We start from the raw sequence: 41,246 nt of genomic DNA on the forward strand, positions 1-41,246 counted from the left end.
CTCAGGGCAGCAGCATGAACCTTAACCGGTGTCCAAAATTACTTGACCAGATCACAGTTGAACCTGTGCGGAGTCCTGAACAGGACGAGGCAGCAGTCTTAAAATTCTGGAGCTGGGACCTGATGAAGCGGGCGCAACGTGCATCGGGGATGGGAAATCCTGTTGATGAGGTGCTTACCGAGGGCGGGGACCCTAATGGCTTCGTCAGGGAAGTGCATGCTGACCAGGGGGGGCTCAGCCGTCGAGCGGGGATATTGTTTTATGTTTCCCATGATGGAGTACCACAGCACTGCTCGGCTACGGTGCTGAAGTCTGCGCAAGGAAATCTGGTGTTGACCGCCGCACATTGCGTTATGGACGTTGGTGAGGTCTGGAAGCAGAAGATGCTCTTTGTACCAGCCTACGACGGTGAGGCTGAAGAGGGTAAGCGCACCCCCTTTGGGCGCTGGCCGATTCGCTACATGTACATTCCGCACTTGAGGGCGCATCTGGACGAGGAGTCGGACGTGGCCATCGTCAGCACATTTGCGCAGGGCGGCCAGTCACTGGAGCAGGTAGTGGACGGTGGGAGCCGAGCCTGTCTTTCTGAGCGCGGCAGTCAGTTACCCAACAGCCAGATGTGGGGTTATCCAGGTGGCGGTTACGGTGGGGGAGAGATGCAGCGCTGCTTATCGCGGATGGGCGATCTTGAGGGCAGCAGCGTTGTTGGCACGCCTAATTGCTCGACGATATCGGGCACTAGTGGAAGCGCTTTTCGATTTCAGTCGAACGATGACTGGGCCATTGCGGTGGTACATGGTCCGGGGCAAAGCACACGGCTGCGCGAAAGCACTTTCCAAGCCCTCTACAAGTTGGCAAGTGAGTCTGATGCAGTGGTTCCGCGTTGCTTGACGACGGGCGTGAACTCTTCGGAGCACGCCGCGCCACAGCACTAGTGCCCTGTCTCGGAAATAAGCTGTTCACTTTTGGCGGCGTCCTGTGCGCTCGGCCGCTCGCCAAAAGAAATCCGAGACAGGACATCAGGGCAGATAGATGCTCAGATCAAGGAAGACTGCCAGTGTCGCCTTTGTCAGCCTGGCTGGAGGCTGTTTGGTGGGGCACTGGGCGCACAAACTTACGCCCGATGCAGTTCCCTGGCGATGGATCAGTGAGTACGTGCTACCGCAAACTCGCTGAGCTCGATCAGGGCGTCCCGGTACTCGCTGGCCGGCAGCACTTCCAGGCAGGCGATGGCGCGGGCGACGTAGTCACGGGCCATTTGCGCGGTGTACTCCAGGGCGCCGGATGCCTCGACGGCGATGCGGATCTGTTCCAGGTCCTCCAGGCCACCTTTCTGGATCGCCTGGCGCACCAGCGCGGCCTGCTCGGCGGTGCCTTCGCGCATGGTGTAGATCAGCGGCAGGGTCGGCTTGCCTTCGGCCAGGTCGTCGCCGACGTTCTTGCCCAGGGTCTCGGAGTCGCCCTTGTAGTCCAGCAGGTCGTCGACCAGTTGGAAGGCCACGCCCAGGTGATCACCGAAGGTGCGCAGGGCCTCGCGCTGCTCATCGCTGGCGCCGGCCAGCGCCGCGGCGCTGTGGGTCGAGGCCTCGAACAGCATCGCGGTCTTGCCGCGGATGACGTCCATGTACACCTCTTCGGTGGTGCTGGCGTCGCGCACCCGCGACAGCTGCAGCACTTCGCCCTCGGCGATCACCCGGGTGGCCTTGGAGAGGATCTGCATGACCGGCATCGAGCCCAGCTCGACCATCATCTCGAACGAGCGCGAGTACAGGAAGTCGCCCACCAGCACGCTCGGCGCGTTGCCCCACAGGGCATTGGCGGTGGAACGGCCACGGCGCATGCCGGACATGTCGACCACGTCGTCATGCAGCAGGGTGGCGGTGTGCAGGAATTCGATGGTCGCCGCCAGCAGGCGCAGGTCATCGCCTTCGCGACCCAGGGCCTTGCCGCACAGCAGCACCAGCAGCGGGCGCAGGCGCTTGCCGCCGGCGGACGTGATATAGTCGCCGATCTTCGATACCAGCGGCACGCGCGAGGTCAGCTGCTTCTTGATGATCTCGTCGACGGCGCTGAAATCGTCAGCTACCGCGCGGTAGAAAGATTGGGGTTGCATCGGCTGCTCCATTGAGGTTGCGCGGCATGCTAGGTCGCAGGTACCGGTGTGTCAAGGCGCGCTGGCCGTGGCCCGGGGCCGGCACTTGCAAGCATTTCTTGGGTTGCGTACAATCGCGCACCCTAACTTTCCTGGGCAGCACCTGCCTTACGCAATTGCACCGGGCCGTTCCAGCCTCGTGCAGCCATGCCAGCCAATACTCATCATATAAAGCGCTGGGTGAGCAGGATTATCGGAGATTCAAAATGTCTTACGCAGTAATCGTTACCGGCGGCAAGCAGTACAAAGTCGCTGAAGGTGAATTCCTCAAGATCGAAAAACTGGAAGTCGCCACTGGCGAATCCGTGACCTTCGATCGCGTTCTGCTGGTCGCCAACGGTGAAGAAGTCACCATCGGTGCTCCAGTGGTTGCTGGCGCTAAAGTAGTGGCCGAAGTCGTTTCCCAAGGCCGCCACGACAAGGTTCGCATCATCAAGTTCCGTCGTCGTAAGCACCACATGAAGCGCATGGGCCACCGCCAGTGGTTCACCGAAATCAAAATCACCGGTATCCAGGCTTAATCCGCCCCGATCCCCTGAATTTATTGGAGAATTGAACCATGGCTCACAAGAAGGCTGGTGGTAGTACTCGTAACGGTCGCGACTCAGAATCGAAACGCCTTGGCGTGAAGATGTATGGCGGCCAGGTTATCAAGCCAGGCAACATCATCGTCCGCCAGCGCGGCACCGAATTCCACGCCGGCTACGGTGTTGGCATGGGCAAGGATCACACCCTGTTCGCCAAGATCGAAGGCGTGATCAAGTTCGAGAAGAAAGGCGAGTTCATGCGCCGTTACGTGAGCATCGTCGCAGCCTAATCGCGACGTCGCTCCAGAAGCCCCGTCATGCGACGGGGCTTTTTCGTTTGTGGTGAGCCTCTTGCAAAGCTGTTTGTCTGGGCTGCCGGCGTTGGTTTCTGATGGTACGGGGCCGCCGCGCTCATTTTTGCAAGAGCCTCAAGGTTTTTTGGTTTTCGACTCGTCACCTGACGAGAGGCGGTTTTGAATGAAGTTTGTAGACGAAGTATCGATCCGGGTTAAGGCCGGTGACGGCGGCAACGGTTGCATGAGCTTCCGCCGCGAGAAATTCATCGAGAACGGTGGCCCCAACGGCGGCGACGGCGGCGATGGCGGCTCGGTGTACATGGTGGCCGACGAGAACCTCAACACCCTCGTCGACTATCGCTACACCCGTCACCACGAAGCCCAGCGCGGCCAGAACGGCGGCAGCACCGACTGCACCGGCAAGAAAGGCGAGGACCTGTTCCTGCGCGTGCCGGTCGGCACCACCGTGATCGACGCCTCGACTCAGGAAGTCATCGGTGACCTGATCACCCCCGGCCAGAAGCTGATGGTCGCCCAGGGCGGCTGGCATGGCCTGGGCAACACCCGTTTCAAGTCGAGCACCAACCGTGCGCCGCGCCAGACCACCCCTGGCAAGCCGGGCGATCAGCGTGACCTGAAGATGGAAATGAAAGTCCTGGCCGACGTCGGTCTGCTGGGCCTGCCGAACGCTGGCAAGAGCACCTTCATCCGCTCGGTTTCGGCGGCCAAGCCGAAGGTCGCCGACTACCCGTTCACCACCCTGGTGCCGAACCTGGGCGTGGTCAGCGTCGACCGCTGGAAGAGCTTCGTCATCGCCGACATCCCCGGCCTGATCGAGGGCGCTTCCGAAGGCGCCGGCCTGGGTATCCGCTTCCTCAAGCACCTGGCCCGTACCCGCGTGCTGCTGCACCTGGTAGACCTGGCGCCGCTGGACGGCAGCAGCCCGGCCGATGCCGCCGAGATCATCATCAACGAGCTGGCGCAGTTCAGCCCGGCGTTGGTTGACCGCGAGCGCTGGCTGGTGCTGAACAAGGCCGACATGATCATGGACGACGAGCGCGACGAACGCGTCAAGGAAGTGGTCGAGCGCCTGAACTGGGATGGTCCGGTGTACGTCATCTCGGCCATCGCCAAGCAGGGCACCGAAAAGCTCAGCCACGACCTGATGCGCTACCTCGAGGACCGCGCCGACCGCCTGGCCAACGACCCGGCCTACGCCGCGGAACTGGCCGAGCTGGACCAGCGCATCGAGGACGAGGCCCGCGCCCAGCTGCAAGCCCTGGACGATGCCCGCACCCTGCGCCGCACCGGCGTCAAGAGCGTGCACGACATCGGCGACGATGACGACTGGGATGATTTCGAGGACGACGAAGACGGCCCGGAAATCATTTACGTGCGCGACTGATCGGTTGCAGTACACTAAACGCCGCTCTTTGGAGCGGCGTTTTTGTATCCAAGGTATCTACAGATTCGACATAGGTTGGAAGAGAAGATGCGAAGCAAGGTGACGGGCGCCAAGCGCTGGGTCGTGAAGATCGGCAGCGCGCTGCTGACCGCCGATGGCAAGGGCCTTGACCGGGGCGCGATGGCGGTCTGGGTCGAGCAGATGGTGGCCCTGCGTGAAGCGGGCGTGGAACTGGTGCTGGTTTCCTCCGGCGCCGTGGCGGCGGGCATGAGCCAGCTGGGCTGGACCACGCGACCGAGCGCGATGAACGAGCTGCAGGCCGCCGCTTCGCTGGGCCAGATGCGCCTGGTGCAGGCCTGGGAGTCGAGCTTCGGCGAGCACGGCAAGCACACCGCGCAGATCCTCCTGACCCATGACGACCTCTCCGACCGCAAGCGTTACCTGAACGCCCGCAGTACCCTGCGCACCCTGGTCGACCTGGGCGTGGTGCCGGTGATCAACGAGAACGACACGGTGGTTACCGACGAGATCCGCTTCGGCGACAACGACACCCTGGCGGCGCTGGTGGCCAACCTGGTGGAGGCTGACCTGCTGGTGATCCTCACCGACCGCGACGGCATGTTCGACGCTGACCCGCGTAACAATCCCGAAGCCCAGCTGATCTACGAAGCCCGTGCCGACGACCCGTCGCTGGACGCCGTGGCTGGCGGTACCGGCGGCGCCCTCGGTCGCGGCGGCATGCAGACCAAGCTGCGCGCCGCGCGCCTGGCCGCCCGTTCCGGTGCCCACACCATCATAATCGGCGGGCGTATCGAGCGCGTGCTGGATCGCCTGAAGGCCGGCGAGCGCCTGGGCACCCTGTTGTCGCCCGAGCGTGGCATGCTCGCCGCGCGCAAGCAGTGGCTGGCCGGGCACCTGCAAACCCGTGGCACCCTGGTGCTCGACGATGGCGCCGTGAAGGCCCTGCGCGAATCGCACAAGAGCCTGCTGCCGGTGGGCGTGAAGACCGTGCAAGGCAGTTTCCGCCGCGGCGAGATGGTGGTCTGCGTCGGCCCCGATGGCCTGGAAGTTGCCCGTGGCCTGGCCAACTACAGCGCCCTGGAGGCGCAGAAGATCATCGGCCAGGCGTCCGACGCCATCGAAAGCCTGCTGGGCTACAGCGCCGAGCCTGAGCTGGTGCACCGCGACAACCTGGTGTTGGTCTGAAGGAGATGCAAGTGCTTAAAGGATTGATTGCCGCCGCCGCGCTGGCGCTGCCGCTGCTGGCCGGGGCCGAGGAAATCGGCCAGGTGTCCACCGTGTTCAAGTTCGTCGGGCCGAATGATCGCATCGTGGTCGAGGCGTTCGACGACCCGAAGGTCGATGGCGTGACCTGCTACCTGTCGCGAGCCAAGACCGGCGGCTTGAAAGGGGGCTTGGGTCTGGCCGAGGATCGCGCCGAGGCGTCGATTGCCTGCCGTCAGGTCGGGCCGATCCACTTCAAGGGTGAGCTCAAGGATGGCGAGGAGGTGTTCAAGGAACGCACCTCGCTGGTGTTCAAGACCATGCAGGTGGTGCGTTTTCTCGACAAGAAGCGCAATACCCTGGTGTACCTGGTGTACAGCGATCGCATGATCGAAGGCAGCCCGCAGAATGCGGTGACTGCGATTCCGATCCTGCCTTGGGCTCACTGATAGCCTGGTAGATCGCCGGGAGGCCTTTGGCCTCCTTTCGCGACACAAGGCCGCTCCTACAGGGGAACGCATATCCCTGCAGGAGCGGCCTTGTGCCGCGAAAGGGCCGCAAAGCGGCCCCAATTACCTCAGGCCAACTCTTCGGCCTCATCCTCGCGCACGATGGCCTTCACTTCATCCAGGCGGCTGATGTACTTCCAATCCGCCTCGTCGATGTAGATGCCGTTCGGCCCGCTACCGCCTTCCAGGTCGATCGCCACCCGCGCCGACACCTGCGGCTTCACGCTCGCCAGGATCGGCACGAAGCCCAGTTGCTGGCTGGTCTCCAGCAGCGCGGCCTGGTTGCGTTCGTCGATGTCAGCCGCCTCGTCCAGGTAGTACGGCAGGCGAATGCGCCCGGCCAGGTCGCGGTCCATCAGGTGCAGCAACAGGTACATGTTGGTCAGCGCCTTGATGGTCATGGTGGTGCCGTTGGACGCCGCGCCGTCGATGTCGGCATGGATCACCGGCTGGCCGTTGATCTTGGTGATCTCGAAGGCCAGCTCGAACAGGTCCTTCAGGCCCAGCTGGTTGTGGTTGGCCGCCACCAGCCGTGCCAGGTACTCCTTGGCCTCTTCGTTCTTGTGGTCCTGCTCGGCGCTCTGCGTGAGGTCGAACACCGACAGGGTCTCGCCTTCCTCGTACTGGCCGGCGCTGTGGATGATCTGGTCGATGTGCTTGAGCGCTTCCTTGTTCGGCGCCAGTACCACGCGGAAGCTCTCCAGGTTGGACACCTGGCGCTTGTTGATCTCGCGGTTGAACAGCGCCAGCTGGTGCTCCAGGCTGTCGTAGTCGCTGCGGATGTTGCGCAGGGTCCGGGCGATGTCGGTGACCGCCGCGCGGCGGGCCTTGGCCAGGGTCAGCGCTTCCTCGGTGCGGTGCGAGTAGGCGTTGATCAGCAGTTGCAGGCGGCGCTCCATGTCGTCTTCGCTGTCGAACTTGGCCACGCCTTTCAGGCGCACCTGGGCATACAGCGCCTCGATCTGGTTGTCCACGCGCTGCAAGGCCTGCCAGCTGTCCTGGTAGTCGTTGAGCAGTGGCAGCAGGTTGTCCATGGAGTCGTCGATGGCTTCCATGAACGGCGTGCCGAACGGCAGGTCGGCCGGCAGCAGCTGGCGACGGCGCAGGGCGTCCTCCAGGGTGCGCTGCTTGGCTTCCAGGTCGGCGATCTGCCGGCCTACCAGTTGCAACTTGGCCGACAGCTGCTGGACGCGCTCGGTGAAGGCGTCGCTGGAGCGCTTGAGCTCGTCCTGGGCGGCTTCCAGCTGGCCCAGTTGCTCCAGCTTTTCCGGCTCTTCGGCGCTGAGGGTCTCGGTGCGGCGGTAGTCTTCCAGGGCTTTCTGCGCATCCAGCACCTGCTGGTACAGGGCTTCGGTCTGGGCCTTGCTGGCGGCGCGGTCGAGGGCCACGGCCTGCTGGGTCTTGAGCTGCTTGAGCTCCTTTTCCAGGCGTTCTTTCTGGTCGCGTAGGGCGGCGCGGTCGGCCAGGGCCTGCAGGGCTGGCGGGTCGATGTGCGAGATGTCGATGGACAGGCCCGGCACTTCGAAGCGCTCGCCCTTGAAGTGGTCGAGCACGCCTTCCAGGGTTTTCACCCACACGTCGCTGTCGTCCAGTTCGATGCCGCGCTCGCCCAGCGGCAGGCTGAACAGCGCGCCGTTGAACAGGCGCATCAGGCGGTCGACATCCTGCTGCGAGAACTCCTCGCGCAGGCGCGCGTAACTGTTGTTGTCGGCGTGGTCGAGCTGCTGCTTGACCGCCTTGACGCGTTTCTCGAGGTCGCGCACGCGCTCGTCGAGGTCCTCGGCGGAGAACTGGCGCGACTGGGCCAGGGCGCCGGCCAGCTCGTCGTGGGCGTCCTTGGCCGCCAGCAACTGCTGCTCCAGGACCTTGACGTCGTCGACCAGGGCGAAGCGGTGCTTGAGCACCGACAGCTCGCCCAGCCAGCGCTGGATGCCGGTGATTTCACGCTCCAGGCGCATCAGCTCCTGGGTGCCGCCGCGCTGGTCGTTCTGCAGGCGGTCCTGCTCGCCACGGTAGTGTTCGGCCTGGATGGTCAGCTCTTCCTTGCGCGCCATGGCGTACTCCTGCCAGGTGCCCAGCAGGTTGTCGAGCAATGGCGAGATGCGGTGCAGCTTGCCGCGCAGGATGTCGCGCTGGGCCACGCCGCCGGCCAGGGCCTCGACCAAGGGGCCTGCGGCCACCAGGGCGTTGTAGTCGCCTTCCATGCGGCGCACGTCGCGGAACGCCTCTTCGCAGGCGGCGATGTAGTCGACGCTGCCCGAGCGCAGGCTGTGCTCGAAGGCGTCGAGGAACAGCTGCTTGAGCTTGGCGGCGGTGATCTCGCGCATGTGCAGCAGGTTGATGAACAGCGCGCGGAAGGTCTTCAGGCTCTGCTCGCTGGTCGAGCGCAGCGGGATCAGGGTCAGGTCCAGCGGCACCGAGGTGTGGCCACCGACCAGCAGCCGGCGCAGTTCGTCCGGCTTGAGCTCGTAGGCCTTCAGGCCGTGGCGCTCGAGGTTGGTGAACAGCTCTTTCTGGCGCAGGCAGGTGTCGTCTTTCTGGTAGTGGGCCAGGTCCAGCTCGCCCTGGTAGGCGAAGAACTGGTGGCCGAAGCCGCCACCTGGGCCGCGGCCGACCACGCCGATCACGTGGGGGCCGTGGGGCAGGTTCAGCTCGCAGAGGATGTAGCTGGTGTCGCTGGCGAAGTAGAAGCGCCGCGACTGTTCCAGGCTGTACTTGCCGAAGCTCATGTCCGACATGCGCGCCAGGATCGGGAACTGCAGGGCGTTGATCGACGCCGATTTACCCAGGTTGTTGGCGCCATAGACCGACAGCGGGTGTTCCAGGGGGAACAGGCCGAGGCTGTAGCCGGCGGTGTTGAGCAGCGCGAAGCGGCGAATGCCGTAGCGTTCCTGGCTCATGCGTCAATCTCCTGTTGCTCTTCGCGGATCGCCCGGGCCAGGGCGTCTTCCTCGCTCTCTTCGCCATCGAAGGGCGACAGATCGAGCGGGTCGTCGGTGCGATTGAGTTGTTCGGGGGTCTCTTCCTCGACCAGTACTGGCACCGGCAGCGGCAGGTCGCTGTGCAAGGTGGCGGCCAGGTCGCGGTCCTGCTGCACCGACAGGCACACGTCGAGGAAACGGTGCATCGGTGGCAGGAAGCGGTAGATGCCGCCTTCCTCGTGGGCGAAGCCGAGCTGGGTCATGCGTCGCAGGATCTTTTCTTCCAGCTCCTCGACGGTCTGCACCTCGGCCTGCAGGAACAGGTCGCGGTACTTGTCCAGCAGCGAAGGCAGCTCGTCGCGGCCGATGCTGCCGCCGTCGAGTACCACCATGGGGTCGCGGCCCTGGTCGGCGAGGTGCTCGACCAGGATGAAGGTGAACAGCGACAGGCGCTGGGCGGTCTTGTTCACCTGCGCGGCGGCTTGCTCGGGAACGAAGTAGTAGAAGCCACGGGTGTCGCACACCAGCTCGAAGCCCAGGGCCTTGAACAGGGTGCGGTACTGGTCCTGGAAGTTCGACAGCTGGGCGTACAGCTCCGGGTCGCGGCGGCTGACGTGGAAGCCCTTGAACAGCTCGCGGAAGATCGGCGCGAGCTGGGACAGTTCGGAAAGATCAAGATGCATGGGTGGGGCTCGCGGTGGATTCGGTCGTGGTGGCCGGCTGGTTTGCGCGGCTGGACGTCAGGGCGAAGGAGCGCAGGCTGACCAGGTGTTCGCGGGTGGTGTACTGCTGGCGGTCGAGGCGTTGGCGGCTGAAGCGCTTTTCCCGCGACAGGCGCGAGAACCAGTACAGCAGCTCGTCGGTGGCGCCCTCGGGCTCCTGTTCCAGCAGCCAGACCATCAGGTCTGGTAGCGGCAGGGCGTCTTCGCAGCGCTCGAGCATTTCCTTGACCGTGCGTGGCGCGCGCGGGATCGGGCCCTTGTGGGTCTTGTGCGCTTTTGGGAAGCGCGCCGGCTTGGGCTCGAAGCGGGCCAGGGCGTAGACGTAGGCCTCGACCTGGCTGGCGCTGCCGAGGAAGGTGCTCTGCGGGCGGGTGAACATCGGCATGGCCGCTTGCGGCACGGCGTCGATGCCTTTCTTGCGGATCACCGACAGGGCCAGCGCGGCACCGCGGGTCACGGCATTGTGCCGGCGGGCTTCCTCGCGCAGCGGCAGCAGCAATTCGCGGGCGTGACGCAGGGTCAGCTGGGCGCTGGTCTGCATTTCGAGGATTCGCGCGTGGGTGCGCAGCAGCATGTCGTCGTCGACCAGGTGGCCCAGGCGCGCCTGCTCGCCCAGCAGGCGCAGCAGCACGGTCTCGACCTTGCGCACGCCCTGTTCGAAGGCGCCGTCGGCGTTGACCAGCTGGATCATCGGTTCGACGTATTCGTCCCAGGTCGCCAGGACCTCGGCGTAGCGCTGGCGCAGGGGGATCTGCCGGTTGCTGGTCTTGGCCCGCTCGGCCACGGCCTGCAGGGCCTGCTCGTCGTTGTCGAGCTTCTTCAGCACGTCGCGCACGCGCATGTCGAGCAGGCGCAGCTGGCGCGCCAGGTCGTCGCTGTCGCGGTTGTCGAAGGCATCCTGGATATGCCCGGCCAGGCGTTCCAGGTGGCGCAGGTAGGCCTCGATCTCCAGGCACAGGCCCAGCCGGTGCTCGCGGCGCAGGTAGGCGAGGAAGTCGTGGATCTGCGCGTTGAGCTCGAAGCGGTTCGGACTCTTGGCCACCGGGACCAGGATGTCCAGGCGGATCCATACGTCGAGCAGCTGGGTGATGTCCTGCGGGGTGCTTTCCACCTGCTGGCGGGCCAGCTGCTGGCGCAGCTCGACCAGGCTCAGGGTGCCCTGGTCGAAGCGCTCGCACAGCGGCTCGATCAAGGCCCAGTGTTCGGCTAGGGCGCGCAGGACGCGCTTGGGTTCGATCATTGGCGGGTCGACTCGTTGCCAAATAAAAGGGGCGATTGTACTGCATCCAGGGGGGAGGATTTCACCCCTTGGTCCGTTATGGGGATAACCCTGAGGCGCAAAGGGGGATTCACTGGCCCGCGATGACCGACAATCTGTTGCGGCGCATCCCAGGTAACGGCGTTAGAATGGCCGACTGTCACGAATACCCCGGATACCCGCCCCTTGCTGATCGAGTCCCGTCGCCGCGCCTACCTGTCCGCCATGCAAGTGGTGCACTGGCTGCCGCGCGCCGAACTGCCGTTCGCCGCGCCGTCGCGGCCAGAGCTGTTGTTGCCGGTGGCGCCGGTCGATGAGGTCGACTTCGAGGTGCGTCCGGCCGCGCCTGCGCCGAGCTCCACCCCGGCAGCCCCTCAGGCGCGTGCCGAGCGGCCGAAGATCGAGATCCCGCGCCCGGGCAGCACGCCGAAAGTCGCCGCCAAGCCGGTCGAGGCCGAGGCCGAGCCTCCCGCGCCGCGTCCGGCGCCTGTGCCACCGCCACGCTTCGCCCTGCAGTTGCTGCGTGCCGGCGACTGTCTGCTGCTGGTGGAACTGGCCACCGGCCAGCCGTTCCAGAGCCGCGACCCGTCCTACCTGCTGCTCAAGGACATGCTGCGCGCAGCCGGCCTGCCGGACGCCCCGCAGATCATTGGCGAGCCGGTACGCTGGCCGTTGCTGATGCGCGGCAACATGGACCAGGGGCCGGATGCCGCCCGGGACTTTGTCCAGGGCTTTATCGCCGCCCGCCTGGAAGAGGCGCCGTGCGCCTGCCTGTGGCTGATCGGCCTGCCGGCCATTCGCTTTGCCGGCCAGGTCGATGCCGAGGCCTACTACCAAGAACTCAAGGTCGACCTGCTCGGCGATGCCTGGGCCTTGCCCGGCCTTGAACTGTTGATGGACGAGCCGCAGCGCAAGGCGGACGTCTGGAAAGCCATGCGCCAGCTGATGGCGCGCTGGAAACGCGTTGAATGAGTGACTCGATCAGTTTCCGCCCGGCGACCGAGGCGGATCTGGATACCCTGCTGAAGATCGAATATGCCGCCTTCAGCCATCCCTGGACCCGCGGCATCTTCCTGGATGCGCTGAAGTCCTACGAAGTGTGGCTGATGTTCGACGGCCAGCAGCAGGTCGGCCATGGCGTGATCAACGTGATCATCGACGAGGCGCACCTGCTCAACATCACCGTCAAGCCGGAGAACCAGGGCTGTGGCCTCGGCCTGCGCCTGCTCGAACACCTGATGGCCCGGGCCTACCAGCTCAATGGCCGGGAGTGTTTCCTCGAGGTGCGTGCCAGCAACCAGTCGGCGTATCGCTTGTACGAGCGCTATGGCTTCAATGAAGTCGGCCGGCGCCGTGACTACTACCCGATGGCGGGCGGGCGGGAAGATGCGCTGGTGATGGCCTGTACGTTGCTCGAAGACTGATTTCGCACGCTGTCTTGTGTTGGGGCCGCTACGCGGCCCCTTGTGCAGGTAACTCAGATCTCTGGGTGCTGCACTTCGACCGGTTTACGCAGGTCGCGCAAGCTGCGCGTCACCGTTCCGGTATTGCACTTGGCCGCTGCCTGCTCCGGGGTCATCTCGCGGATGGTGCGGTAGAACAATTCGCAGGTCTGTTTCTTCTGGGTTACCTGCCACTTGCTGGTGCAGGCATCCAGGGTGAGCTTGGCATCGGCCTGCGGGTTGCGCCCCATGCCGGCCTGCCAGCAGGCGGCGGAGAGGTCCTGGCCCATCATCTTCAGGCCTGCGGCGTCGGCCTTGTCCTGGTCGCCGTCGTAGCTTTTCGGGTCGGCGGCGTACCAGATCGCGCTCGGGTGGTTGGCGCCGAGCACGGGCACCTTGGCGCTGTTGGCCTCGGGGCTGATGCTCACCAAACCGAGCACGTTGACCTTCGGCCCATACTGCTGCTGGATCCAGGCCCGCACCGGCGCGCCGAACGCGACCATCGGCAAGGCGCCTTTGCCATCGTGGGTCAGGGCCACTTCCTTGACCATGCGCACCTGGTAGTCGTTGAAGTAGCTGTAGACCCCTTCCAGGTCCTTGCCAGCGCTTGCCGGCGCGGCGATCGGGGCGATGTCGACGATGGTCTGGTAGGCCGGGGTCTGGGTAGCCTCGACACCGTTGAAGGTCAGCAGCTGCGCCCAACGGTCGGTGGTGTTGGACTTCAGGTAGTCCTGGTAGCGGGTCAGCGAATAGTCCGGCGGGAAGTGCAGCAGTTCGATGCTGCGGCGGTTCTCCAGGGCCATGCCCAGGGGCAGGAACAGGTACCAGCTGTAGTCCCAGCCGCCTTTCTGGTTGAGGCGGGTGGCGCCCTGGTAGGCCAGCTCGCCGCTGTCGAGCAGCTTGCGCAAGGGTTCGGCGTAGCTCGCCGGTACGTCGGTGATGCTGGCGTGCAGCTTGTCGTTGTCGCGGTTCACCGTGACCTTGGCATTGGCATAGCCGTCGCGCTGCACGCTCTGGGTGAGGTAGTGCTCGACGGTCTGTTCGAGGGTCCAGTCGCGATAGCAGATCACGTTGCAGTTGTTGGGGTAGGCGAACAGCCGGGTCACGCGCTGGGCGTCGCCCAGGTCGATCTGCGCGTCGGCCATGGCCAGGCCGCTGAAGGCGAGGGCGGCCAGGCCCGATACAGCAATCTTGTGCATGCTTAACTCCTTGTCAGTGGCCGCCAGGACGGCGGACCGAGCATGGTGGATGAAGAGGTGGGGGAATGAAAAGCGCCAGGATATGGCTATTGGCTAGCGCGCTGCTCGGGCTGGGTGCGGTCCAGGCCGATGAGCGCGATGTGTGGATGTTCGCCCAGTGGGCCGGGGATCACGAGAACCGCAGGTTTCGTGAAATGCTGGTGGACGCCCGGCTGTATGGCGTGGTGCCGATCCATCAGTTGCTGCGCTCGGCCTCGGACTGGCGCTTGTGCAAGGCTTCACCCTTCGCGGTGCCGCCGGCCAGCCATTGGCCGGCGGTGCGTTCGACCCTGGCATTGATCAAGACCTTGGACCAGCAGGGCATCCTGCCTCAGTTCGAGGTGGTGTCGGCCTACCGCGATCCCCGGCTCAATGCCTGTGCCGGCGGCGCGCCGAGCAGCGCGCACATGCGCGCTTTCGCCGTCGACTTGCTGCTGCCAGCCTGGGCCGACCCTAACCCGCTGTGCCGCTTCTGGCAGCAGCACGGCCAGGCCTGGAGCATGGGGCTTGGCCGTTACCCCTCGGGGCGTATCCATATCGACACGGCCGGCTATCGCACCTGGGGCGGTGATGGCGGGGCCGGCTCGTCGTTCTGCAGCAAGCCCAGGTGAGCCAGGCAGGCCTGGCACTCGTCGCCGACCCACTGTGCGAAGTGCTGACGCTTGCCGCCGTCGTCCAGTGGCCGCGGGCTGAGCAGGTGGTAGCCGGAGCCATCGCGCAGGAAGCTGTACGGCGCCTGTAGCTGGCCATTGTCCAGTTCGTCGCGAACCATCAGCGCCGAGGCGATGGCCAGCCCCATGCCCGCGCTGGCGGCCTGGAGCGACAAGTAGAAGTGCTCGAAGTCGCTGCGCGCCGTGTGCCGGATGCCGTGGCCGCTCAGGCGTAGCCAGGTGGCCCAGGCATCGGGGCGGGTGGCGCTGTGCAGCAAGCGTTGCTCCTTGAGGTCTGGCCTTGCGACCGGGCCGATCCACTCATCGCAGATCTTCAGGCTGTGCAACTGGCGATCCCAATGGAAGTCATCGCGGCGCAGTGCCAGGTCGATGCCGCCACGGGCGAAGTCCACCGGCCCGCCGGCCGCCACCAGGTGCAGCTGCAAGCCGGGGTGTGCGGCGTGAAAGCGCGGCAGGCGCGGGATCAGCCAGCGCATGGCGATGGTCGGTTCGCAGGAGACCACCAGAACGTTGTCTTCAGGCTGCTGTTGCAGGCGCTGCACGGCGCCCTGCAATTGCTCGAAGATCGACTGGGTGGTGCTGTGCAGCTCGCGCCCGGCGGGGGTGAGGAAGATCGCCCGGTTGCGCCGTTCGAACAATGCCACGCCAAGGCTTTCCTCGAGCAGGCGCACTTGGCGGCTGACGGCGCCGTGGGTGACGTGCAGGTGTTCGGCGGCGCGCACGAAGCTTTCAGTGCGGGCGGCGATGTCGAAGTAGCGAAAGGCGGTAAGGGGAGGCAGTTTCATGTGCTGGCCTGTTCCGGCTTTATCGCGGGGCAAGCCCGCTCCCACGAGTGCAGTGTGAAGCGCGCGATAGGCCAGTCAATTCAATGAAAATAGGTGAGTAAAACTAGCAGATTTGCCAGACTATAAATCGATTTTTACTCGTTCAAGGCACCAGGATAATTCTATCTTCCGTGAATTTTCCTCGAGGATACCTGTTTGTGAACGAACTCATCGCTGTCGCCCTGTTCACCATCCTGGCCGTCATAAGTCCCGGCGCCGACTTCGCCATGGTCACCCGCAGCAGTTATGCACAGGGCCGCAAGGCTGGCCTCGCCGCGGCGGTGGGCATTGCCCTGGGCGTGCAGGTGCATGTGCTGTACACCGTGCTCGGCATTGCCGTGATCATCAGCCAGAGCCCGACCCTGTTCCTGGCCATGAAGGTGGTAGGGGCGGGCTACCTGGTGTACCTGGGCTATAAGTCGCTGACCAACACCACGCGCATCAGCCTCGACGGCCTGGCGCACGGCGAGGCCGGCGTGGCGAGCGCGTTGCGCACGGGCTTTCTGACCAACGCGCTGAATCCCAAGACCATGCTCTTCGTGGTCAGTGCCTACACCCAGGTGGTGCAGCCCGGCAGCCCGCTGGCGCTGGATTTCGCCTATGGCGCGTTCATGTCGTTCGCCCACTGGGTGTGGTTCAGCTTGGTGGCGGTGTTCTTTTCCAGTGCGCGATTGCGCGGGGCGATGATCGAGCGTCAGCGCACGGTGGATCGGGTAATCGGGGTAGCCTTGATCGGCCTGGGGCTGGCCGTTGTGGTAGCGGGGGTGAAATAGCTTATTCGCAGGCAAATAAAAAGGGCTTATCTTTCGATAAGCCCTTTTTAGAAGTTGGTGGCTACACAGGGACTTGAACCCCGGACCCCAGCATTATGAATGCTATGCTCTAACCAACTGAGCTATGTAGCCAACTTGGCGCGCATTATTAGCTCGAATCGCGATCCTGTCAACAGCGTTTTCAAAAAAATTTTCCAACCTTTCAAACGCTTAGCCGGGAAGGGCGCCTCAGCGCACGATCAGCCAATGGCCGAGCAGGTTGTGCAGGCGCAATTGCTGATCGGTGGCCAGGCGCTCGAGGCTCTGCGCCGGGTGGTCGAGGTCGAAGTCACCGCTGACCCGCTGATAGGCTGCTTGCTCGTTCATCATCCAGACACGCTGGCCACGGTAATCGGCCAGGCGCTCCAGCACTTCGCTCAACGGCAGGTTCCTGGCCTTCAGTTGGCCGTTGCGCCAGGCATCGGCCAATTTGGCATCAATCTTTTCCACCGGATTGATGCGGCTTTCGCTGAACGTCACTCGTTCGCCGGCATTCACCAGGCGCTGGTCGCCATCCTGCAGGACTGCGGCCTTGCCGCTGAGCACCACCAGTTCGTCGTGGTCGGCATGCCGGGCGATCTGCAGCCGAGTGCCGAACACCTGGATCCGGGTGTCATCGACCTGCACCTCCATGGCCCGGCCATCGAGCATCACTTCCAGGTACACCTGGCCCTGCACCAGCTGCAGTAGGCGGGTGCGGCCGCGCAGGTCGACGTTCATCGCGCTGGCGTTGTCCAGGTGCAGGGTCGAGCCGTCGGCCAGGCGCACGCTGCGTCGCTCGCCGATGTCGGTGTGCAGTTCGCTGCCCAGGCGTTGCAGCATGGGCCAATAGAGCCAGGCCAGCAGCGCCAGCAGCATCAGGAACAACAGCCCCAGCAGCAGGCCCATGCGGCTGTGACGCAGCTTGATGATCCGTGGCCGTGGGCGCGCCGCAGGTACCTGCAATTGTTGCCAGTAGGTTTCCAGAGCAGCGTAGGCATGGGCGTTGAGTGGGTCCTGGCACCACGCGGCGAAGGCCTGGCGCAGGCGTTCGTCGCAGCTGGGCTGGCGCAGGCGGGTGAACCATTCCAGGGCTTCGTGCTCAGGATCGGCTGGCGGCTGCAGGGCGGGCATCGGGCTCATGGGATCGGTCTGCTCGCGGGGGAGGGCGGGTTGGCCCAGTGTTTACGGGGATAAAGATGCTAATTATATTGAGAATTATTTACAAGTACGTAATGTGGAGGACGATCCCACAGGCACCAGCCTTGCTGGTGAAACCAGCGCCGTGGCGCAGGCAGCGGCTTTGCCGGTGTTCGCCGGCAGCCGGCTCCCGCGAGGCGGCGAGGGAATAAAAAGCTAGCTTCGTATCTATTTGTTTCACGATAATCGGATCCCACCCTGCGCTCGGATATCAGCCCATGGCCACCAGCAGTACCCAGCCCCCTCCCGTGAGCAACCCAGCCAACCCGCTGGTGATGCGCATCATCGGCTTCTGTGCCCTGGCCCACCTGATCAACGACCTGATCCAGTCGGTGCTGCCGGCGATCTACCCGATGCTCAAGGCCAACTACGACCTCAGTTTCGCCCAGATCGGCCTGATCACCCTGACTTTCCAGATCACCGCCTCGCTGCTGCAGCCATGGGTCGGCTTCTTCACCGACAAGCACCCGACCCCCAACCTGTTGCCCATGGGCACCCTGTGCACCTTGGTGGGCATCGTGATGCTGGCCTTTGTCGGCAGTTTCCCGATGATCCTGCTGGCCTCGGCGCTGGTGGGGATCGGTTCCTCGACCTTCCACCCGGAAACCTCGCGTATCGCCCGGCTGGCCTCGGGCGGGCGCTTCGGCCTGGCCCAGTCGACCTTTCAGGTCGGTGGCAACGCCGGTTCAGCTCTTGGTCCCTTGCTGGCGGCGGCGATCGTCATCCCGTTTGGCCAGGGCCATGTGGCCTGGTTTGGCGTGGCCGGGTTGTTCTTCCTGGCCGTGGCCCTGATGCTGCGCCGCTGGTACAAGGAGCACCTCAACCAGGCCAAGGCACGCAAGGCGCTGCAAGCCGGCCATGGCATCTCGCGCCAGCGGGTGATGCTGGCATTGCTGGTGCTGGGCTTGCTGGTGTTTTCCAAGTACTTCTACATGGCCAGCTTCACCAGCTACTTCACCTTCTACCTGATCGAGAAGTTCCAGCTGTCGGTGGCCAGTTCGCAGTTGCACCTGTTCCTGTTCCTTGGCGCCGTGGCGGCCGGGACCTTTTTCGGCGGGCCGATCGGCGACCGCATTGGGCGCAAGGCGGTAATCTGGTTCTCGATCCTGGGCGTGGCGCCGTTCACTCTGGCACTGCCGTATGCCGACCTGTTCTGGACCACCGTGCTCAGCGTGGTGATCGGCTTTATCCTGGCTTCGGCCTTCTCGGCCATCGTGGTGTATGCCCAGGAGCTGGTGCCGGGCAACGTGGGGATGATCGCCGGGATCTTCTTCGGCCTGATGTTCGGCTTCGGCGGTATCGGCGCGGCCTTGCTGGGGTACGTGGCCGACCTGCGTGGTATCGAGTACGTGTATGGGCTGTGCTCGTTCCTGCCGCTGTTCGGCTTGCTGGCGGTGTTCTTGCCGTCCACCGGCAAGCGTTGAAGGACTCGCGGGGCAAGCTCGCTCCCACAAACCTGCGTGGGAGCGGGCTTGCCCCGCGATTGACGTAATGCCCCCCCTGGCCTAGAGTGCCGCCTCCATTCTTCGACCTGCGTAGTTCAAGCGATGCGCCGTACCGATGTCTTCTGCTCCCTCCGCTCGTCTGTCGCACCGACAGCGCGCCGCGCGTGGCCGAGCGACACGGTACTCAAGCGTCGGCGCAGCGTGCTGTTCGCCTTCACCTTCTCGCCACACCTTGCCCTGAACTGATCCGCGCCCCTGCGTCCTGCGCCATCCCGGCGTGACCGCGGGCGCCTGCGTTCGAACATCTTTCAGCGGAATTTCCAGTCGGCCAGGGCCAGAGCCCCTGCGCGCCGGCTTGCAAGGAGTGGTACATGAACATGCGTTTGCTGGCGGGCCTGTTGTTCGCCGTGTCGGTGGTCGGTTTCAGCCTCGGGGCGAGCCTGCCGCTGGTTTCGTTGCGTTTGCATGAGGCGGGGGCGGGGACCCTGGAGATCGGTGTCATCTCGGCGATCCCGGCAGCGGGCATGATGCTCTCGGCCTTCATGGTCGATGCCTGCTGCAAGCATCTGACCCGACGGGTCATCTACCTGCTCAGCTTCAGCCTGTGCACCCTGAGCATCGCCTTGCTGGAGTGGGCATTCGACTCGATGCTGTGGCTGGCGCTGCTGCGCCTGGGGCTGGGGCTTGGTATGGGCATCGCGATCATCCTCGGCGAGTCGTGGGTCAACGAGCTATGCCCGGAGCACAACCGCGGCAAGATCATGGCCCTGTATGCCACCAGCTTCACTGGCTTTCAGGTGCTCGGCCCGGCGTTGCTGGCGCTGCTTGGCGCCGACAGTCCGTGGCTGACCGGGGTGGTCACCCTGTGCTACGGCCTGGCCCTGCTGTGCATCCTGTTCACCGTGCCCAACGACCATGTCGAGCATGCCGAGGACGCCAAGAGTTTCGGCCTGGCCGGCTTCTTCCGCGTGGCCCCGGCGTTGTGCGTGGCGGTGCTGTTCTTTTCGTTCTTCGATGCAGTGGTGCTGTCGTTGTTGCCGGTGTACGCCACCAGCCACGGTTTTGCCGTGGGCGTGGCGGCGCTGATGGTGACCGTGGTGTTCGCCGGCGACATGATCTTCCAGTTGCCGCTGGGCTGGCTCGCCGACCGGGTCGAACGCACCGGCCTGCACCTGGTGTGCGGGCTGGCGGCGATGGCGATCGGTATCGCATTGCCTTGGCTGCTGCAAATGACCTGGCTGCTGTGGCCATTGCTGGTGGTGCTGGGGGCGGTGGCCGGGGGGATCTATACCTTGGCGCTGGTGCTGATCGGCCAGCGCTTCAAGGGGCAGGACCTGGTGACCGCCAACGCCAGCGTCGGCTTGCTGTGGGGCGTGGGCAGCCTGGTCGGGCCGCTGGTCAGCGGCGCGGCGATGGACGTGGCGCCCCATGGCTTGCCGATGGCCCTGGCGTTGATGGCTGGGTTGTTCGTGTGCTTTGCACGCCAGGCCTATCGGCGGGCCGGCAAGCTGCAGGCGGCGGTGGATTGAGCCGCGAGTCAGTGCGCAAGAACCGGCGTTTCATGTCTCGAGGGCTGGGCTAGGCTGCAGGTTTGTTCCGGGCCGGAAACCACCGATGATCCTTGCAGATCTTTCGCCACGCGCTGTCATGCAGGCCACTGAGACTCTTGCTGGGCTGGACGCAGATTGGGCGCGGCATATCGCTACCGTCGGGCCCTGCTTGCATCGCGCCACGCCTGGGCGCGAGCCCTACGAGGCGCTGGCACGGGCGATCGCCTACCAGCAGTTGCATGCGCGGGCGGCGGAGGCGATTCTTGGGCGGTTGCTGGCGCTGTTTCCCGCAACGGCATTCCCCACGCCTGCGCAATTGCTGGCAGTGACGCCAGAGACCATGCGCGCCTGCGGGTTTTCCGCGAGCAAGACCGCAACCCTGCACGGCATAGCCCAGGCTAGCCTGGAAGGTATCGTGCCGAGCCGGGCGCACGCCTTGACGCTAGACGACGAGGCACTGGTCGAGCGCCTGGTGGCCCTGCGCGGGGTCGGTCGCTGGACGGTGGAGATGCTGCTGATCTACAGCCTTGAGCGTTCGGATATCCTGCCAGTGGATGATTTTGGCGTGCGTGAAGGCTATCGGCGCCTCAAAGGGCTGGAGAAGGCCCCGACACCCGCGCAGATGCGCGGCTTGGGAATGGCCTGGCGCCCGTATCGCACGGTGGCGGCGTGGTATCTGTGGCGAGCGTGATGGCCCTGCCGCGGGCAGACGCTCCTCTTGTAGGAGCCAGCTTGCTGGCGAACCAGGCAACGCAGTGGATGGCACCGGCTACGCCGGTGTTCGCCGGCAAGCCGGCTCCTACAACGGTTACGGCCTGCAGTACTGTAGGAGCCAGCTTGCTGGCGAACCAGGCGACGCGGAGGCTGGCACCGGCTGTGCCGGTGTTCGCGGGCAAGTCCGCAGCCTCAAGACTTGAGGCAATGCGACCGCTGAAAACAACGCAAGATTCGGAGTTACGCGCAACGCCAGCCCTGCCAGGCTGACGGCATCGAACTCCAGGAGAGGCCCATGAAACCCGCCCCGACCTACACCACCGACGCCGAGCGCTGGCACGCCGTGCAGGCCCGCGACAGCGGCGCCACAGGCCACTTCGTCTACGCCGTGCGCACTACCGGAATCTACTGCCAGCCAGCCTGCACCTCGCGCCTGGCCAAGCGCGAGAACGTCGAATTCTTTGCCGACGCCATTCAGGCCGAGGCCGCCGGCTACCGTGCCTGCAAGCGCTGCAAGGCCGGCCTTGGCAGCCGCCGCAGCGAACGGGTGGCCCGCGCCTGCCGGCTGATCGAGGCCAGCGACACGGCGCCGAACCTCGATCAGCTCGGCGCCGAACTGAATGTCAGCCCGTTCCACCTGCACCGCCTGTTCAAGGCCGAAACCGGGCTCACGCCCAAGGCCTATGCCTCGGCCTTTCGCGCCCGGCGCCTGCGCGAGCAGCTGGATACCGGCACCAGCGTCACCGAGGCGATCTACGAGGCGGGCTACAACTCCAATAGCCGCTTCTACGAAAGCGCCGACGCGCGCCTGGGCATGCGCCCACGGCAGTACCGCGCCGGCGGCCAGGGCGCGACCATTCGTTTCGCCCTGGCCCAGTGCTCGTTGGGGGCGATCCTGGTGGCGCAGAGCGAGCGGGGGATCTGCGCGATCCTGCTGGGTGACGAGCCTGAGCCCTTGTTGCAGGATTTGCAGGACAAATTCCCCAAGGCCATCCTGATCGGCGGCGACCAGGCCTTCGAGCGCCTGGTCGCCGAGGTGATCGGCTTTGTCGAGGCGCCGGCGCTGGGCTTGGCGTTGCCACTGGATGTGCAGGGCACGGCGTTCCAGGAGCGGGTCTGGCAGGCGTTGCGCGAAGTGCCGGCGGGTACCCGGGTCAGCTATACCGAGATCGCCGCGCGCATCGGCGCGCCCAAGGCCGTGCGGGCGGTAGCCCAGGCCTGCGCGGCCAACACCATCGCCGTGGCCATCCCCTGTCACCGGGTGGTGCGCCGCGACGGCGATCTCAGCGGCTACCGCTGGGGCGTGGAGCGCAAACGCCAGTTGCTGGCCCGAGAAACGGCACACTCCTGAGCCTGCGGAACGCGTAGAATTTGCGCCCTGTCGAGTTGTATAGAGGAACATTCGATGAGGCGTGTCAGCCTTGACCGATTTTACCCAGGCGTTCTCGCCCTGCTGCTGTGGCTGGCGCTGCCCGCCTGGGCCGCCCCGGCCACGCCAGTGTCGCGCCTGGCCGTGGCCGAGCAGCAGGTACTGGATGAAGACGCCAGCCTGGAGCAACTGAGCGAGCATCTCGACCAGATCCGCCAGGGCGTCAGCGCCAATGCCAACGACGACCTGCTGTCGCAGTTGCGCCAGCAGGCCCTGCAGGTGCAACGCCAGGCCGACGTGCTGGCGACCCAGCGCACCGCCGACGTCGAACGCCTCGACGACCAGCTCAATGTGTTCGGGCCGCCGCAGCCGGACGAGGCCGAGAGCCTGACCCGCCAGCGCCAGCAACTGGCCGCGGAAAAGAACGCGGTGCTGGCCGAGCAGAAGGAAGCGACGCAGCTGACCCAGTCGGCCCGCGACCTCTCCACGCAGATCGTCAACCTGCGCCGCAGCCTGTTCAACTCGCAGGTCACCAGCCGCGCGGCCAGCCCCCTGAGCCCGGCGTTCTGGTCGAGCCTGATCCGCCCCACCGACGAAGACCTGGCGCGCCTGCGCGACTTGCGCGGCGAAGCGGCCGATGCCTTGGCCAGCGCCACCAGCGTCGAGCACCGCTGGTTCTTTTTCAGCACCCTGATTGCTGCCGTGCTGGTCTGGACCTGGGTGCGGCGGATGCTCGAGCGGCTGCTGGCCGACGCCATGGTGCGCTGGCTGCCCGAAGGCCGACTGCGCCGCAGCGCCCTGGCCCTGAGCGTGAGCCTGGCGACCCTGGGCACCATCGCCGGCTCGGTGTCGCTGCTGCGCTGGGGCCTGGAAAGCAGCGCCGAGCTGGGCACCGATATCGCCAGCCTGACCAACCATGTGCTCACCCTGGTGGTGTTCAGCGCGTTCATTTCCGGCCTGGGCCGCGCCATGCTGATGCTGCAGCGGCCTTCCTGGCGCCTGCCGCCGATCCCTGACGAGGTCGCCAGCGCCCTGGGTTGGTTCCCCAAGGTCTTGGCCCTGGTGTTGATGGTGATGCTGACCCAGGAGCGCATCAACAGCGTGATCGGCACCAGCCTGGCGCTGACCCTGGCCACCAATGGCCTGACCGCGCTGGTGGTGTCGCTGCTGTTCGTCTTTGCCCTGGTGCGCTACCGGCGGACCTTGCGCAAGCACGAGCTGCCGCGCCCAACCGGCCTGGCCGGGCTGATCCCGGCGGTGATCGTGGTGTGGGTGGGCTTGATCCTGCTGACCCTGCTCGCTGGCTACCTCACCTTGGCGTTCTACCTGACCGGCAAGCTGCTGTGGGTCAGCGTGGTCACCACCTGTGCCTACCTGTTGATCACGGTGTTCGGCGATCTTTGCGAAACCCTGCTGTCGCCGCGCCAGCCCGGTGGCCTGGCCCTGGCCTCGGCGCTGGGCTTGCAACAGCGCCACCAGGCCCAGGCCAGCACCATTCTCGCCGGCATCGGCCGCACCCTGTTGCTGTTCGCGGCGGCAGTGCTGGTGTTCATGCCCTCGGGCACCAGCCCGGGCGAGTTGCTGCTGAGCCTGGCCGACTGGGACGGCAGCGGCGGCAAGGTGCTCGGCAACCTGAAGATCGTGCCCCAGGACATCCTCCTGGCCGTGGCCATCTTCATCGGCGGCTGGTTCGCCATCCGCGTGGTCAAGCGCTGGCTGAGCGAGCGCCTGCTGCCGGAGACCGACATGGATGCCGGCATGCGCGCCTCGCTGGTGACCCTGGTCGGCTACCTGGGCTTCCTGTTCCTGGCGATGCTGGTGATGTCCACCCTGCACATCAACCTGACCAGCCTGACCTGGGTGGTCAGTGCCTTGTCGGTGGGTATCGGTTTCGGTTTGCAGCAGATCGTGCAGAACTTCATTTCCGGCTTGATCCTGCTCACCGAGCGCCCGGTGAAGGTGGGCGACTGGGTCAGCCTGGCGGGTGTGGAAGGGGATATTCGGCGGATCAACGTGCGCGCCACCGAGATCCAGATGTCCGATCGCTCGACGGTGATAGTGCCCAACTCGCAGTTCATCTCGCAGAACGTGCGCAACGTGACCATGGCCAATGCCCTGGGCGTGGTCGGCGTGACCCTGACCTTGCCGCTGGAGACCGACGCCAGCCAGGTGCGCGAGTTGCTGCTGGCGGCGTACAAGGAGCATGACGCGATCCTCGACGCACCGGCGACTTCGGTGACGTTCAAGGACCTGACCAGCAGTGGCATGGTGATCGCGGTCAGCGGCTACGTGGGCTCGCCGCGCCAGGTGTCGAGCACGCGCAGCGACCTGTTGTTCACCATTCTCGCGCGCCTGCGCGAGGCGGGTATCGCCTTGTCGTCGCCGCAGAGCATGGTGCTGGTGCAGGAGAATGGGCGACCGGCCGACGAGCCCTCTTGATGCCATCGGCGCGCTCTCGGGCCCCTATAGGAGCGGCCTTGTGTCGCGAAGGGGCTGCGCAGCAGCCCCGGGATCCAGCGCCGATACAACGATTGTGGGGCTGCTTTGCAGCCCTTTCGCGACACGAGGCCGCTCCTACAGGGATCGTGCAAGCAAGTCGCTGTGGGTCAGCACGCAAGTGCATCGCGAGCTGTCTAGCCCAGGCACCGCGTCACATGCTTCACCGACTGATACCCCGCCAACCCCCAGGGCCCAAGCTCGCGGCCGATGCCGCTGGCCTTGGTCCCGCCCCACGACGTCTCGACGAACACCGCCTGCACCGAGTTGATCCACACATGGCCCACTTCCAGCGCGTCGGCCACGCGCTCGGCGCGGTCCAGGTCGGCGCTGCAGACGGTGGCCACCAGCCCGAAGCGGCTGTCGTTGGCCTGGGCGATGGCCTCGGCTTCGCTGCCGAAGCGCCGCGCGCACAGCACCGGCCCGAAGATCTCCTCACGCCACAGGCGGCTGTCTTCAGGAACATCCACATACAAGGTCGGGCTGACGAACCAGCCCTCGCGATCCAGCGCCGTGCCGCCGGTCAGGCACGCCAGGCCCTCTTCCCGGGCCTTGGCGAAGTAGCCCGCCACCTTCAACCATTGCGCCTGGCTGGTCAGCGGGCCCATGTCGACCTCCTGCTCCAGCGGGTTGCCCACCCGCAACGCCGCCAGTGCCTGGCGAAGACGCGGCAGCAAGGCCTCGGCGATGCCGTCCTGCACCAGCAGGCGCGAGGTGGCCGAGCACATCTGCCCGGCGTTCCAGGTAATGCCAGCGATAATCCAGTCCAGTGCCTGGTCGACCTGGCAATCATCGAACACCACGATCGCCGACTTGCCGCCCAGCTCCAGCGTGACGGGCCGGCATTGGGCGGCGGCGGCGCGCATCACCTGGCTGCCGACACCATTGCTGCCGGTGAACGACAGCTTGTCCAGGCCGTTGTGGCCGCTCAGCGCGGCGCCGGTCTCGGCCTTGCCATTGATGATGTTCAGCACGCCGGCCGGCAGGCCTAGCGTCTCGGCGATCTGGCCGTAGGCGAGCTCGACCAGCGGGGTGACTTCCGAGGGCTTGAGCACCACGGTGCAACCGGCGGCCAGGGCCGGGGCGAGCTTCCAGGCGCTGGTCACCAGCGGGAAGTTCCAGGGCACGATCAGGCCGACCACCCCCACTGGCTCCAGGCGGGTGCGGGCGCTGAAACCTGGGGCGGCCAGGGGCACGTCGCGGTTCTTCGCCGGCAACTGCTCGGCGAGGTCGGCGTAGTAGGCGAAGGTGGCGATGGCATCGTCCAGGTCGACCTCTGCTTCATGGCGCGGCTTGCCATTGTTGCGCATCTGCAGGGCGATCAGCGCGTCGCGGCGCAGGCCCAGTTGCTCGGCGAAACCGCGCAGGTAGGCGGCGCGCTCGGCGGCGCCGACGGTTTTCCAGGATGCCAGGGCGCGACGTGCGGCAGCCACGGCCTGGTCGACCTGTGCGCTGCTGGCAGCCAACAGTTCGGCGAACGGCTGGGCATCGGATGGGTCATGGACAACGATGCAGTCGCTGCCCTGGCCTTCGACCCAGTGGCCGTCGATGTAGTGAGAAGGGGTCATGGTTTGTACCGGCGCGATTATTTTGATTATGGCGAAGCGATTCTGGTGGCGGCGGGTAGGGCGTCAAATCGCTGTGGGCAAATAATCAGTTCAGGAATTTGTGAACCAATGCGGACCGTCGAGGCCCTTGCAGCGCCGGGTGATTCATCGTTCCCCCAGCGCAACGCTGAGGGTGCATCGATGGGCCTACCGGCCTGGGGCCGGGCTCTCTACCGTTAGCCCTGTCGCCCGGCTGGCCACAGGCCGCACGGGCATCCCCCGGGGCCCGCCGACTGACGGTCGTTTCGCTCAGCCTGCGTTGCCTACTCTGATAATCCCCACCGCGGATTTGTGTGGGGCGCGGTTCGCCCGCCAAGGCCAGGACGGCCGGTTCTCGATACGAGAGGAGAGAACGATGAGCCCATTCTCGCAAGCTGCCAATTTCGAAGGCCAGGTACCGCGCATCGACCCCGACAACGCCGCCATGCTGTTGATCGATCACCAGAGCGGCCTGTTCCAGACGGTCAAGGACATGCCCATGACCGAGCTGCGGGCCAACGCCATCACCCTGGCCAAGGTCGCCCGCCTGGCGCAGATGCCGGTCATCACCACCGCCTCGGTGCCCCAGGGCCCCAACGGCCCGTTGATTCCGGAAATCCACGAGGCCGCGCCGCACGCGCAATACGTGGCGCGCAAGGGCGAGATCAATGCCTGGGACAACCCCGAGTTCGTCGCCGCGGTGAAGGCCACCGGGCGCAAGCAGTTGATCATCGCCGGCACCATCACCAGCGTGTGCATGGCCTTCCCCAGCATCAGCGCGGTGGCCGCCGGCTACCAGGTGTTCGCTGTCATCGACGCGTCAGGCACCTACTCCAAGATGGCCCAGGAAGTCACCCTGGCACGGGTGGTCCAGGCCGGCGTGGTGCCGATGGACACCGCCGCCGTGTGCTCCGAGGTGCAGCGCACCTGGAACCGCCCGGATGCCGCCGAGTGGGCCGAGGCCTACAGCGCGGTGTTCCCGCACTACCAGTTGCTGATCGAGAGCTACGCCAAGGCCCAGGCCGTGGTCACCGGGCACGAACAGCTCGACTCGCAACGCAGCTGAGCCACCATTTTCAATCCACGCAAGGAGATCCACCATGGCATTCCAATACAAGCGTCTGGACAAGAACGACGCCGCCGTCCTGCTGGTCGACCACCAGACCGGGCTGCTGTCACTGGTGCGCGACATCGACCCGGACCGGTTCAAGAACAACGTGCTGGCGTTGTCCGACCTGGCCAAGTACTTCAAGCTGCCAACCATCCTCACCACCAGCTTCGAGAGCGGCCCCAACGGCCCGCTGGTGCCCGAGCTCAAGGAGCAGTTCGCCGACGCGCCGTACATCGCCCGCCCCGGCAACATCAACGCCTGGGACAACGAGGATTTCGTCAAGGCGGTGAAAGCCACCGGCAAGAAGCAACTGATCATCGCCGGCGTGGTCACCGAGGTGTGCGTGGCCTTCCCTGCCTTGTCGGCGCTGGAGGAAGGCTTCGACGTGTTCGTCGTCACCGATGCCTCTGGCACTTTCAACGAACTGACCCGTGACTCGGCCTGGCGCCGCATGGAAGCGGCCGGGGCGCAACTGATGACCTGGTTCGGCGTGGCCTGCGAGCTGCACCGCGACTGGCGCAACGACATCGAAGGCCTCGGCACGTTGTTCTCCAACCACATCCCGGATTACCGTAACCTGATGACCAGCTTCAACAAGCTGAACAAGTGACCGCCTGCCCGGGCTCGTGCGCGGGCCCGGGCGCGTCACCCCGGTTACGAGGTAATGGATGGCTCCACTGATTGCCTATTTCAGGCTGGCGCTCAAGCCCGGTCGCGATGTGTTGCTGTTCGCGCTGCGCACCGTGGTGGCCGGCCTGCTGTGTCTTTACCTGGCGTTCGTGTTCGACCTGGAACAACCCAAGTGGGCGCTGATGACGGTGATCATCATCAGCCTGCCGTTGGCCGGCATGACCCTAAAGCGCAGCCTGGCCCAGGTGCTGGGCACGGTGGTCGGCGCGGCGGTGGCGGTGTTGCTGATGGCCTTGTTCGCCCAGATGCCCTACACCCTGGTGGTTGCCCTGGCCCTGTGGCTGGGCCTGTGCACCGCCGGCGGCACCTTGCTGCGCTATACCGATTCCCATGCCTTCGTACTCAGTGGCTTCACCGCCGTGGTGGTGGCCATGCTCGCCGTGCCGGAACCCGAGGGCACCTTCATGCTGGCGGTCACCCGGGTGACCGAAACCTTGCTGGCGGTGGGTTGCGTGGCGGTGGTCAGCCTGCTGACGGCACGCCCGCAGGCGGTGGCCAGCAGCTACTTCGCCAAGGTCGACAGCCTGCTCAAGCTGATTGCCCGGCATGCCGCCGAGGTGGTCCGCACCGAAGAGGACGAGGCCGCCTTCCGTCAGCGCCAGGCCCAGTTGATCGCCGAGATCAGCGCCCTGGAGGGCTTGCGCCGGCATCTGTATTTCGACGCGCCGCACCTGCGCAGCGGCGACGGGCTGGTGCAACTGTTCGCCAACCAACTGGTGTTGCTGGTGTCGCGGCTGTTGGTGCTGCGCCAGCAGCGCGAGCTGGTCAAGGCGCACTGGCAGGGGCCGCTGCCCACGGATATCCAGCTGCTGCGCGACGCCGAGCTGAACAGCCTCGAAGCGCTGGCCCGGGAAGGCATGGCGCTGTCGGCGCAGCACCGGCAAACCCTGCGTACCCTGCACAAAGACTTCGATGAAGCCGCCGACCGCGCCGAGTTCCTCAGCGAACCCTTGCCGGCGCAACTGCGTGCCCTGGCCTGGGCCCTGCGCTGGGAGCAGGCGCGCCTGCTGCAGCAACTGGACGAACTGATCGAGCTTAACGAAGCGATCCAGCAAGGGCGCCTGGCCAGTTGCCCGCAGCAGCCAGGCCGCGCCGGCGCGCTGCACCTGGACTGGCCGCTGGCGGGGATGAATGCCGTGCGCGCCTGCCTGGCGCTGCTGCTGATCGGTGGGTTGTGGATCGAGACCGCCTGGGATGGCGCGCGTTCGGCGGTGATCCTGATGGGTGTGATGTGCTCGCTGATGGCGACCCTGCCACGGCCCTTGCTGGCCAGCCAGAACTACAATCGCGGGCTGCTGGTGGGCATGGGCTTGTCGGCGTTGTATCAGTTCGCCTTGCTGCCGTTGTTCACCGATTTCGAGATGCTGGCGCTGTGCCTGGTACCCTTGCTCTACCTGGCGGCGGTGGGCCTGGCCAATCCAATGACTGCCGGGATCGGCATGGGCATCGGCCTGATCAGCCTGTTGATGATCGGGCCGCAGAATGTCGGCGCCTACCACAACAGCGACATCCAGTGGTTCGAGTTCGCTGGGGGCTACCTGATGGCCGGGGTGCTGGCGATGACGGTGTTCGCCCTGGTCTTCCCGTTCAATCCGCAACGGCGTATCGCCCGGTTGTTCGGCCTGACTCGCGAGGATGTCTACCGGCAGGTCAGCGACCCAGGCACACTGGCCGGGCAGTTCGCCTTCGAGAGCCGCCAACTGGATCGCTTGTCGGCCATGCTCGGCGTGCTGCCAGCGGCCAGCGACAGTGCTTCGCGTGAGCGTTTCGATTGCGCGCTGGTATGCCCGGCGCTGGCCATTGCCCTGGCGCAGGCGCGCAGCCTGTGCGAGGGCGAACTGGCTTTGCCGCTGGTGACCCGCCAGCGCCTGCTCGAAGACTTGCAGGCAATGGCCGAGGCCATAGGTGGTCAAGGCGCGGTCGAACTCGACGCGTTGTTGCAGGACGTCGAGCGCCAGGGCCAGGTGCTCGATACCTTGCACGGCGCGCTGGTACCCGGAGGGCGTGAGGCGTTGCGCCAGTTGTTCATTTTGCGGGTTGCGCTGGCGGTCGCCGGGCAACTGCTGGCGCGTTATCGCGGTGTATTGGCGGCGGATGTCCCGGCGCCACTGACGGAGGTGGCCGATGCCCATTGATTTCGAGGTGGGTGGGGTCTACCTGCCACCCATCGCCCAGGCGCTGTTGCTGGCGCTGCCGTTGTTCCTGCTGGTCGATGCCGTGTTGCGCCGGGTGGGCGTGCTGGCGTTCGTCTGGCACCCGGCGCTGTTCCAGGGCGCCGTGTATGCCGCCCTTTGTGCGGCCTTGCTATTGTGGATGGGAGTGCGTGTGTAGATGCCGTCGATCAAACCCTTGCTGTCGCGCAGTTTGACCCTGCTGGTGGTGGCGCTGGCCATCGTGCTGGGTTGGTTCGCCTGGGTGCACTACACCCAGGCACCCTGGACCCGCGACGCCCGGGTCCGCGCCGACGTGGTGACCCTGGCGGCGGAGGTCAGTGGCCCGATCGTGGCCTTGCCGGTGCAGGACAACCAGTTCGTGCACAAGGGCGACCTGCTGCTGCAGATCGACCCGGCGCGCTATGAGCTGGCGGTGTTGCACGCCCAGCGCGCGGTCGAAGTGGCCCGCGCGGCACTGGGGCAGTCGCAGGCCAATATAGTCGCCAACCAGGCGCTGCTTAAACAACGTGGCAGCGAGGAACAGCGTCGGCGCAAGCTGCAATCGATGTCGGCTATTTCCGCCGAGGAATGGGAGAAGTCGCGCACCGAGGTGGCGGTGGCCCAGGCCGACCTGTTGCGTGAGCAGTCCAGCCTGGGCCTGGCGCAAGCCAACGTGCAACTGGCCGAGGCGACCCTGGAGCAGGCCCGTCTCGACCTGCAGCGTACCCGGGTGCTGGCGCCAGTCAACGGCCATGTCACCAACCTGCTGACGCGCCAGGGCGACTTCGCCCAGCCGGGCGCGGCGCTGCTGGCGCTGGTGGACAGCGACTCGTTCCATGTCAGTGGCTATTTCGAGGAAACCAAGTTGCCGCGCATCCAGGTCGGCAGCCGGGCGAAGGTGGTGCTGATGAGCGGCGAAGCCCTGCAGGGCAGGGTGGAAAGCATCGCCTACGCCATCACCGACCGTGAGAACCAGCCCGGCAATCGCCTGCTGGCCAACGTCAACCCCAACTACACCTGGGTCAAGCTGGCCCAGCGCGTGCCGGTGCGCCTGCGCCTGGACCCGGGGCAAGCACCGGTGCTGCGCGCCGGTACCACCGCCACCGTTACGATCCTCGAACCATGAGCGAGGATGGCGCAGTGGCCCGTGGACGCGCGTTGCCTATGTTCGACCTGAACGACTTGTACCTCTATGCCAAGGTGGTGGAGCACGGCGGTTTCGCCCCGGCCGGACGCATCCTCGGGCTGCCCAAGTCGCGCCTGAGCCGGCGCCTGGCCAAGCTCGAGGAACGCCTGGGCGTGCGCCTGGTCCAGCGCTCGACGCGGCAGTTCCAGGTTACCGAGGTGGGGCTGGAGTACTATCGCCACTGTCTGGGCATGCTCGAGCAGGCCGTGGCGGCCGAGGACGCGGTCGAGCGCAACCGCGCCGAGCCGCGCGGTATCGTGCGCCTGGCCAGCAGCACGGCGCTGCTCGATTCGCGGCTGGCACCAATCCTGGCGCGCTTCATGGCGCAATGCCCGGTGGTCGAGTTGCTGGTCAAGAGCTACAACCGCCGTGTCGATGTGATTGGCGAAGGCTTCGACCTGGTGCTCAGCGTGCGTCACCAGCCGCTGGAAAGCAGCGAACTGATCATGCGCCGCCTGGCGCCGAGCCGGCAGTGCCTGGTGGCGTCCCCCGGCTTGCTGGCCGCGCACGGCCAGCCGCAACGGCCCGAGCAGCTACAGGCACTGCCCAGCCTGTGCTGGGGCGTCAATGTGCAGGATTTCACCTGGCTGCTGGAGGGGCCCGAGGGAGCCGAAGCCGCCGTGCCGTTTCGCCCACGTATCGTCTCGGATGACCTGGCGGTATTGCGCGAGGGCGCCCTGGCCGGGGTGGGCGTGGTATTACTGCCCGAGGAGGCAGTCGCCGCCGACCTGGCCAGCGGCGCATTGGTGCAGGTACTCGACGGCTGGGCGCCACGGGAAGGCGAGGTGGTGGCGCTGTTCCCTTCCCGGCGCGGGCTGATGCCCGCGGTGCGCAAGCTGATCGATTTCCTGGCCGAGGCGTTCGAGCAAGAGCAGGCGACTAAGAGGCCAGCTCGCGCTCGCTGAACGCCGTCGAGACCGCGGGACGCGCCGAGCAGAGCGCCAGGACAGCGGCCATGGCGGTCAGTGCGGCACCCGCCCAAGGGGTGGCCGACAGCGTCGCCGTGCCGATCACCACCCCGCCAATGGCCGAGCCCAGGCCGACACCCAGGTGCATGGCGGACATGTTCAGGCTCATGCCCGCGGAGAAGGTGTCCGGACCACGGCTTGCAAGATAGTTCTGCACCACGGGCGAGGTGGTCCAGCTCAAGCCGCCCCACAGCATCATGATCGGCAGGAACAGCCAGGGCGTGCCGACGCTCAGCGGCAGCATCAGCAGGCTGACAAGGTACAGCAGGGGGGCCAGGGCGATGGACTTGCTCGCGCCGAGCCGGTCCGCCATCCAGCCACCGACATAACCTCCCGAGACCCCGGCGATGCCAAAGGCGGCGAACAGCGCCGCCAGCCATTGCGCGGGTATGTCGGCGACCTGCAGGGCATAGGGCGCGAGGTAGGCGAACACGCTGAAGTGCCCGGCGATCATCAGCAGCGACACCCCTTGGGCCGCGAGCAGCCGGCCGTTACCCAGGTGGCGCAGGTAGCTGCCCAGGGCGATGCGCTCGCTGCTTTGCAGCTGTTCCAGGCCGCGCCAGGCCATCAGCAGCACGGCCAGCGCCAGCAGGCTCAACCCTGTGAACACGCCACGCCAGCCAAGCACGTCGCACAGCAGCATGCCGGCGGGCACGCCCAGCACCAGCGAGCTGCAGATGCCCATGAAAATCACCCCAATGGCGCGCCCGCGCAGGGCCTCGGGGACCATGCGCGTGGCCATCAGGGTACAGGTCAGGCAGGTCAGGGCGCTGGTTGCGGCCATGCCGATACGGGCGAGCAGCAAGGCGCTGTAGCCTGGCGCCAGGGCCGCGGCCAGGTTGCACAAGGCGAACAGCGCCAAGCAGATGCACAGCAGACGTCGCAGCGGGAGACGGGTGGTCATCAGCGGGGAGAGGGGGGCGGCGAGCGCGAAGCTCAGGGAAAAGACCGTGGTCAGTTGCCCGGCGACGCCGAGCGGTACGGCCAGGCCATCGGCCAGGGACGGCAGGATGCCGACAGTGATGTTTTCAGCCATGCCCGTGACGAACGTCGCCAGGGCCAGCAGCCAGATACGCGGGCTCATGTATTGCCTCCGATAAACGGGCCGGCCAAGGTCCGGACCCATTTGTCCCGACGGGTGACCGGCAAGGGTCAGGTCCATCGGGTTTCGAGGCAGTGCTTCGGTTATCCCGGTTCAAGCAGGAGCAATTGTAGACGGTTGCGCAAGGTGGGTGAAGGTGCGGTGCCGATCCTGTAGGAGCCGGCTTGCCGGCGAATCGGTCCGCACAGTTGAACTACTTCAACTCGGTCTCGATGAACACGATCTCGTGGTCACTGGCATTGATCACGTTGTGCTCGACTCCCGCCTTGCGAAAATAACTCTGCCCCGCCAGCAGTGCCGCCCGTTTCTCACCTTCCGCAGTCTCCAGCAGCAAGATGCCGTCGGTCATTGGCACCACCACGTAGTCATGGCCATGCAGATGACGCCCGGTTTCGGCGCCAGGGGCGAAGCGCCATTCGGTGACGATCACTTCGTCGGTGTCCACCTGCACGGTGGGGATAGCCTGGGGGCGAGCATGCTTCATGAGCGAGTCCTGTCTGCGCAAAAGCGTCTAGCCTGAACCCGGCTGCGCGGGTGATAAATGCAAAACTGCTGGCAGTCAGTGAAGCGCTCACCTGATCCGCAGAAAAAAGAAAACCCCTTGAACGCGAACGCTCAAGGGGCTTTTCCCATCGTGGCCTGTTGGCTTAGACGTTGAAGCGGAAGTGCATCACGTCGCCATCCTTGACGATGTAGTCCTTTCCTTCCAGGCGCCATTTGCCGGCTTCCTTGGCGCCGCTCTCACCCTTGAACTGGATGAAGTCGTCGTAGGCCACCACTTCGGCGCGGATGAAGCCTTTCTCGAAGTCGGTGTGGATCACACCGGCCGCCTGCGGCGCGGTGGCGCCCACGCGCACGGTCCAGGCGCGGACTTCCTGCACGCCGGCAGTGAAGTAGGTCTGCAGGTTGAGCAGCTCGTAGCCGGCGCGGATCACGCGGTTCAGGCCAGGCTCTTCCAGGCCCAGGGCCTCGAGGAACATGTCCTTCTCCTCACCGTCGTCGAGCTCGGCGATCTCGGCTTCGATCTTGTTGCACACCGGCACCACCACCGCGCCTTCTTCCTCGGCGATGGCCTTGACCACGTCCAGGTGCGGGTTGTTGTCGAAGCCGTCTTCGGCCACGTTGGCGATATACATCACCGGCTTGCTGGTCAGCAGGTGGAAGCCACGGATCAAGGCCTTCTCGTCGTCGGCCATGTGTTTCATCAGGCTGCGCGCCGGCTTGCCTTCGGTGAAGTGCGGGATGAGTTTTTCCAGGATCGCCTTCTGCGCCAGGGCGTCCTTGTCACCACCCTTGGCGTTGCGCGCAACCTTCTGCAGTTGCTTCTCGCAGCTGTCGAGGTCGGCGAAGATCAGTTCGAGATCGATGATCTCGATGTCGCGCTTGGGGTCGACGCTGTTGGAAACGTGGATCACGTTCTCGTCTTCGAAGCAGCGCACCACGTGGGCGATGGCGTCGGTCTCGCGGATGTTGGCGAGGAACTTGTTGCCCAGGCCTTCACCCTTGGAGGCACCGGCGACCAGGCCGGCGATGTCGACGAACTCCATGGTGGTCGGCAGGATGCGGTTGGGCTTGACGATCTCTGCCAGCGCCGCCAGGCGCGCGTCTGGCATAGGCACGATGCCGCTGTTCGGCTCGATGGTGCAGAAGGGGAAGTTCTCCGCCGCGATGCCGGACTTGGTCAGGGCGTTGAACAGGGTGGACTTGCCGACGTTGGGCAGGCCGACGATGCCGCAATTGAAACCCATGGGAATTCCCCTTTCTAAAGAGTCAGGCCTTCTGGCTGTGCAGCTCGCGCATGGCCTTGGCGAAGTCGCCGGCAAGCACGTCCGGCAGCACGCCGAGGGCAAAATCGATGCTGGCGTCGAGCTTCTCCTGCTCGGCGCGTGGCGCGCGGCCCAGGACGAAGTTGGAGACCAGTTTGGCGTCGCCCGGGTGGCCGATGCCAAGCCGCAGGCGGTGGAAGTCGTTCTGGTTGCCGAGCTGCGCGATGATGTCACGCAGGCCGTTGTGCCCACCGTGGCCGCCACCCTTCTTGAGCTTGGCGACGCCCGGAGGCAGGTCGAGTTCGTCATGCGCCACCAGGATCGCTTCCGGCTTGATGCGGAAGAAATTGGCCAGAGCCGCCACGGACTGGCCGCTGCGGTTCATGTAGGTGGTGGGAATCAGCAGGCGAACATCGTTGCCCTGATGGCTGAACTTAGCCGTCAGGCCGAAATATTTTTTGTCAGCGGACAGCGAAACGCGCTGGGCGCTGGCAAGGCGTTCAACGAAAAGAGCCCCTGCGTTATGCCGGGTCTGTTCGTATTCGGGGCCGGGGTTACCCAGGCCGACGATCAACTGGATGGCGGTCACGTCAGGGGCTCTTCCTTGGAGTTGGTGGGTTACGGTGCGCGCGGCACTGTAACCCGATCAACGCCGGCGTGCGAGTGGATTACTCGGCAGCGCCTTCAGCAGCGTCAGCGGCAACGCGCGGGGCGTGGACGTTGGCAACAGCTTTGTCATCACCGTGGGCCAGAGCGACGAACTCTACGCCTTTCGGAGCTTTCAGGTCCGACAGGTGGATGATGGTGCCGACTTCGGCCTTGGCCAGGTCGACTTCGATGAACTCAGGCAGGTCCTTGGCTTCGCAGGAAACTTCGATCTCGGAAACAACGTGGGAGATCTCGCCGCCTTTCTTGACCGGGGCTTCTTCGTTGATGAAGTGAACCGGTACCTTGGCGGTCAGTTTCTGGCCAGCAACGACGCGAACGAAGTCGGCGTGCATGATGAAGCCTTTGGCCGGGTGACGCTGCATGGCCTTGACCACGACGTTCTGCTTGGCGCCATCGACGTTCAGTTCGATCACGTGGCTGAAGGCAGCTTCGTTTTCGAACAGCTTGGCGATTTCCTTGGCCACGATGGTCAGGGATTGGGCTTCTTTATCGCCACCGTAGACAACGGCAGGGATGTTGGCGGAGTGACGCAGGCGGCGGCTCGCACCTTTCCCCAGGTCAGTACGCGCTTGGGCGTTCAGGATGAAGTCAGTCATTTTGTTTCTCCAAAATAGCCTCCCGAGGGCGTTTGCGACCAGCGCCAACGGGGATGGCAAAAAAGCCCCGCCCCAACAACCAGTGTCGGGGCGGGGCGCTTTTCGTCAGCGAGTGTTCCGCTTAGCGGAACATCGCGCTGATCGATTCTTCGTTGCTGATGCGGCGTACCGCTTCAGCGACGACCGGTGCGATATCCAGCTGGCGGATACGGTCACAGGCCTGAGCAGCGGCGGACAGCGGAACGGTGTTGGTCACCACCAGCTCGTCCAGTACCGACTTCTCGATGTTCTCGATCGCGCGGCCCGACAGGACAGGGTGCGTGCAGTAGGCGTAAACCTTGGCAGCGCCGTGTTCTTTCAGGGCCTTGGCCGCGTGGCACAGGGTGCCGGCGGTGTCGACCATGTCGTCTACCAGGATGCAGGTGCGTCCTTCGACGTCGCCGATGATGTGCATAACCTCGGAGTGGTTAGCCTTCTCGCGGCGTTTGTCGATGATACCCAGGTCGACACCCAGGGACTTGGCGACGGCACGGGCACGCACCACGCCACCGATGTCCGGGGAGACGATCATCAGGTTCTCGAAACGCTGGTCTTCGATGTCGTCGACCAGTACGGGCGAGCCGTAGATGTTGTCGACGGGGATATCGAAGAAGCCCTGGATCTGGTCAGCGTGCAGGTCGACGGTGAGTACACGGTCGATACCCACGACAGTGAGCATGTCAGCGACGACTTTGGCGCTGATGGCTACACGTGCCGAACGCGGACGGCGGTCCTGGCGGGCGTATCCGAAGTAGGGAATCACGGCGGTGATTCGCGACGCTGAGGAGCGGCGGAAGGCATCGGCCATCACTACCAGTTCCATCAGATTGTCGTTGGTTGGGGCACAGGTGGGCTGAATGATGAAGACGTCCTTACCACGAACATTTTCATTGATTTCAGCACTGATTTCGCCGTCGGAGAACTTGCCGACAGACACATCACCCAGTGGAATATGCAGCTGACGTACGACACGCCGAGCCAGATCGGGGTTGGCATTCCCCGTGAAGACCATCATCTTGGACACGCGCAGTACCTGAAGGCTGAGGGTAACCTGGATGAGTATAAGAAATGGCAGGGGCGGCTGGATTCGAACCAACGCATGGCAGGATCAAAACCTGCTGCCTTACCGCTTGGCGACGCCCCTGTATCTATTGCTGCGAGCTCTTATGAACTCGACTTCTTGAGCAGACTTTGCAGCTTGCGATGCAACATCGAAACATTGCTTCCTTTCGCCACAAACCCTGTTTGGGTCTCTGAAAGAAGGGCCAGAACTCTATCAGCTTCGGCTTTGCTTGGGAAGGCCCCAAACACACAACTTCCAGTTCCGGTCATTCGGGCTTCGGTATATTTACCCAGTGAATTCAACGCATTGCGAACTTCTGGATACCGCTGCTCAACTACCGGTTGGCAGTCATTTCGACTGTTTCCCTCGGGAACGGGGCGCATCTTAAGGGGGAGGGAATCACGTGTCAACTCTGGATGCGAAAAAATTTCCGCTGTGCTGACAGACACTTGCGGCACCAGCACGACGTACCAGGGTTCTGCGGGGTCGACCGGGGTGAGCTGCTCGCCAACGCCCTGGGCGAACGCGGCGTGGCCACGGACGAACACCGGCACGTCGGCGCCGAGCGTCAGGCCCAGCGCGGCCAGGCGGTCTTCACTCCAGTCGAGCTGCCACAGGTGGGCCAGGGCCAGCAGGGTGGTCGCCGCGTCGGAGCTGCCACCGCCGATGCCTCCGCCCATGGGCAGGACTTTGTCCAGCCAGATGTCGGCGCCCAGCGTGGTGCCCGCCTGTGCTTGCAACTGACGCGCGGCGCGCACGATCAGGTTGCTGTCGTGGGGGACGCCGGCGATTTCTGTCTGCAGGCGGATCTGGCCGTCGTCGCGCAGGGCGAAGCTCAGTTCATCGCCGTGGTCGAGGAACTGGAACACGGTTTCCAGTTCGTGGTAACCGTCGGCGCGCCGGCCGGTGATGTGCAGCCACAGGTTGAGCTTGGCCGGGGCCGGGAGGGTCAGTTTGGACATGGTCTCAGTTCCCCAGCTGGCGCGGTTGCCAGTCCTTGACCACCAGGGTCACGTCGATGTTCTCGCCGTGCAGCTTCAGGCGCTCGGGCAGCCAATAGCCGTTCTGCTCTATATAGCTCAAGTATTCGACGCGCCAGCCGTCCTGGGTCAGGCCGGCCAGGCGGCTGTCACCGTCCAGGGTCAGTTGGCTCTTGCTGTCGGGCGCGGGCAGGCCGCGTACCCACCACACCAGGTGCGACACCGGCAGGCGCCAGCCGAGCTGTTCTTGCAGCAGCGCCTCGGGGTTCGCTGCTTCGAAACGACCCTGGTTGGCCACCTCCAGCACCACGCCGCCAGGGCGCCCGGTCAGGCGCGCGGCGCCGCGGCCCAGCGGGCCAGCCAGGCGAATATCGTAATAATCCTGGCGTTGCAGCCAGAACAGGGTGCCGCTGCCGGAGTCACGCGGGGCGCGGATGCCGACCTTGCCGTTGATCTGCCAGCCGTCGAGGCTGCTCAGCTGTTGCTTGTGTGCCCGCCACAGTTGCGGGCTGCCCTGGCCTTGCACGGCTTCCTTGCTGCCGAAACCGGCGCAGCCGGCGAGCAGGGCGATGAGGGTGAAGGTGATGCAATGACGCAGGAACATGGTTTACAGGCTCTCGGATCCGGTCAGGCGCAGGAGGGTCTTGCGCAGGATAGGGCTGTCGGCCTGGGCTTCGAAGCCCTTGGCCCAGACTTGGCGGGCTTCGCGGCGCTTGCCGTTGGCCCACAGGACTTCGCCCAGGTGGGCAGCCACTTCATGGTCGGGGAAACGCTCGAAGGCCAGGCGCAATTGGCGCTCGGCCTCCTCGAGGTTGCCCATGCGATAGGCAACCCAGCCCAGGCTGTCGAGCACGGCTGGATCGTCTGGGGTTAGCTGGTGGGCCTTGTCGATCAGGGCCTTGGCCTCGGCGTAGCGGCTAGTGCGGTCGGCCAGGGTGTAGCCCAGGGCGTTGAGGGCCATGGCGTTTTCCGGCTCGCGGGCGAGGATGGCGCGCAGGTCTTTTTCCAGCTGCCCCAGGTCGTCGCGCTTTTCGGCGAGCATGGCGCGGGTGTAGAGCAGGTTGAGGTCGTCCGGGTAGCGCTTGATGGCTTGCTCCAGCACTTGCCCGGCCTGGGCCTCCTTGCCGTTGTTGCCCAGGCTCTCGGCTTCGATCAGGTACAGCTGGATTGCGTAGTCGGGCTGCGCCTCGCGGGCCTCGGCGAGCAGGCGCGAGGCTTCGGCGCTGCGGCCGTTGGCGATGAGGATATCGGCCTGGCGCAGTTGTGCCGGCAGGTAATCGGCGCCGGGGCCGACCAGGGCGTATTCGCGCAGGGCGGCGGCTGGCTGGCTGCGCTCTTCGCGGATGCGCCCGAGATTGAGGTGGGCGGCGTCGACGTTGGCATCGCGCTCGACCAGTTCCTGCAGGTAGCCTTCGGCTTCATCCCAGTGCTTGGTTTCCAGGCACACCAGGGCCAGTGAGTAGCGGATCTCGTCGTCTTCGGGGTACTGCTGCAGCATGCTCTCGAACTCGGCCTTGGCGTCGTCGATGCGGTCCTGTTCGACCAGGGTGCGCGCGTAGGTCAGGCGCAGGCGCTTGTCGTCGGGGTTGTCGCGGATGGCGCCGCGCAGCAGCGGCAGGGCTTCGGGGCCGCGGTCCAGGGCTTGCAGCAGGCGGGCGCGGAGCAGTACCGGGGCGATCTCGCCGTTTTGTGGCGGGTGGCTTTCGAGCAGGTCGAGGGCTTGTTCGGGTTTGTCGTCCTGGTTGAGCAGCAGCGCCTTGCCGAACACCAGCTGGCCGTTGTCTGGATATTTCACCAGCAGGCGGTCGAAGCTTTGCAGCAGGCCGTCGCGGGTGTGCTGGTCGGTTTCGGCTGCGGACAGGGCGAGGAAATCGAAGTGGGTGTCGCCTTGGCCCTGGAGGACTTTTTCCATGTAGACCATGGAGTCGTCATAGCGCCCGGCGCGGGCCAGCTGGATAGCGGCTGCGCGTTGGGCGTCGAGGTTCTGTGGGTCGTTGCGGGCCCAGATAAGCGCGCTGTCCAGGGCCGGCTCGTCGGCGCCGAGGTACTCGGCGATGCGGTAGGCGCGTTCGGAGACGCCGGGGTCCTGGGTCTTTTCGGCCTGGTCGGCGTAGTTGGCCAGGGCGATGTCGAAGCGGTTGCGCTGGCCGGCCAGCTCCGCCACCAGCAGGCTGTAGAGCGTGTCCTGCTTGAACGAGCCGTACACCACGGGCTTTTCCGCGCGCTTGTCGGCGTCGGCGACGGGCGTCTGGGCGTCCGTCTTCGGAGCCAGGCTCTGGCAGCCTTGAAGCAGGGCGAGGGCAAGCAGCAATGCGTAGGATTTGTTCATAGAGGCTTATAAAGGGGCTAAACCGGCGGTCGGAGCATGATGACACAAGCGCGATGGCAAACCCACCTGCGAAGGTCGTGGTGTGAAGCGGCGCTTCGGAGTATAGGGACAATGCGTGGCGGTGGTGGTTCGCAAGCGGCCTTGCAACACCCTGCCGTTGCCGTTGCCGTTGTTTTTGCTTTTGCTTCTAAGCGCGCGGTAGTTCAGGCAACACAAATTGCGACTTCAGGAGGCCGAGCGGAGTTCTTGCGTAG

The 41,246-nt window shown here is 65.2% G+C and carries 38 protein-coding genes and 2 tRNA genes; 21 read left to right on the forward strand and 19 right to left on the reverse strand.

Annotation, left to right across the window (positions count from 1 at the left end):
* On the forward strand, positions 1-935 hold a 935-nt coding region (locus ACODS5_RS20925; protein ID WP_489109571.1), incomplete at its 5' end, for a trypsin-like serine peptidase.
* Positions 936-1,144: 209 nt separating this feature from the next.
* Here the strand turns inward: ACODS5_RS20925 and ACODS5_RS20930 are convergent.
* Positions 1,145-2,113, reverse strand: coding sequence for a polyprenyl synthetase family protein (locus ACODS5_RS20930; protein WP_489109572.1), 969 nt, complete (start codon positions 2,111-2,113; stop codon positions 1,145-1,147).
* Positions 2,114-2,358: 245 nt separating this feature from the next.
* On the opposite strand from ACODS5_RS20930, the gene rplU reads away from it, so the two are divergent.
* From rplU to ACODS5_RS20955, 5 genes are all read left to right on the forward strand, one after another.
* Positions 2,359-2,673, forward strand: coding sequence for a 50S ribosomal protein L21 (gene rplU / locus ACODS5_RS20935; protein ID WP_003247466.1), 315 nt, complete (start codon positions 2,359-2,361; stop codon positions 2,671-2,673).
* Positions 2,674-2,711: 38 nt separating this feature from the next.
* Complete coding sequence (gene rpmA / locus ACODS5_RS20940; RefSeq protein WP_003247464.1) at positions 2,712-2,969, forward strand: 50S ribosomal protein L27; 258 nt, start codon at positions 2,712-2,714, stop codon at positions 2,967-2,969.
* Between the two features lie 187 nt (positions 2,970-3,156).
* Positions 3,157-4,380 carry an Obg family GTPase CgtA gene (cgtA, locus tag ACODS5_RS20945; RefSeq protein ID WP_134693611.1) on the forward strand — a complete coding sequence of 408 codons (1,224 nt, stop codon included), beginning with the start codon at positions 3,157-3,159 and terminating at the stop codon, positions 4,378-4,380.
* A gap of 87 nt (positions 4,381-4,467) precedes the next feature.
* On the forward strand, positions 4,468-5,586 hold the full coding sequence (gene proB, locus ACODS5_RS20950) for a glutamate 5-kinase (protein ID WP_134693610.1): 1,119 nt from the start codon (positions 4,468-4,470) through the stop codon (positions 5,584-5,586).
* 5 nt (positions 5,587-5,591) lie between these two features.
* Positions 5,592-6,053 (forward strand): CreA family protein, encoded by a 462-nt coding sequence (locus ACODS5_RS20955; RefSeq protein WP_489109573.1) that lies wholly within the window; start codon positions 5,592-5,594, stop codon positions 6,051-6,053.
* Positions 6,054-6,181: 128 nt separating this feature from the next.
* On the opposite strand, the gene mksF is transcribed toward ACODS5_RS20955, so the two are convergent.
* The 3 genes from mksF to mksB are packed head-to-tail and all read right to left on the reverse strand — an operon-like array spanning position 6,182 to position 10,996.
* Positions 6,182-9,013: an Mks condensin complex protein MksF gene (gene mksF / locus ACODS5_RS20960; RefSeq protein ID WP_489109574.1), complete on the reverse strand. Its 2,832-nt coding sequence runs from the start codon at positions 9,011-9,013 to the stop codon at positions 6,182-6,184.
* The gene (gene mksE / locus ACODS5_RS20965; RefSeq protein WP_134693607.1) at positions 9,010-9,717 is read right to left on the reverse strand and encodes an Mks condensin complex protein MksE; all 708 of its coding nucleotides are present in this window, start codon (positions 9,715-9,717) and stop codon (positions 9,010-9,012) included. The genes mksF and mksE overlap by 4 nt, the downstream gene beginning before the upstream one ends.
* Positions 9,707-10,996, reverse strand: coding sequence for an Mks condensin complex protein MksB (gene mksB / locus ACODS5_RS20970; protein ID WP_134693606.1), 1,290 nt, complete (start codon positions 10,994-10,996; stop codon positions 9,707-9,709). The genes mksE and mksB overlap by 11 nt, the downstream gene beginning before the upstream one ends.
* Positions 10,997-11,200: 204 nt before the next feature.
* On the opposite strand from mksB, the gene ACODS5_RS20975 reads away from it, so the two are divergent.
* On the forward strand, positions 11,201-11,986 hold the full coding sequence (locus ACODS5_RS20975) for an energy transducer TonB (RefSeq protein WP_489109575.1): 786 nt from the start codon (positions 11,201-11,203) through the stop codon (positions 11,984-11,986).
* Complete coding sequence (rimI, locus tag ACODS5_RS20980) at positions 11,983-12,438, forward strand: ribosomal protein S18-alanine N-acetyltransferase (protein ID WP_134693604.1); 456 nt, start codon at positions 11,983-11,985, stop codon at positions 12,436-12,438. The genes ACODS5_RS20975 and rimI overlap by 4 nt, the downstream gene beginning before the upstream one ends.
* Before the next feature lie 53 nt (positions 12,439-12,491).
* Here the strand turns inward: rimI and ACODS5_RS20985 are convergent, their stop codons facing one another.
* A complete protein-coding gene (locus ACODS5_RS20985) occupies positions 12,492-13,655 on the reverse strand; it encodes a hypothetical protein (protein WP_489109576.1) in 1,164 nt (387 codons plus the stop codon).
* A gap of 65 nt (positions 13,656-13,720) precedes the next feature.
* Here ACODS5_RS20985 and ACODS5_RS20990 point away from each other — a divergent pair, with 65 nt between their 5' ends.
* Positions 13,721-14,305 carry a D-Ala-D-Ala carboxypeptidase family metallohydrolase gene (locus ACODS5_RS20990; protein WP_489109577.1) on the forward strand — a complete coding sequence of 195 codons (585 nt, stop codon included), beginning with the start codon at positions 13,721-13,723 and terminating at the stop codon, positions 14,303-14,305.
* Here ACODS5_RS20990 and ACODS5_RS20995 read toward each other — a convergent pair.
* A complete protein-coding gene (locus ACODS5_RS20995) occupies positions 14,245-15,150 on the reverse strand; it encodes a LysR substrate-binding domain-containing protein (RefSeq protein WP_134693602.1) in 906 nt (301 codons plus the stop codon). The genes ACODS5_RS20990 and ACODS5_RS20995 overlap by 61 nt on opposite strands.
* Positions 15,151-15,347: 197 nt before the next feature.
* On the opposite strand from ACODS5_RS20995, the gene ACODS5_RS21000 reads away from it, so the two are divergent.
* Positions 15,348-15,962: a LysE family translocator gene (locus ACODS5_RS21000; RefSeq protein ID WP_489109578.1), complete on the forward strand. Its 615-nt coding sequence runs from the start codon at positions 15,348-15,350 to the stop codon at positions 15,960-15,962.
* A gap of 55 nt (positions 15,963-16,017) precedes the next feature.
* On the opposite strand, the gene ACODS5_RS21005 is transcribed toward ACODS5_RS21000, so the two are convergent.
* A tRNA-Met gene (locus tag ACODS5_RS21005) sits at positions 16,018-16,094 on the reverse strand.
* A 96-nt stretch (positions 16,095-16,190) separates the two neighbouring features.
* Positions 16,191-17,123 (reverse strand): FecR family protein, encoded by a 933-nt coding sequence (locus ACODS5_RS21010; protein WP_489109579.1) that lies wholly within the window; start codon positions 17,121-17,123, stop codon positions 16,191-16,193.
* A 275-nt stretch (positions 17,124-17,398) separates the two neighbouring features.
* On the opposite strand from ACODS5_RS21010, the gene ACODS5_RS21015 reads away from it, so the two are divergent.
* The 5 genes from ACODS5_RS21015 to ACODS5_RS21035 all read left to right on the forward strand — a co-directional run bounded on the left by ACODS5_RS21015 (position 17,399) and on the right by ACODS5_RS21035 (position 24,697).
* On the forward strand, positions 17,399-18,604 hold the full coding sequence (locus ACODS5_RS21015; protein ID WP_489109580.1) for an MFS transporter: 1,206 nt from the start codon (positions 17,399-17,401) through the stop codon (positions 18,602-18,604).
* A 392-nt stretch (positions 18,605-18,996) separates the two neighbouring features.
* Positions 18,997-20,154, forward strand: coding sequence for an MFS transporter (locus tag ACODS5_RS21020; protein ID WP_134693996.1), 1,158 nt, complete (start codon positions 18,997-18,999; stop codon positions 20,152-20,154).
* Positions 20,155-20,239: 85 nt separating this feature from the next.
* Positions 20,240-20,866, forward strand: a complete 627-nt coding sequence (locus tag ACODS5_RS21025) for a DNA-3-methyladenine glycosylase family protein (RefSeq protein ID WP_489109581.1) — start codon at positions 20,240-20,242, stop codon at positions 20,864-20,866.
* A 318-nt stretch (positions 20,867-21,184) separates the two neighbouring features.
* Positions 21,185-22,240: a bifunctional DNA-binding transcriptional regulator/O6-methylguanine-DNA methyltransferase Ada gene (gene ada, locus ACODS5_RS21030; RefSeq protein ID WP_489109582.1), complete on the forward strand. Its 1,056-nt coding sequence runs from the start codon at positions 21,185-21,187 to the stop codon at positions 22,238-22,240.
* Between the two features lie 54 nt (positions 22,241-22,294).
* Positions 22,295-24,697 carry a DUF3772 domain-containing protein gene (locus tag ACODS5_RS21035; protein ID WP_134694000.1) on the forward strand — a complete coding sequence of 801 codons (2,403 nt, stop codon included), beginning with the start codon at positions 22,295-22,297 and terminating at the stop codon, positions 24,695-24,697.
* Between the two features lie 194 nt (positions 24,698-24,891).
* On the opposite strand, the gene ACODS5_RS21040 is transcribed toward ACODS5_RS21035, so the two are convergent.
* Positions 24,892-26,322 (reverse strand): aldehyde dehydrogenase family protein, encoded by a 1,431-nt coding sequence (locus ACODS5_RS21040; protein WP_134694001.1) that lies wholly within the window; start codon positions 26,320-26,322, stop codon positions 24,892-24,894.
* Positions 26,323-26,716: 394 nt separating this feature from the next.
* On the opposite strand from ACODS5_RS21040, the gene ACODS5_RS21045 reads away from it, so the two are divergent.
* From ACODS5_RS21045 to ACODS5_RS21070, 6 genes are read left to right on the forward strand one after another with little or no spacing between them, the layout of a single operon-like run.
* Positions 26,717-27,406: a hydrolase gene (locus ACODS5_RS21045; protein WP_134694002.1), complete on the forward strand. Its 690-nt coding sequence runs from the start codon at positions 26,717-26,719 to the stop codon at positions 27,404-27,406.
* A 34-nt stretch (positions 27,407-27,440) separates the two neighbouring features.
* The gene (gene ycaC, locus ACODS5_RS21050) at positions 27,441-28,061 is read left to right on the forward strand and encodes an isochorismate family cysteine hydrolase YcaC (RefSeq protein WP_134694003.1); all 621 of its coding nucleotides are present in this window, start codon (positions 27,441-27,443) and stop codon (positions 28,059-28,061) included.
* A gap of 58 nt (positions 28,062-28,119) precedes the next feature.
* On the forward strand, positions 28,120-30,276 hold the full coding sequence (locus ACODS5_RS21055; RefSeq protein WP_134694004.1) for an FUSC family protein: 2,157 nt from the start codon (positions 28,120-28,122) through the stop codon (positions 30,274-30,276).
* Positions 30,266-30,472, forward strand: a complete 207-nt coding sequence (locus ACODS5_RS21060) for a DUF1656 domain-containing protein (protein WP_134694005.1) — start codon at positions 30,266-30,268, stop codon at positions 30,470-30,472. Before ACODS5_RS21055 ends, ACODS5_RS21060 begins: the two co-directional genes overlap by 11 nt.
* The gene (locus tag ACODS5_RS21065; RefSeq protein ID WP_372239550.1) at positions 30,473-31,420 is read left to right on the forward strand and encodes an HlyD family secretion protein; all 948 of its coding nucleotides are present in this window, start codon (positions 30,473-30,475) and stop codon (positions 31,418-31,420) included.
* Between the two features lie 38 nt (positions 31,421-31,458).
* Positions 31,459-32,385 carry a LysR substrate-binding domain-containing protein gene (locus tag ACODS5_RS21070; protein ID WP_489109585.1) on the forward strand — a complete coding sequence of 309 codons (927 nt, stop codon included), beginning with the start codon at positions 31,459-31,461 and terminating at the stop codon, positions 32,383-32,385.
* Here the strand turns inward: ACODS5_RS21070 and ACODS5_RS21075 are convergent.
* The 10 genes from ACODS5_RS21075 to ACODS5_RS21120 all read right to left on the reverse strand — a co-directional run bounded on the left by ACODS5_RS21075 (position 32,360) and on the right by ACODS5_RS21120 (position 40,992).
* Positions 32,360-33,532, reverse strand: coding sequence for an MFS transporter (locus ACODS5_RS21075; protein ID WP_489109583.1), 1,173 nt, complete (start codon positions 33,530-33,532; stop codon positions 32,360-32,362). The two genes, ACODS5_RS21070 and ACODS5_RS21075, sit on opposite strands and share 26 nt — an antisense overlap.
* Before the next feature lie 211 nt (positions 33,533-33,743).
* On the reverse strand, positions 33,744-34,034 hold the full coding sequence (locus ACODS5_RS21080; RefSeq protein WP_134694007.1) for a cupin domain-containing protein: 291 nt from the start codon (positions 34,032-34,034) through the stop codon (positions 33,744-33,746).
* A 163-nt stretch (positions 34,035-34,197) separates the two neighbouring features.
* Positions 34,198-35,298, reverse strand: coding sequence for a redox-regulated ATPase YchF (gene ychF / locus ACODS5_RS21085; RefSeq protein ID WP_134694008.1), 1,101 nt, complete (start codon positions 35,296-35,298; stop codon positions 34,198-34,200).
* Positions 35,299-35,320: 22 nt separating this feature from the next.
* Positions 35,321-35,905, reverse strand: coding sequence for an aminoacyl-tRNA hydrolase (gene pth / locus ACODS5_RS21090; RefSeq protein ID WP_134694009.1), 585 nt, complete (start codon positions 35,903-35,905; stop codon positions 35,321-35,323).
* 79 nt (positions 35,906-35,984) lie between these two features.
* Positions 35,985-36,581, reverse strand: a complete 597-nt coding sequence (locus ACODS5_RS21095) for a 50S ribosomal protein L25/general stress protein Ctc (RefSeq protein ID WP_134694010.1) — start codon at positions 36,579-36,581, stop codon at positions 35,985-35,987.
* Between the two features lie 121 nt (positions 36,582-36,702).
* Positions 36,703-37,644, reverse strand: a complete 942-nt coding sequence (locus ACODS5_RS21100; RefSeq protein WP_016391678.1) for a ribose-phosphate pyrophosphokinase — start codon at positions 37,642-37,644, stop codon at positions 36,703-36,705.
* Between the two features lie 45 nt (positions 37,645-37,689).
* Positions 37,690-37,764, reverse strand: a tRNA-Gln gene (locus ACODS5_RS21105).
* Between the two features lie 20 nt (positions 37,765-37,784).
* Positions 37,785-38,645: a 4-(cytidine 5'-diphospho)-2-C-methyl-D-erythritol kinase gene (ispE, locus tag ACODS5_RS21110; protein WP_134694011.1), complete on the reverse strand. Its 861-nt coding sequence runs from the start codon at positions 38,643-38,645 to the stop codon at positions 37,785-37,787.
* Positions 38,646-38,649: 4 nt separating this feature from the next.
* The gene (gene lolB / locus ACODS5_RS21115) at positions 38,650-39,267 is read right to left on the reverse strand and encodes a lipoprotein insertase outer membrane protein LolB (RefSeq protein ID WP_489109584.1); all 618 of its coding nucleotides are present in this window, start codon (positions 39,265-39,267) and stop codon (positions 38,650-38,652) included.
* 3 nt (positions 39,268-39,270) lie between these two features.
* Entirely contained in the window at positions 39,271-40,992 is a 1,722-nt protein-coding gene (locus tag ACODS5_RS21120) for a tetratricopeptide repeat protein (protein WP_134694013.1), read from the reverse strand.
* Between the last annotated feature and the right edge of the window lie 254 nt (positions 40,993-41,246).

The sequence above is a fragment of the Pseudomonas sp. FG47 genome (assembly GCF_057809115.1).

Coding starts and splice junctions, on each gene's coding strand:
- ACODS5_RS20930 (WP_489109572.1), bottom strand. CDS start 2,113: ATGCAACCCCAATCTTTCTACCGCGCGGTAGCTGACGATTTCAGCGCC.
- rplU (WP_003247466.1), top strand. CDS start 2,359: ATGTCTTACGCAGTAATCGTTACCGGCGGCAAGCAGTACAAAGTCGCT.
- rpmA (WP_003247464.1), top strand. CDS start 2,712: ATGGCTCACAAGAAGGCTGGTGGTAGTACTCGTAACGGTCGCGACTCA.
- cgtA (WP_134693611.1), top strand. CDS start 3,157: ATGAAGTTTGTAGACGAAGTATCGATCCGGGTTAAGGCCGGTGACGGC.
- proB (WP_134693610.1), top strand. CDS start 4,468: ATGCGAAGCAAGGTGACGGGCGCCAAGCGCTGGGTCGTGAAGATCGGC.
- ACODS5_RS20955 (WP_489109573.1), top strand. CDS start 5,592: ATGCAAGTGCTTAAAGGATTGATTGCCGCCGCCGCGCTGGCGCTGCCG.
- mksF (WP_489109574.1), bottom strand. CDS start 9,013: ATGAGCCAGGAACGCTACGGCATTCGCCGCTTCGCGCTGCTCAACACC.
- mksE (WP_134693607.1), bottom strand. CDS start 9,717: ATGCATCTTGATCTTTCCGAACTGTCCCAGCTCGCGCCGATCTTCCGC.
- mksB (WP_134693606.1), bottom strand. CDS start 10,996: ATGATCGAACCCAAGCGCGTCCTGCGCGCCCTAGCCGAACACTGGGCC.
- rimI (WP_134693604.1), top strand. CDS start 11,983: ATGAGTGACTCGATCAGTTTCCGCCCGGCGACCGAGGCGGATCTGGAT.
- ACODS5_RS20985 (WP_489109576.1), bottom strand. CDS start 13,655: ATGCACAAGATTGCTGTATCGGGCCTGGCCGCCCTCGCCTTCAGCGGC.
- ACODS5_RS20990 (WP_489109577.1), top strand. CDS start 13,721: ATGAAAAGCGCCAGGATATGGCTATTGGCTAGCGCGCTGCTCGGGCTG.
- ACODS5_RS20995 (WP_134693602.1), bottom strand. CDS start 15,150: ATGAAACTGCCTCCCCTTACCGCCTTTCGCTACTTCGACATCGCCGCC.
- ACODS5_RS21010 (WP_489109579.1), bottom strand. CDS start 17,123: ATGAGCCCGATGCCCGCCCTGCAGCCGCCAGCCGATCCTGAGCACGAA.
- ACODS5_RS21015 (WP_489109580.1), top strand. CDS start 17,399: ATGGCCACCAGCAGTACCCAGCCCCCTCCCGTGAGCAACCCAGCCAAC.
- ACODS5_RS21020 (WP_134693996.1), top strand. CDS start 18,997: ATGAACATGCGTTTGCTGGCGGGCCTGTTGTTCGCCGTGTCGGTGGTC.
- ACODS5_RS21025 (WP_489109581.1), top strand. CDS start 20,240: ATGATCCTTGCAGATCTTTCGCCACGCGCTGTCATGCAGGCCACTGAG.
- ada (WP_489109582.1), top strand. CDS start 21,185: ATGAAACCCGCCCCGACCTACACCACCGACGCCGAGCGCTGGCACGCC.
- ACODS5_RS21035 (WP_134694000.1), top strand. CDS start 22,295: ATGAGGCGTGTCAGCCTTGACCGATTTTACCCAGGCGTTCTCGCCCTG.
- ACODS5_RS21040 (WP_134694001.1), bottom strand. CDS start 26,322: ATGACCCCTTCTCACTACATCGACGGCCACTGGGTCGAAGGCCAGGGC.
- ACODS5_RS21045 (WP_134694002.1), top strand. CDS start 26,717: ATGAGCCCATTCTCGCAAGCTGCCAATTTCGAAGGCCAGGTACCGCGC.
- ycaC (WP_134694003.1), top strand. CDS start 27,441: ATGGCATTCCAATACAAGCGTCTGGACAAGAACGACGCCGCCGTCCTG.
- ACODS5_RS21055 (WP_134694004.1), top strand. CDS start 28,120: ATGGCTCCACTGATTGCCTATTTCAGGCTGGCGCTCAAGCCCGGTCGC.
- ACODS5_RS21060 (WP_134694005.1), top strand. CDS start 30,266: ATGCCCATTGATTTCGAGGTGGGTGGGGTCTACCTGCCACCCATCGCC.
- ACODS5_RS21065 (WP_372239550.1), top strand. CDS start 30,473: ATGCCGTCGATCAAACCCTTGCTGTCGCGCAGTTTGACCCTGCTGGTG.
- ACODS5_RS21070 (WP_489109585.1), top strand. CDS start 31,459: ATGTTCGACCTGAACGACTTGTACCTCTATGCCAAGGTGGTGGAGCAC.
- ACODS5_RS21075 (WP_489109583.1), bottom strand. CDS start 33,532: ATGAGCCCGCGTATCTGGCTGCTGGCCCTGGCGACGTTCGTCACGGGC.
- ACODS5_RS21080 (WP_134694007.1), bottom strand. CDS start 34,034: ATGAAGCATGCTCGCCCCCAGGCTATCCCCACCGTGCAGGTGGACACC.
- ychF (WP_134694008.1), bottom strand. CDS start 35,298: ATGGGTTTCAATTGCGGCATCGTCGGCCTGCCCAACGTCGGCAAGTCC.
- ACODS5_RS21095 (WP_134694010.1), bottom strand. CDS start 36,581: ATGACTGACTTCATCCTGAACGCCCAAGCGCGTACTGACCTGGGGAAA.
- ispE (WP_134694011.1), bottom strand. CDS start 38,645: ATGTCCAAACTGACCCTCCCGGCCCCGGCCAAGCTCAACCTGTGGCTG.
- lolB (WP_489109584.1), bottom strand. CDS start 39,267: ATGTTCCTGCGTCATTGCATCACCTTCACCCTCATCGCCCTGCTCGCC.
- ACODS5_RS21120 (WP_134694013.1), bottom strand. CDS start 40,992: ATGAACAAATCCTACGCATTGCTGCTTGCCCTCGCCCTGCTTCAAGGC.